This window comes from Cryptocyanus atlanticus LEGE 06306, from assembly GCF_056633155.1.
Map to the genome: position 1 here is coordinate 56,967 of NZ_JBSJOZ010000007.1, position 52,532 is coordinate 109,498.

General features: G+C 70.0%; 56 protein-coding genes, 1 tRNA gene and 1 riboswitch (2 of these 58 cut by a window edge). Of the genes, 28 read left to right on the forward strand and 29 right to left on the reverse strand.

Annotation, left to right across the window (positions count from 1 at the left end):
• Together leuC and ACWJI7_RS09170 are read left to right on the forward strand one after the other, a co-directional pair.
• Positions 1-803, forward strand: partial view of a 3-isopropylmalate dehydratase large subunit gene (gene leuC, locus ACWJI7_RS09165; protein ID WP_479937324.1) — the 3' portion only. It extends 643 nt beyond the left edge of the window; only the last 803 of its 1,446 coding nucleotides appear in the window; its start codon lies beyond the left edge, outside the window; the stop codon is at positions 801-803.
• Positions 796-1,434, forward strand: coding sequence for a 3-isopropylmalate dehydratase small subunit (locus ACWJI7_RS09170; protein WP_479937326.1), 639 nt, complete (start codon positions 796-798; stop codon positions 1,432-1,434). Before leuC ends, ACWJI7_RS09170 begins: the two co-directional genes overlap by 8 nt.
• Positions 1,435-1,436: 2 nt before the next feature.
• Here ACWJI7_RS09170 and ACWJI7_RS09175 read toward each other — a convergent pair whose 3' ends face one another.
• Entirely contained in the window at positions 1,437-4,385 is a 2,949-nt protein-coding gene (locus ACWJI7_RS09175; RefSeq protein ID WP_479937328.1) for a DUF3769 domain-containing protein, read from the reverse strand.
• Between the two features lie 374 nt (positions 4,386-4,759).
• Complete coding sequence (locus ACWJI7_RS09180; protein WP_006172424.1) at positions 4,760-4,879, reverse strand: photosystem II reaction center protein I; 120 nt, start codon at positions 4,877-4,879, stop codon at positions 4,760-4,762.
• A 101-nt stretch (positions 4,880-4,980) separates the two neighbouring features.
• Here ACWJI7_RS09180 and ACWJI7_RS09185 point away from each other — a divergent pair, with 101 nt between their 5' ends.
• The gene (locus tag ACWJI7_RS09185; RefSeq protein WP_479937331.1) at positions 4,981-8,094 is read left to right on the forward strand and encodes an alpha-mannosidase; all 3,114 of its coding nucleotides are present in this window, start codon (positions 4,981-4,983) and stop codon (positions 8,092-8,094) included.
• Here the strand turns inward: ACWJI7_RS09185 and psbN are convergent.
• Complete coding sequence (gene psbN / locus ACWJI7_RS09190; RefSeq protein WP_479937333.1) at positions 8,082-8,222, reverse strand: photosystem II reaction center protein PsbN; 141 nt, start codon at positions 8,220-8,222, stop codon at positions 8,082-8,084. The two genes, ACWJI7_RS09185 and psbN, sit on opposite strands and share 13 nt — an antisense overlap.
• 183 nt (positions 8,223-8,405) lie before the next feature.
• On the opposite strand from psbN, the gene psbH reads away from it, so the two are divergent.
• Genes psbH through ACWJI7_RS09210 form a run of 4 tightly spaced genes read left to right on the forward strand, consistent with a single transcriptional unit; the run spans position 8,406 to position 10,006 of the window.
• Complete coding sequence (gene psbH, locus ACWJI7_RS09195; protein ID WP_479937335.1) at positions 8,406-8,606, forward strand: photosystem II reaction center phosphoprotein PsbH; 201 nt, start codon at positions 8,406-8,408, stop codon at positions 8,604-8,606.
• A gap of 42 nt (positions 8,607-8,648) precedes the next feature.
• Positions 8,649-9,044 carry a TatA/E family twin arginine-targeting protein translocase gene (locus tag ACWJI7_RS09200; RefSeq protein ID WP_479937337.1) on the forward strand — a complete coding sequence of 132 codons (396 nt, stop codon included), beginning with the start codon at positions 8,649-8,651 and terminating at the stop codon, positions 9,042-9,044.
• A 41-nt stretch (positions 9,045-9,085) separates the two neighbouring features.
• On the forward strand, positions 9,086-9,712 hold the full coding sequence (gene pth, locus ACWJI7_RS09205) for an aminoacyl-tRNA hydrolase (protein ID WP_479937339.1): 627 nt from the start codon (positions 9,086-9,088) through the stop codon (positions 9,710-9,712).
• A 36-nt stretch (positions 9,713-9,748) separates the two neighbouring features.
• Positions 9,749-10,006 carry a DUF3146 family protein gene (locus ACWJI7_RS09210; protein WP_479937341.1) on the forward strand — a complete coding sequence of 86 codons (258 nt, stop codon included), beginning with the start codon at positions 9,749-9,751 and terminating at the stop codon, positions 10,004-10,006.
• Here the strand turns inward: ACWJI7_RS09210 and ACWJI7_RS09215 are convergent.
• From ACWJI7_RS09215 to ntcA, 3 genes are read right to left on the reverse strand one after another with little or no spacing between them, the layout of a single operon-like run.
• Entirely contained in the window at positions 9,984-10,442 is a 459-nt protein-coding gene (locus ACWJI7_RS09215) for a RuvC family protein (protein ID WP_479937343.1), read from the reverse strand. The genes ACWJI7_RS09210 and ACWJI7_RS09215 overlap by 23 nt on opposite strands.
• Positions 10,439-11,680, reverse strand: a complete 1,242-nt coding sequence (locus tag ACWJI7_RS09220) for a DUF3084 domain-containing protein (protein ID WP_479937345.1) — start codon at positions 11,678-11,680, stop codon at positions 10,439-10,441. Before ACWJI7_RS09220 ends, ACWJI7_RS09215 begins: the two co-directional genes overlap by 4 nt.
• A 59-nt stretch (positions 11,681-11,739) precedes the next feature.
• Positions 11,740-12,465, reverse strand: a complete 726-nt coding sequence (gene ntcA / locus ACWJI7_RS09225; protein WP_479937346.1) for a global nitrogen regulator NtcA — start codon at positions 12,463-12,465, stop codon at positions 11,740-11,742.
• Positions 12,466-12,670: 205 nt separating this feature from the next.
• Between ntcA and ACWJI7_RS09230 the strand changes: the two genes are divergently transcribed.
• A complete protein-coding gene (locus tag ACWJI7_RS09230; protein WP_479937453.1) occupies positions 12,671-13,255 on the forward strand; it encodes a cob(I)yrinic acid a,c-diamide adenosyltransferase in 585 nt (194 codons plus the stop codon).
• Positions 13,255-13,848 (forward strand): dCTP deaminase, encoded by a 594-nt coding sequence (dcd, locus tag ACWJI7_RS09235; RefSeq protein ID WP_479937347.1) that lies wholly within the window; start codon positions 13,255-13,257, stop codon positions 13,846-13,848. Before ACWJI7_RS09230 ends, dcd begins: the two co-directional genes overlap by 1 nt.
• 12 nt (positions 13,849-13,860) lie before the next feature.
• Here the strand turns inward: dcd and ACWJI7_RS09240 are convergent, their stop codons facing one another.
• The 3 genes from ACWJI7_RS09240 to ACWJI7_RS09250 all read right to left on the reverse strand — a co-directional run bounded on the left by ACWJI7_RS09240 (position 13,861) and on the right by ACWJI7_RS09250 (position 15,695).
• Complete coding sequence (locus ACWJI7_RS09240) at positions 13,861-14,283, reverse strand: hypothetical protein (protein ID WP_479937349.1); 423 nt, start codon at positions 14,281-14,283, stop codon at positions 13,861-13,863.
• A gap of 24 nt (positions 14,284-14,307) precedes the next feature.
• Positions 14,308-15,030: an FAD-dependent thymidylate synthase gene (thyX, locus tag ACWJI7_RS09245; protein WP_479937351.1), complete on the reverse strand. Its 723-nt coding sequence runs from the start codon at positions 15,028-15,030 to the stop codon at positions 14,308-14,310.
• A gap of 71 nt (positions 15,031-15,101) precedes the next feature.
• Positions 15,102-15,695 (reverse strand): thioredoxin domain-containing protein, encoded by a 594-nt coding sequence (locus tag ACWJI7_RS09250; RefSeq protein ID WP_479937353.1) that lies wholly within the window; start codon positions 15,693-15,695, stop codon positions 15,102-15,104.
• Positions 15,696-15,818: 123 nt separating this feature from the next.
• Here ACWJI7_RS09250 and ACWJI7_RS09255 point away from each other — a divergent pair, with 123 nt between their 5' ends.
• Together ACWJI7_RS09255 and ACWJI7_RS09260 are read left to right on the forward strand one after the other, a co-directional pair.
• Positions 15,819-16,232 carry an NIL domain-containing protein gene (locus tag ACWJI7_RS09255; RefSeq protein ID WP_479937354.1) on the forward strand — a complete coding sequence of 138 codons (414 nt, stop codon included), beginning with the start codon at positions 15,819-15,821 and terminating at the stop codon, positions 16,230-16,232.
• A complete protein-coding gene (locus ACWJI7_RS09260; protein ID WP_479937356.1) occupies positions 16,229-16,750 on the forward strand; it encodes a hypothetical protein in 522 nt (173 codons plus the stop codon). Before ACWJI7_RS09255 ends, ACWJI7_RS09260 begins: the two co-directional genes overlap by 4 nt.
• A gap of 60 nt (positions 16,751-16,810) precedes the next feature.
• On the opposite strand, the gene ACWJI7_RS09265 is transcribed toward ACWJI7_RS09260, so the two are convergent.
• On the reverse strand, positions 16,811-18,904 hold the full coding sequence (locus ACWJI7_RS09265; protein WP_479937358.1) for a lytic transglycosylase domain-containing protein: 2,094 nt from the start codon (positions 18,902-18,904) through the stop codon (positions 16,811-16,813).
• Between the two features lie 17 nt (positions 18,905-18,921).
• Here ACWJI7_RS09265 and ACWJI7_RS09270 point away from each other — a divergent pair, with 17 nt between their 5' ends.
• A complete protein-coding gene (locus ACWJI7_RS09270) occupies positions 18,922-19,146 on the forward strand; it encodes a hypothetical protein (RefSeq protein WP_479937360.1) in 225 nt (74 codons plus the stop codon).
• A 74-nt stretch (positions 19,147-19,220) separates the two neighbouring features.
• Positions 19,221-20,639: a phosphoglucosamine mutase gene (gene glmM / locus ACWJI7_RS09275; RefSeq protein ID WP_479937362.1), complete on the forward strand. Its 1,419-nt coding sequence runs from the start codon at positions 19,221-19,223 to the stop codon at positions 20,637-20,639.
• Here glmM and ACWJI7_RS09280 read toward each other — a convergent pair.
• From ACWJI7_RS09280 to ACWJI7_RS09295, 4 genes are read right to left on the reverse strand one after another with little or no spacing between them, the layout of a single operon-like run.
• Positions 20,626-21,666 (reverse strand): BadF/BadG/BcrA/BcrD ATPase family protein, encoded by a 1,041-nt coding sequence (locus ACWJI7_RS09280; protein WP_479937363.1) that lies wholly within the window; start codon positions 21,664-21,666, stop codon positions 20,626-20,628. The two genes, glmM and ACWJI7_RS09280, sit on opposite strands and share 14 nt — an antisense overlap.
• Complete coding sequence (locus ACWJI7_RS09285) at positions 21,659-23,029, reverse strand: IctB family putative bicarbonate transporter (protein WP_479937364.1); 1,371 nt, start codon at positions 23,027-23,029, stop codon at positions 21,659-21,661. The genes ACWJI7_RS09280 and ACWJI7_RS09285 overlap by 8 nt, the downstream gene beginning before the upstream one ends.
• Positions 23,030-23,788 (reverse strand): tRNA (guanosine(46)-N7)-methyltransferase TrmB, encoded by a 759-nt coding sequence (gene trmB, locus ACWJI7_RS09290; protein WP_479937455.1) that lies wholly within the window; start codon positions 23,786-23,788, stop codon positions 23,030-23,032.
• 6 nt (positions 23,789-23,794) lie between these two features.
• Complete coding sequence (locus ACWJI7_RS09295; protein WP_479937366.1) at positions 23,795-25,048, reverse strand: FIST signal transduction protein; 1,254 nt, start codon at positions 25,046-25,048, stop codon at positions 23,795-23,797.
• Positions 25,049-25,107: 59 nt separating this feature from the next.
• Here ACWJI7_RS09295 and ACWJI7_RS09300 point away from each other — a divergent pair, with 59 nt between their 5' ends.
• Both ACWJI7_RS09300 and ACWJI7_RS09305 read left to right on the forward strand, forming a co-directional pair.
• A complete protein-coding gene (locus ACWJI7_RS09300; protein WP_479937368.1) occupies positions 25,108-25,722 on the forward strand; it encodes a DUF3177 family protein in 615 nt (204 codons plus the stop codon).
• Positions 25,723-25,756: 34 nt separating this feature from the next.
• Positions 25,757-26,071, forward strand: coding sequence for a DUF7734 family protein (locus tag ACWJI7_RS09305; protein WP_479937369.1), 315 nt, complete (start codon positions 25,757-25,759; stop codon positions 26,069-26,071).
• 21 nt (positions 26,072-26,092) lie between these two features.
• Here the strand turns inward: ACWJI7_RS09305 and ileS are convergent, their stop codons facing one another.
• Positions 26,093-29,074 carry an isoleucine--tRNA ligase gene (gene ileS / locus ACWJI7_RS09310; protein ID WP_479937371.1) on the reverse strand — a complete coding sequence of 994 codons (2,982 nt, stop codon included), beginning with the start codon at positions 29,072-29,074 and terminating at the stop codon, positions 26,093-26,095.
• A complete protein-coding gene (locus ACWJI7_RS09315) occupies positions 29,071-29,955 on the reverse strand; it encodes a Ycf66 family protein (protein WP_479937373.1) in 885 nt (294 codons plus the stop codon). Before ACWJI7_RS09315 ends, ileS begins: the two co-directional genes overlap by 4 nt.
• Positions 29,956-30,010: 55 nt before the next feature.
• On the opposite strand from ACWJI7_RS09315, the gene ACWJI7_RS09320 reads away from it, so the two are divergent.
• A tRNA-Leu gene (locus tag ACWJI7_RS09320) sits at positions 30,011-30,092 on the forward strand.
• 54 nt (positions 30,093-30,146) lie between these two features.
• Here ACWJI7_RS09320 and ACWJI7_RS09325 read toward each other — a convergent pair.
• From ACWJI7_RS09325 to stpA, 3 genes are all read right to left on the reverse strand, one after another.
• On the reverse strand, positions 30,147-30,632 hold the full coding sequence (locus ACWJI7_RS09325; protein WP_479937375.1) for a glycosyl-4,4'-diaponeurosporenoate acyltransferase CrtO family protein: 486 nt from the start codon (positions 30,630-30,632) through the stop codon (positions 30,147-30,149).
• Positions 30,632-31,753 (reverse strand): glycosyltransferase family 2 protein, encoded by a 1,122-nt coding sequence (locus ACWJI7_RS09330; RefSeq protein ID WP_479937377.1) that lies wholly within the window; start codon positions 31,751-31,753, stop codon positions 30,632-30,634. Before ACWJI7_RS09330 ends, ACWJI7_RS09325 begins: the two co-directional genes overlap by 1 nt.
• 112 nt (positions 31,754-31,865) lie before the next feature.
• Positions 31,866-33,077, reverse strand: a complete 1,212-nt coding sequence (stpA, locus tag ACWJI7_RS09335) for a glucosylglycerol 3-phosphatase (protein ID WP_479937379.1) — start codon at positions 33,075-33,077, stop codon at positions 31,866-31,868.
• A 346-nt stretch (positions 33,078-33,423) separates the two neighbouring features.
• Here stpA and ACWJI7_RS09340 point away from each other — a divergent pair, with 346 nt between their 5' ends.
• On the forward strand, positions 33,424-35,238 hold the full coding sequence (locus ACWJI7_RS09340) for a mechanosensitive ion channel family protein (protein ID WP_479937381.1): 1,815 nt from the start codon (positions 33,424-33,426) through the stop codon (positions 35,236-35,238).
• 44 nt (positions 35,239-35,282) lie between these two features.
• Here ACWJI7_RS09340 and ACWJI7_RS09345 read toward each other — a convergent pair whose 3' ends face one another.
• A complete protein-coding gene (locus ACWJI7_RS09345) occupies positions 35,283-35,552 on the reverse strand; it encodes a hypothetical protein (RefSeq protein WP_479937383.1) in 270 nt (89 codons plus the stop codon).
• Positions 35,553-35,868: 316 nt separating this feature from the next.
• On the opposite strand from ACWJI7_RS09345, the gene ACWJI7_RS09350 reads away from it, so the two are divergent.
• Both ACWJI7_RS09350 and ACWJI7_RS09355 read left to right on the forward strand, forming a co-directional pair.
• Positions 35,869-36,114 (forward strand): hypothetical protein, encoded by a 246-nt coding sequence (locus tag ACWJI7_RS09350; protein ID WP_479937385.1) that lies wholly within the window; start codon positions 35,869-35,871, stop codon positions 36,112-36,114.
• Positions 36,114-36,599 (forward strand): hypothetical protein, encoded by a 486-nt coding sequence (locus ACWJI7_RS09355; protein WP_479937387.1) that lies wholly within the window; start codon positions 36,114-36,116, stop codon positions 36,597-36,599. The genes ACWJI7_RS09350 and ACWJI7_RS09355 overlap by 1 nt, the downstream gene beginning before the upstream one ends.
• A gap of 44 nt (positions 36,600-36,643) precedes the next feature.
• Here ACWJI7_RS09355 and ACWJI7_RS09360 read toward each other — a convergent pair whose 3' ends face one another.
• Together ACWJI7_RS09360 and ACWJI7_RS09365 are read right to left on the reverse strand one after the other, a co-directional pair.
• On the reverse strand, positions 36,644-37,081 hold the full coding sequence (locus ACWJI7_RS09360; protein ID WP_479937388.1) for a hypothetical protein: 438 nt from the start codon (positions 37,079-37,081) through the stop codon (positions 36,644-36,646).
• Positions 37,068-38,093 carry a fatty acid desaturase gene (locus ACWJI7_RS09365; protein ID WP_479937390.1) on the reverse strand — a complete coding sequence of 342 codons (1,026 nt, stop codon included), beginning with the start codon at positions 38,091-38,093 and terminating at the stop codon, positions 37,068-37,070. The genes ACWJI7_RS09360 and ACWJI7_RS09365 overlap by 14 nt, the downstream gene beginning before the upstream one ends.
• Before the next feature lie 310 nt (positions 38,094-38,403).
• Positions 38,404-38,548, reverse strand: a riboswitch (cobalamin riboswitch).
• A gap of 763 nt (positions 38,549-39,311) precedes the next feature.
• Here ACWJI7_RS09365 and ACWJI7_RS09370 point away from each other — a divergent pair.
• Together ACWJI7_RS09370 and ACWJI7_RS09375 are read left to right on the forward strand one after the other, a co-directional pair.
• Positions 39,312-39,527: a Nif11-like leader peptide family natural product precursor gene (locus tag ACWJI7_RS09370; protein WP_479937391.1), complete on the forward strand. Its 216-nt coding sequence runs from the start codon at positions 39,312-39,314 to the stop codon at positions 39,525-39,527.
• A 166-nt stretch (positions 39,528-39,693) separates the two neighbouring features.
• A complete protein-coding gene (locus ACWJI7_RS09375) occupies positions 39,694-39,984 on the forward strand; it encodes a hypothetical protein (protein ID WP_479937393.1) in 291 nt (96 codons plus the stop codon).
• A 51-nt stretch (positions 39,985-40,035) separates the two neighbouring features.
• On the opposite strand, the gene ACWJI7_RS09380 is transcribed toward ACWJI7_RS09375, so the two are convergent.
• The 4 genes from ACWJI7_RS09380 to ACWJI7_RS09395 form a co-directional block, all read right to left on the reverse strand.
• A complete protein-coding gene (locus tag ACWJI7_RS09380; protein ID WP_479937395.1) occupies positions 40,036-41,151 on the reverse strand; it encodes an alanine/ornithine racemase family PLP-dependent enzyme in 1,116 nt (371 codons plus the stop codon).
• Complete coding sequence (locus tag ACWJI7_RS09385) at positions 41,148-42,233, reverse strand: N-acetyltransferase DgcN family protein (RefSeq protein ID WP_479937397.1); 1,086 nt, start codon at positions 42,231-42,233, stop codon at positions 41,148-41,150. The genes ACWJI7_RS09380 and ACWJI7_RS09385 overlap by 4 nt, the downstream gene beginning before the upstream one ends.
• A gap of 148 nt (positions 42,234-42,381) precedes the next feature.
• The gene (locus ACWJI7_RS09390; protein WP_479937399.1) at positions 42,382-43,071 is read right to left on the reverse strand and encodes a ParB-like protein; all 690 of its coding nucleotides are present in this window, start codon (positions 43,069-43,071) and stop codon (positions 42,382-42,384) included.
• A gap of 7 nt (positions 43,072-43,078) precedes the next feature.
• Positions 43,079-43,330 carry a Nif11 family protein gene (locus ACWJI7_RS09395; RefSeq protein ID WP_479937401.1) on the reverse strand — a complete coding sequence of 84 codons (252 nt, stop codon included), beginning with the start codon at positions 43,328-43,330 and terminating at the stop codon, positions 43,079-43,081.
• Positions 43,331-43,578: 248 nt separating this feature from the next.
• On the opposite strand from ACWJI7_RS09395, the gene pstS (ACWJI7_RS09400) reads away from it, so the two are divergent.
• From pstS (ACWJI7_RS09400) to ACWJI7_RS09415, 4 genes are all read left to right on the forward strand, one after another.
• Positions 43,579-44,559, forward strand: a complete 981-nt coding sequence (pstS, locus tag ACWJI7_RS09400; protein ID WP_479937403.1) for a phosphate ABC transporter substrate-binding protein PstS — start codon at positions 43,579-43,581, stop codon at positions 44,557-44,559.
• A gap of 144 nt (positions 44,560-44,703) precedes the next feature.
• Positions 44,704-45,339, forward strand: coding sequence for a Crp/Fnr family transcriptional regulator PtrA (gene ptrA, locus ACWJI7_RS09405; RefSeq protein ID WP_479937405.1), 636 nt, complete (start codon positions 44,704-44,706; stop codon positions 45,337-45,339).
• Positions 45,340-45,407: 68 nt separating this feature from the next.
• Positions 45,408-46,112: a winged helix-turn-helix domain-containing protein gene (locus ACWJI7_RS09410; protein WP_479937407.1), complete on the forward strand. Its 705-nt coding sequence runs from the start codon at positions 45,408-45,410 to the stop codon at positions 46,110-46,112.
• Positions 46,113-46,124: 12 nt separating this feature from the next.
• Entirely contained in the window at positions 46,125-47,270 is a 1,146-nt protein-coding gene (locus tag ACWJI7_RS09415) for a sensor histidine kinase (RefSeq protein ID WP_479937409.1), read from the forward strand.
• Positions 47,271-47,276: 6 nt separating this feature from the next.
• Here ACWJI7_RS09415 and ACWJI7_RS09420 read toward each other — a convergent pair whose 3' ends face one another.
• The gene (locus tag ACWJI7_RS09420) at positions 47,277-47,597 is read right to left on the reverse strand and encodes an ArsR/SmtB family transcription factor (RefSeq protein WP_479937411.1); all 321 of its coding nucleotides are present in this window, start codon (positions 47,595-47,597) and stop codon (positions 47,277-47,279) included.
• A 151-nt stretch (positions 47,598-47,748) separates the two neighbouring features.
• Here ACWJI7_RS09420 and ACWJI7_RS09425 point away from each other — a divergent pair, with 151 nt between their 5' ends.
• Entirely contained in the window at positions 47,749-48,792 is a 1,044-nt protein-coding gene (locus ACWJI7_RS09425) for an ArsJ-associated glyceraldehyde-3-phosphate dehydrogenase (protein WP_479937413.1), read from the forward strand.
• Positions 48,789-50,048, forward strand: coding sequence for an organoarsenical effux MFS transporter ArsJ (gene arsJ, locus ACWJI7_RS09430; RefSeq protein WP_479937414.1), 1,260 nt, complete (start codon positions 48,789-48,791; stop codon positions 50,046-50,048). Before ACWJI7_RS09425 ends, arsJ begins: the two co-directional genes overlap by 4 nt.
• A gap of 44 nt (positions 50,049-50,092) precedes the next feature.
• On the opposite strand, the gene pstS (ACWJI7_RS09435) is transcribed toward arsJ, so the two are convergent.
• Positions 50,093-51,100, reverse strand: coding sequence for a phosphate ABC transporter substrate-binding protein PstS (gene pstS / locus ACWJI7_RS09435; protein ID WP_479937415.1), 1,008 nt, complete (start codon positions 51,098-51,100; stop codon positions 50,093-50,095).
• A gap of 211 nt (positions 51,101-51,311) precedes the next feature.
• Here pstS (ACWJI7_RS09435) and crtR point away from each other — a divergent pair, with 211 nt between their 5' ends.
• Positions 51,312-52,364: a beta-carotene hydroxylase gene (gene crtR, locus ACWJI7_RS09440; RefSeq protein WP_479937416.1), complete on the forward strand. Its 1,053-nt coding sequence runs from the start codon at positions 51,312-51,314 to the stop codon at positions 52,362-52,364.
• Here crtR and gatC read toward each other — a convergent pair.
• Positions 52,361-52,532, reverse strand: the 3' portion of a protein-coding gene (gatC, locus tag ACWJI7_RS09445) for an Asp-tRNA(Asn)/Glu-tRNA(Gln) amidotransferase subunit GatC (RefSeq protein WP_479937418.1). The gene runs 122 nt beyond the window's last position; the window shows 172 of its 294 coding nt (coding positions 123-294); its start codon lies off the right edge, out of view; the stop codon is at positions 52,361-52,363. The genes crtR and gatC overlap by 4 nt on opposite strands.

The following is a 52,532-nucleotide window of genomic DNA, read 5'->3' on the forward strand; positions in this document are numbered from 1 at the left end:
AGGAGCGCATGACCCTCTGCAACATGGCCATCGAGGGGGGCGCCCGCTGCGGCTACGTCAACCCCGACGCCACCACCTTCGCCTACCTGAAGGGTCGCCCCTGCGCCCCCGCCGGTGAGGCCTGGGAGCGGGCCGTGGCCTGGTGGAGTGATCTGGCCAGCGGGCCCCAGGCCGTTTTCGATGATGAGGTGCATTTCGACGCAGCCCGCATCAGTCCCACGGTCACCTGGGGCATCACCCCCGGCCAGGGCATCGGCGTCGACGAGGCGGTCCCCACCCCCGATCAGCTGGCGGCCGACGAACGACCGATCGCCGAGGAGGCCTACCGCTACATGCAGCTCACCCCCGGGGAGGCGATCGCTGGCCTGCCGGTGGATGTCTGCTTCATCGGCAGCTGTACCAATGGCCGGCTCAGTGACCTGAGGGCGGCCGCGGCGGTGGCGAAGGGCCGGCGGGTGGCCGGGGGCGTCCAGGCGTTCGTGGTGCCGGGATCGGAGCGGGTGGCGCGGGCGGCCGAGGCGGAAGGCCTCGACGCCGTGTTCCGGGCGGCCGGCTTCGAGTGGCGGGAGCCCGGCTGCTCGATGTGCCTGGCCATGAATCCCGACCGGCTGGAGGGGAGCCAGCTCAGCGCCAGCTCCAGCAACCGCAATTTCAAGGGCCGCCAGGGTTCAGCCACCGGTCGCACCCTGCTGATGAGCCCGGCGATGGTGGCCGCGGCCGCCATCAGCGGGCGGGTGGCCGACGTGCGCGAACTGCTCCCGCCTGCCGTGCAGACCCCCGCCGTGGCGATCTCCCATGCCTGACCCCGTGACCTTCCCCCAGGCGCCGTTCCCCTCCGGTCCGATCCGGTCGGTGCTGGGCACCGCCGTCGTGGTCGCCGGCGACGACATCGACACCGACCGGATCATCCCGGCCCGCTTCCTCAAGTGCGTCAGCTTCGAGGGTCTCGGTGAGCAGGTCTTCGCCGACGACCGCCTGGAGCGCCAGGGGGATCATCCCTTCGATCAGCCCGCCCGTCGCCGTGCCTCGATCCTGCTGGTGAACCGCAACTTCGGCTGCGGCTCCAGCCGGGAACATGCGCCCCAGGCCCTGATGCGCTGGGGCATCCGCGCCGTGGTCGGTGAGAGCTTTGCGGAGATCTTCCTCGGCAACTGTCTGGCCCTGGGACTTCCCTGCGTCACCCTGGAGCATGGGCCCATGCTCGCCCTGCAGGCCGAGGCGGAGTCCGATCCCGCCACCCCGTTCCATCTCGGGCTCGATCCGCTCGGCCTGGTGCGTGGCGATCAACACTGGGCCGTGGAGACGACCGCCGGCACGCTGCAGATGCTGTTGAGCGGCCAGTGGGACGCCACCGCTCAGCTGCTGGCACGGGAGCGGGACCTGTGCGAAACGGCGGCCCGGCTGCCGTACCTCCAGGCGTTCGGTGCCCGCTGAGCTCAGAACAGGCGGTTCTCCAGCTGGGCGGGCCCATTGGGTTGATAGGGCACAAAGGGCACACCGGTACCGCCGAAGCCGAAGTCGTTCAAGCGAAGCCGCACGCCGCCGATGCCCTCGAACGGGCTGTAGAACACGCTGAGGGCGTAGGAGCGGCGCTGCCAGCGCAGTTCCAGGAAGGACCCGGTGGATTCCCCGAAGTTCTCCGAGGCCGGATCCACGTTGAGGCCGATGCCGCCGTTGAACACCAGGGGGCCGGCCAGCTGCTGGGTCAGGCCGATGCCGATCGTGCCCAGATCCACCGCCCGGTCGAAGGCGAAGGGGCTCAATCCCTGCCGGGCGGTCACCCCACCGGTGATGGAGAGCTGGGTGAAGTCCAGGAACGGTTTGCTGAAATGCCCCAGGGTGAGCTGGGCTCCCGCCGAGAAGGAGAGTGTGTTCTGGTTGCTGCCGTCGCCGAAGTAGGCCAGCCCCAGGGACATGTTCGAGAGCAGGCCGAACCCTGGTACGACCGGCTCGGGGGTGTACCGCAACCCCGCTTCCGGGGTGGCTGGCAGAGCCTCTCCCCGCCAGAGCGGCAGCCGGCTGGTGAGGGAGCCGAAGCCGTTCGCCCTCCAGAGCTGGGCGAAGTTGTCGGATTCCAGGTTGCCGCGCACGAACTCGTTGCTCTGGAAATTGCCGACACCGACCCTCCAGAAGTAATTGTTGCTGATCGATCCCAGCGGCGGCAGGGTGCCGCGTTGTTCCAGGGACGTGCCGTAGGCCGAGTAGACATCCTGCTCACCGAGGGTGCCGTTCCAGATGCGGAAGCGGTAGGCGCCGAACACCCGCGCCACCACCTCACCCACCAGAGGCAGACGCACGGACCGTTCCAGATCGGCCCAGCTGCGGGTGCCGTTGGCGATGTTGCGGGGGTTGAAGGTGGAGATGTCCAGGTTGAAATCGGCATCCCAGCCCAGCAGGGGGGTCTTCAGCTGGGCCTCCAGGCCGAACAGGTCTCCGAGCTGGTTGTCCTGGGTGCGTCCAGGCCCACCCGCTGATTCACCCGGCAGGGGGTAGCTGTCGGTGGTCCCCTGCAGGGACCGCTCCAGCAGGAACTGGGGCTGGAGTTGGAGGATGCCCTTCTGGCCGATTCCGATCGGTCTGAGCTGGCGTCCGATGAAGAAACCGTCGCGGTCCTCCTGGTCGGATCCCAGCACCCAGCGGTTCTCCACTTCCTGCTGCTTCTGGATCCGGGTGCTGGTGGTCACGGGGATCGGCAGGCGATCCTCCAGCCAGAGACGATTGCGCCGCGACTGGATCACGATGTCGCCGTTCTCCTCCTGGTTCACCGTCACGTCATCGGCGTCCATCCAGCTCTGGGCCGGGGTGAACGGATCGTTGGTGAAACTGGCCCGGTCGGCCCGCCAGCCGGTGGCACTGATCACGATCCGCGGCGCCTGGTAGCGCATGTGGGTGAGGCTGCCCGTCACGGCCTGGGCTCCCTGCCCCGAGCGGATCCGCTCGACCTGGGGAGGGGTGATCTCGCCGAAATCGTTGTCGTCGCTGCGGTCGTTGTTGCCCACCCCCCCGCGGCTGCGTTGGAGTTGCAGACCCTCGCGGGCCCGCACATCGCTGATGCGCTGGTCGATTGTGCGGATCACCTCCAGGCGGGCCCGCTCCTGCTCGCGCAGCTGCCGGAAGCTGCGGGCCGGTGGCGGCGCAGGGGCTGGGGCCGCGGTCACGGCACCGCTGGCCTGGGAGGGCTCCTCCAGCTCCGCCAGCCCACCCATGGCCACCTGCTCGAGGGCCTCGGGCAGGGAGCGGGGCCGGTCGGGGGGCTCCTCCCCCCGGTTGGGGCAGCCCTGGGGCGGACGCATGGCCGCCTGGGCGGGGACCCTGGCCAGAGCATCGGAGCCGAAGCGATAGCGCAGCCCGACCAGGTAGGCGTTGCTTCCCTCGCGCACCCCGTTGTAGAGCCCGAAGGCGCCGGAACGGTGGTGAATGCGTCCCACCATCGACCACTGCGGGGAGAAGGAGCCCTCCACCTCCACACCCAGGTAGTTGAGCAGCCGTGCCGATCGCTCCCGGTAGGTGTCCTCGTAGTTGCTGATGTTGGTCAGCACGCTGACCCCCTGCACGAACCCGACGCTCAGCCAGGGCTGCAGCCAGGCCCGGATGCCGATCCCTCCGGTGAATTCCGCGAAGCTCTGGGCGGCCGTTTCAAGGCCGGCCACCTCCCGGGCCGAGAACGGACCGGAGGTGAATCTGCCCCCCCTCTGCCGGGCGGCCTGGTGACCAAGCACGTTGAAGTCGAGTTCGAGGGCGAACGGGCCCGCCTTCAGCAAGCGGCGCTGCAGCCCGGCCCCGAGCACGTACTCGGGCCGGAACACACCCCGTCCGGTGAAGGTGTCGCCGAAGTCGGAATCGAACATCTGTCCGCCCCAGAGCGTGGCCGACCAGGGGTGGGGGTGCCAGTCGGGCACCGGGGGAAGCTCGGTCGGACAGGCGATGGGCTCGGGAGCCGGCAGCGGTGTGGCCGCAGGCTGCTCCAGGTCGAGATCCTGCAGGCTGGTTTGCAGATCGAGAACGCCGTAGACGTCCTCCAGTTCCCCTTCCTCCTCGATCAGGCTGTAGCGCAGCCGGCTGGCCTGCAGGTACTGGTTGCCCCTCAGAAACCGGACGCTGCCGCTGGCGTAGAGGGTGCGGGTCACGGTGTCGTACTCGATCCGATCCGCCATCAGCCGGCCCCCGGCCAGCTCGGCGGTGGCGTTGCCGGTGGCGACGAAGCGGTTGATCACCAGATCGAACCCCTGCTGGTCGGCCCGGATGTCGAGTTCCTGGGGTGGGGGCTGACCGGCATTGACGGTGCCTCCCGGCTCCGGACGCTCCGGGCCGGGTGCGCTCGCGTCGTCGGGATCCGCCGCCGGCCCTGGGATCGCCTCGGCCTCCTGGATCTGGACCGGCTCCACCGGTGTTTCAGCCCCGGTGGGACTCTCCGCGTCGGAGAACCCAGGAGCGTTCCCCGTGGACTCGGATCCCGATCCCGATTCAGATCGCGATCCCTGCCCAGGTTGAGCTGCCGTGTCCGGGCCGGGTGCTTGGGTCGCCGGCTCCGGCCAGGGGAGATCCCCCGCCGGATCACTCTCGGCCCCGGCGGGGGGAGCAAGCGCGAGAGAAGCGGCTCCCAGAAGACCGATCACCCAGCTGGTTGACGTTGCTGAGGGCACCCGGGCTCCTGAACCGCGGCCGATCCTGCCACGTCAGCGAGGACCTGTCGGCCGGAGCGGGCAGGGATTGCAGTGGCCCCCTCGGCAGACTTCCGGGTCGGCCCGGGGGCGGGACCTCAGTCTTCGAGGTCCTTGCGGCTGGGGGTGCGGCTGGGATCGCTGGCCAGGAAGCCGAACACGAAGATCCCGATGAAGAAGAAGACGACCGAGTAAACCGAGATCTTGAGGGCGAGCATGGTCCGTCCGGCGGGTGACAGGGGGTGACAGGCGCCAGGTGGGCCCCGTGACGACCCTGCGGCAGCCGCATCATCCTATGGGTCACCGTTGGCCTGGAAGGATGCCGAAGCGCCTGGAGGCTCAGCTTCGCCCCTGGATTGAAACGTTTCGATCACGTTCCCAGCTGGATCTCCATCCCCTCTGGCGTGTCGACGGCCGTGAGGCCAGCGCCCCAAGTGCCCTGGCGGATCCCTGGGCGCGGCACCACCGCCCCGACTGGCAGGCCCGGGGACTGATCGTCTGGCCCCGGGGGGGGCGAGTGCGGCGCCTGGTCCTGGAGATCCCCTGCCCGCTGCCGTGGCGGGGGCTGCCGGCCGCCCGCGCCCGGCTGGTGCTCCGCTGGTGGGCTGAATCCGCCACGCTTTCGGTGGATGGTCGCGTCGTGCACCGCGGCGACCTCTTCGACACCGCCTGCCGCTGGCCCCTGCCGCAACGCTGGTGGCAGGGCGAGACCCTGGCTCTGCAGCTGGAGCTGCGCAGTCCCCGGCACGACGACGGCGCCCTGATCCACAGCCGACTCGAGCTCGAACCCCTCGATGCCGCTGACCCCCAGGGCCTGCTGCTGTCCACGGCCCTGGAACTGGCCCTGGCCCGGGAGGCGGCCGAGGTTCCGGAGGCTGCTGCCGGCCTCGCGCCCTCCCCGGGGTCTCTGGCGGCCCTCGCGGGTCGGGATCCCGCCGCCGCCGGGGCCGCCACCGCCCTGGCCTCCGCCCTGGAGAGTCACGCTCCGGCGCCGGGCGCCGGCGTCCACCTGCTGGGTCACGCCCATCTGGATCTGGCCTGGCTCTGGCCGGTGGCCGACACCTGGCAGGCGGCTGTGCGCACCTTCGAATCGGCCCTCGATCTGATGGAGCGCCATCCGGACCTGCGGTTCGGCCACTCCACCCCCGCCCTCTACGCCTGGCTGGAGCGACACCGTCCGGCGCTGTTCGCCCGCATCCGGACGGCGATGCGGAGCGGGCGCTGGGAGCCGCTCAATGGTCCCTGGGTCGAGAGCGACTGCGTTCTGCTCGACACCGCCTCCCTGCTGCGCCAGTTCCAGGAGGGTCAGGCCTACAGCCGGGCCACCTTCCCGGAGTGGGAGCACTCCCTGGCCTGGCTGCCGGACAGTTTCGGCTTCGCGGCCGGTCTTCCGGCCGTGGCGGCCGCCACCGGAGTGCGCTGGTTCTGCACCCACAAGCTGGCCTGGAACGCCGCCAACCCGTTCCCCCACCGTCTGTTCCGCTGGCGCAGCCGTTGCGGCGCCGAGCTGCTTGCGCTGATGACGGCCCCGATCGGCACTGACGGCGATCCGCTGGCGATGGAGCGCTACCGGCTCGACTGGCTCCGGACCAGCGGTGACGCCGAGGCGCTCTGGCTGCCGGGGGTCGGGGACCACGGCGGCGGTCCCACCGCCGAGATGCTCGAGCAGCTCGAACTCTGGCGGGGGCATCCGGCGGCGGCACCCCAGCGGCACGGCACGTTGCGCTCCTATCTGGAGCGGCTGGAGCCCCATCGTGGGCGGCTGCCGGTCTGGCGCGACGAGCTCTACCTCGAACTGCACCGCGGCTGCGCCACCAGCCGCCCGGACCAGAAACGGCACAATCGCAGCCTGGAGCGGCTGCTGCGGGAAGCGGACCTGGCGGCCTCGCTGCTCTGGTCGGAGGGACGGGGCGGCGGGGACGACCCGGTCGACTGGCGAACCCTGCTGTTTCAGCAGTTCCATGACATCCTCCCCGGCACCTCGATCCCGGAGGTGTTCGAGCAGGCCGAACCCCAGTGGCACCAAGCCCGCCGCCTGGCCAGGCGCCAGCGGGACCGGGCCCTGATGGCCTGGCTCCCGGCGGCTCCCGCCGGCGCCTCCTGGTGGCTGGCGCGGCTGCAGCCCCTGCCGGCCGCCCCCCTCAGCCTGCGGCTCCCGGCCGGCTCCTGGTGGCTGCACGGCCGGCGTCTGCCCTCCCAGTCGGCGACGGCCGGGGGGACCTGGGTCCAGCTGCGGGCGCCGGCGGGCCTCAGCGTCCTGCCGCTGGAGCGGCGACTGGAGGATGGGCCCGAGGGGCCGGCTCCCGGGCCGGCGGAGGCGATCGACGCGCCGGTGCGACTCGCGCGTCTGGCCGAAGCCGGGGAAGGGGGCGGGGCGCGCTGGCGGCTGGGCAATGGCCTGGTCTGGGCCCAGATCGGCACCGCCGGCGTCGAACAGCTCTGGGGGAGCGACGGCCACGCCCAGCTGGCCGCCCCGATCGGCTGGCGGCGCTGGGCCGACCGGGGCGAGTTCTGGGATGCCTGGGATCTGGCTGCCGATCACCGGCAGCGGCCGCTGCCGCTGAGTTGGGATCCCGGGCCGCACCTGGCTGAGCAGGGGCCCCTCTGCGGCCGGCTGGTCTGGCGTGGGCGCTGCGGCCTCAGCCCCCTGCGGCTGGATGTGCAGCTCCGCGCCGGCAGCCCCTGGCTGGAGCTGACCCTGCAGGTGGACTGGCGGCAGCGCCATGAACTGCTCCGCCTGGAGCTGCCCCTGCTGCAGCGAGCCCAGCGCTGGGCCGCCGACACCTCGGGGGGGGTCCTGGAGCGGCCGGCGGTCGGCGCCACCGCTCGGGAGGAGAGCCGCTGGGAGGTGGCCGCGATCGGATGGGCGGCCAGCCAGGCGGCCACCGGGGGGCTGGCGGTGCTGCTGGACGGCCCCCAGGGCGTGGGGGCGACCCCGGAGCGCCTCGGAATCTCGCTGCTGCGGGGGCCCACCTGGCCCGACCCCGGCGCCGACAACGGTCCCCAGCGGCTACGGATGGCCCTGATGCCCTGCGCGGGCGGCTGGCGCCAGGCGGGGGTCGTGGCCGAGGCGGTGCGGTTCCGGGAACCCTGCTGGCTGCGGCCGGCGGCGGGAGCCGCCGGGATCGCCGGGAGACCGGCGGCTCCGCTCGAGCCGGGAGCGCTGCTGGAGCTGGGCCATCAGGACCTGCGGCTCATCGCGCTGCGCCCCGATCGGCAGCCGGGGGTGCTGCGGCTCACCGCCCAGAACCTCTCTCCCCTGCGGCACCGGCTCCGGCTCGGACCCGCCTGGCGCGTGCTGGAGCGCACCGATGGGCTGGGGGACTCACTCGGATCGGGGGGCGCCGCCGCGGTTGGAGAGGATCCCGAGCTGCTGGGACCCTGGCAGCTCGCCAGCTGGCGGATCAGCCGCCCTCCTGCTCAGTCGTCGTGATCGTCGAACGGGTCGGTGAGCTGCTTGGAGGGGGGGCCGAAGGCCGTGTAGACCCCGAAGCCCGTGAGGGCCAGCAGGGCCACCAGCACGGTGATCGCGACGGAAATGGCGGGGGAGGTGTCGGTCACAGTTGGTGGCGGGCGTGGGGGGAGTCGGGAGGTGGAGTGGGCCGGACGGGTCCGGGGACGGATCAGGGCAGACGGGGGGCATGGGGCCAGGCTCGGTCACATCTTTCGACAGGGGGAGCATTGGCCGGGGCCGGCCCTCTACAGTAACGATCCCACTCCTGTGCCAGAGAGGACAGCGCCGTCATGGCCCAACGCACCCCCCTGGGAAATCTGCTTCGTCCGCTGAATTCCGAGTACGGCAAGGTCGTTCCGGGCTGGGGGACCACCCCGGTGATGGGCGTGTTCATGCTGCTGTTCCTGGTGTTTCTGCTGGTGATCCTGCAGCTGTACAACAAGTCGCTGCTGCTGGATGGCATCACGGTCAACTGGAACGGCCTCGGCTGATCCGCCTCGGAGCAACCCGCTCCACCTGTCTGTTCTCCTGCCATGAACGTCTTCGGGATCGGTCTGCCGGAAATGGCGGTGATCGCCGCCATCGGCCTGCTGGTCTTCGGCCCCAAGCGGCTGCCGGAGCTCGGTCGCACCCTGGGGCGGACCCTCAAGGGGTTCCAGACGGCCTCCCGCGACTTCGAGCAGGAATTCCGCAAGGCGGTTGACTCCGAGACCGTGGCCTCCACTCCTTGGCCGGATGACGGGGAGAACCGGTCACCGGAAGCCCTCTCGGCGGCCCCGCTCGCGTCGGTTCCCGGGGCCCCGGCGCCCGCGGCCCCGGCACCCTCCACCGCCGAGCCGCCCGACTCCGAGACGCTCACGACCCGGCCGCCCGCCACCCCTTCGACCACCGCCGCCGCCCCGGTCGACGGCCATTCGGCGCCCCCCTGACCTCCGCCCTGCCGGGCACCTGCCGCTTCCAGACTGCTTCGATGACCGTCTACTCCCCCCCGGTCGGGGATCTTCAGCTGGTGGTGGGGCTCGGCAATCCCGGCGACAGGTACAGCCAAACCCGGCACAACGTGGGCTTCATGGCTCTCGAGCGTCTGGCCGAGCGGGAAGGGGCGACCTTCCGGCAGAGCGGCAAGCTGCAGGCCTGGGTGGCCGATCTGGGCCATGGGGCCGGCCGGCTCCGGCTGCTCAAGCCCACCACCTACATGAACGAGAGCGGCCGGGCGATCCGTGCCACGCTCGACTGGTTCGGATTGCGGCCCGATCAGATGCTGGTCCTGGTCGATGACATGGATCTTCCCCTCGGGCGTCTGCGGCTGCGCCGCTCCGGAGGCGCGGGCGGCCACAACGGCCTGCGCAGCACCATCGCCCAGCTCGGCAACCAGGATTTCGCCCGCCTCCGCATCGGCATCGGTGCTCCGGCGCTGGATCCGGCCCTGCGCAAGGCCCGCACCGTCTCCCATGTCCTCGGACGCTTCGAGGCCGCTGAGCGGCCCCTGCTTGAGGACGTGCTCGCGGAAGTGCTGGCCGGCGTCGATCTGATCCGTCGGCTGGGCTATGTGCGGGCGGGCAACCGTCTGAACAGTTTTCAACCCAGTCCTGCCTGACCCTGGGCTCCCCCCGACCCCCGCGCCAGCCGATCCGTGAGCCGTCTTCCCGCCACCACCGCCCAGCTCCGGGTGCTGCACCAGAGCTTCAGCAGCCAGCTGCTCGAAGGTGAGGTGGTGGCCGGTGGCTTCCAGTGGACCTTCCGCTGGTCGTTCGATCGCGGCGAACTGTCCGTGGAGCCATCCCTGGGTCGGGCCCTGATTCAGGACGCGCTGCTGCGCTTCCTGCTTCGGGCCGATTACCAGTTGGAGCCCGGCGGTGACTACGCCTTCACGGTGCGGGCGACGATCTGAGCCGCTCCGCCCCCGGCGGAGGGCGATCGAGGCGATGGCCCAGCTGGCGTTCCAGCAGCAACTGGGCCACCACGTCGTCCCAGTCCCGTGGGGGCTGGCGCAGCCCCATCGGCAGCAGCCGCTTCCAGCCCCGGCAGGGGAAGAGCTGCCAGTAGCGCCCGCGGGCCGCCAGGGTGGTGCCGCGCTCCTCCACCAGCAGCACCGGGGCCAGGGGGGTGAGTCGCCGGTGCCAGGCGCCGCTGCCGGTGCCGTTGCCGAGCACCACGGCGACCACCGCGCCCTCCTCCAGCCAGGAGCGGAGCCGTGTCCAGGTCGCCTCCGGCGGCAGGATCAGCGCCTCGCCGATCCGGCGGCGCTCCGGATCACTGCGCACCAGCCCGCACTTGCAGCGTCCGGGATCGAGACCGGCCAGGGCTCCGCCGTTCGGCAGGGTCATGGCAGGCGGCCCCTGGACGGAGGCCCGGCCCGCCCGGTCGAGGCCTCCACCGGCTGCAGGGTCAGCACGATCGGGTCGGCGGTGTCGGCATTCCGGCTGGCGATGGCCTCCAGCGTCACCGGCTGCCCGAGGGGGCGTTCGGTGAGTTCCTGCCCGAGGCGATTGAAGGTGGCGGCGTCGAACTGAACCCCATCGGCGATGGATCCCTGGCGCTGGGCCTTGGCGAAGGACGCCGCCAGCAGCAGGTTGAGGCGGCTGCGCACCTGCACGACCGACCGTTCGTCGGGCTCGAGCACAGTGGAGGCCATCAGTTCCCCCTGGCGGATCACCTGGCGGTTCGGCCGCAGGTCGGGGAAGCCCAGCACCTGCTGTTCCCCGCGCACCACGTTGGCGGCGGAGAGAATGCTCACCACCCAGGAGCCTCCCTTGCCGATCAGGCTTTCGAGCTTGGCGATGTCCTGACGCGAGACAAGCAGGATCTGGCGGTTCGGGGTCTCCTCGGGGAGCACCCGCTGAAAGGCGCTCAGGTTGGCCTGACGCAGCAGGGCATCGATGACCGCCTTGGCCTCGGCTGGATTCTTCAAGGCCACCTTGGCGGTGGCCAGTGGCTGACCGCTGCTGATCACCACGTCGCCGCGGCGCAGGGCGATCAGCTTCTCCTCGAGGCCCTGCAGTTCCTGCTCCCCGGCCGCGATCTGCTGCTTCACCCGGGCCAGCTCGGCCTCGGTGCGGCGGATGTCCTGATCCTTGCTGGCAATGTCCCGGCTGAGCTGCGTCCGCTGCAGCAGCAGCTGCTCTCGCTGGTTCTGCAATGGCCGCAGCTCCGCCCGCAGGCGCCTGGCCTGCAGTTCCACGGCGGTGAGCTGGCGGCGGGATTCCTGCCGTTCCCGCTCGGCCCGGCGCAGCCCCTGCTCGGCCCGCCGCTGCTCCTGTCGGCTGCGCTTGAGGGCGTTTTCGCTGCGGCCCAGGCTGGAGCGGCTGTCCCGCAGCTTCTCCTGGAGGCTGTCGAGCTCGAAGAGGCCCACCCGCAGCCGTTCACTCACCGCCAGCATCAGCCCCAGGGAGACGGCGCTGATCAGGCTGCCGGTGAGCACCGTGATCAGCACCGCCGTGTTGCGGGGGCGCAGGTTGAAGAGGCTCAGCCGGGCCTTGCCGACACGGCTGCCCAGGCGATCCCCGAGGGTGGCGAGCACCCCACCGAGCACCAGCAGGGCGAGGATGAGCAGCCAGGCGGACACGGCGCAGGGCGGAGAGCTTCAGTATCGGTGTCTCGTCGCCCCGGGGCCGGTGGCCCTGGTCAGCTGAACCGCTTGGCCAGGGCCACCGGATCGAACACCGTGATCTTCTTGCGGTCGATCTGCACCAGCCCCGCCTGGCGCAGATCGCCCAGCAGCCGGGTAATCGTGACCCGGGTGGAGCCGATCGCCTCGGCGATCGCCTGGTGGGAAAGGCGCAGGTCGATCGTGATGCCATCGGAGCTGGGCACGCCGAAGTCCCGGCAGAGCACCAGCAGGAAGCTCACCAGCCGGGAGGACATGTCCCGGTGGGTGAGGGTTTCGATCATCGTTTCGGTCTGGAGGATGCGGGAGGAGAGTCCCTGCAGCAGCAACAGCCCGACGCTCGGATCCTGTTCGATCGCCCGTTTCACCGAGGCGGCCGGCGCGGCCACCAGTTCAACCCGGGTGAAGGCGACGGCGTGATAGAAGCGGTCGGAGCGCTGGCCAGTGAGCAGGGAGAGCACACCGAACAGGCTGTTCTCCCGCAGCAGCGCCACGGTGATCTCCTCCCCCGACTCATAGACGCGCGAGAGCCGCACCGCGCCGCGGCGCAGCAGATAGACCCGCTCGGCAGGGTCTCCCGGGAAGAAGATGGTCTTGCCACGCTCAACCGTCTCGATGGAGCAGCCGGTGAGGCCGCGCATCACTTCCAGCAAGGTGGCCGAACCGTTGCCAGCGGTGGTGAGGCCGGCCTGGGGGGGCGGAGTGGTGCTGGTGCGGCTGAATCCGCGCATGGCGCCGACCATTGGGGCGGAAGAGCTGTGGTTGGAAGCTACGGATCGGCACCGGTGTGGCGTGTAGCGAAAGACACACTCGCTGTTCATCCGAGCCCGGCTGGCCTGGGAGCCCCCCCTGGGGGTGGTACGGATGTTTGCGCTAGGGATGGTGCCATTCCCTTGTGAAGCGGCCCGTCACCGCTACATTCAGCATCGCGTCTCCGATGGGGTGTTGATGACGGTCAGCCTGATCAGCCCACCCCATGAACCCCGGCATCCCCTGCGGCCCGTTCCCGCGGCCCGTCCGGCGGCGGGCCGGCCGCGGCCGTTGCTGGCGCGGCCCGAGGGGCTGCTGCAGGTGCACACCGCACCGTTCCGAGGCAGTTTCGACGGGGTGTTCAGCCAGGCCCTGCGCAGCGCCGGCCTGGGCAGCCGCGTGCTGATCAGCCAGTTCCTCAAGGGGGGCGTGGATCAGGGCCCCGGCCAGGCGCTCCGGCTGTGCGGCCGTCTGCAGTGGCTGCGTCCGGCCGTTCCCGCCTGCCTGAGCGAACCCTCCAGCGACCTCCCCGCCGAGGTGGGGGCGGCCGTTCAGCAGGTGTGGGCCTTCAGCCGGGAGCAGCTGCTCGCGGCCACCATCGACCTGCTGGTGCTGGATGAGCTGGGTCTGGCGATCGAGCTCGGCTTCCTGGCTGCGCCGGAGGTGGTGGCCACCCTGGAGCAGCGGCCGGCCCATCTCGATGTGATCCTCACCGGGCCGGTGATGCCGCAGGACCTGCTGGCCATGGCGGATCAGGTCACCCAGCTGCGGAGGGGCGGCTGATGCTCAAGAACGACCGCTGGATCCACGCCCAGGCCGCCGGCGGGATGCTGGAGCCCTTCCAGGCCGGCCTGGTGCGTCACCTCGATCCCGATAACCGGGCCGCGCCGGTGCTGAGCTACGGCTGCTCCTCCTACGGCTACGACCTGCGGTTGTCGCCGCAGGAATTCCTGATCTTCCGCCATGTGCCCGGCACGGTGATGAACCCGAAACGGTTCAACCCGGCCAACCTGGAGCCCGCCCCGCTCCAGCACGACGAGGACGGGGCCTACTTCATCCTGCCGGCCCACTCCTACGGCCTTGGGGTGGCCCTGGAGAAGCTGCGGGTGCCGGCCAACATCACCGTGATCTGCCTGGGCAAGAGCACCTACGCCCGCCTGGGGATCATCGTGAACACCACGCCCGCCGAGGCCAGCTGGGAGGGACACCTCACCCTGGAGTTCAGCAACTCCTCCGGCGCCGATTGCCGCATCTACGCCAATGAGGGCATCACCCAGCTCCTGTTCTTCGAGGGAGATCCCTGCGACACCACCTACAGCGACCGGGCGGGAAAGTATCAGCACCAGCCGGAGCGGGTGACCCTGGCGAAGGTGTGAGGGCAGAGAGGGCTAGCGCCACCCTGTCTGGGGCAGGCCCATGGCGCGGCGGATCTGATTCAGACAGGGCAGCCCGCTGCTGCAGGATCCGATCACCTGGCCATTGAGCACGAAGGGGGGCGCCCCGTCGGCCCGCCCGGCCCCACCGCTGGGAGCGCCGGCCGCGGGCGCCGGGCGTCGCCGGCCGGCACTGCCTGGGGCAAGGCCGGCCGGCGACGCCGGTGTCAGGGGGGACATCTGGCGCAGGCTGCGGAGCGCCTCGCCGTAACTGGGGCCCACGCTCCGCTGCAGCGATCCCTGGGCGGCCCCGGCCGCGGCGGCGTCGATCAGGGTCTGGCCCCGCCCAGCCGAGCTCAGCAGCGCCAGGGTCAGCAGGGGTGAAGCCAGCAGCGATGCGGCCTGAAGCGAGAGCGGAACGAAACCGGGCCGGGGCATGGGAGCTGCGGGGTCTGCGGTTGATCAGGGCGCCAGCCGGGCCTTGTGCAGCCGGCTCTTTTCGTACCAGGCTGCGAATTCGGGAGCCCACCCTTCCAGGTGGGGCCACATCAGATCGCAGAGCTGGCGGATCTCCAGTTGCGCATCCAGCTTGGCCCGCAGATCGAGGAAATGCAGGAAGGCCCGCAGGCTGAAGCTCACCACGAAGTGCTGCCGGTAATCGAAGGGCAGGATGCCGCGGGCGTGCTCCTCGGCGAAGCCGGCGCCCAGCAGGTCGCGGTAGCGCTCGGCGGCCCGGCGGCAGAGCTCCAGATCCTGCGCCCGCTGGGCCGCGTCGTAGGTGTACTTCTTGCCCTGGCGGTCGCAGTAGTCGCCGGTCGGGCGCAGATAGAACACCTCCTCGAGATCCAGGCTCCCGGCGGCGGCCTTGCAGATCCGGTCGCCTGTGTAGCGCATGGACTGCACATCGAAACTCACGCCCACCCGGTGGGTGCGGGCCTGCTGCATCACCGAGTGGGGAAACCAGCCCACGTTGAGCACGATCTGGGCGTGCTCCAGCGGGCCGTAGTGGCCCCGCTCGCCGGAGAGCAGCCGCTTCACGCAGATCGCGCCGGCCGTGCGTTCATCAGGCCAGCCGGCCCGATCGGCGGCCACGAATCCCTCGCTGTAGTCCTGATGCATGGCCGCGTAGACGCACTGCTGCGGGTTGGGGGTGGCGGCGATCAGCTCGACCCGGAAGCGGTCCATGGGGGGAAATCAGGGGGTGGGCGAAGCGCGGAGGGCGGAGAGCCGGAGGTGTGGGCTGAAGCAGGGCGGACTCAGCCGTGGCTGCGGGGGCCAGCCGGTGCCGGCCCGGCGGCCGGGGTGTCCGGGGCGTCTGCAGCCACCATCGGGGCGGCGGGCAGCAGGCTGAGGCTGCCGACCCCGGCCAGCCGCGGAAGCGGCGTGTCGGTGATCAGGGCGGTGGCGATCGCGGCCAGCTCCGGGGCACTGCGGGCGCCCAGGGAGCGGCCGACCACCATCCCGGCGCGGTCGAACAACTCGAGCTGGGGGATGCCGTTCACGTCGTAGCGCTCGATCTCCGGCCGCCAGCGCGGGTTGTCCACGTTCAGCAGCACCAGGTTGAGGGAACCCTGGTGCTGGCGGTCCAGGGCGTCCATGGCGGGGGCCATCGAGCGGCAGGCTTCGCACCAGTCGGCGTAGAACTCCACGATCGTGGGGCGACCACTGGCCAGGGCCATCGGCAGTTCGGGTGAGCGGCGGGCCAGTTGCTCCAGTGGGGCTTCACTCTGCAGGCCACCGCGCAGCCAGAACAGCAGCACCGCCAGAGCAGCGGCGAGTGCGGCCAGGAGCATGCGCTCCCGCCGCCCCAGCGGGGGACCGGAGGGGGGGGAGGGAGCGGGGTCGGTCATCGGAGCGCCGGCGGAGGCGAGGGCTGAGCGGCACTCTGGCAGTTCCGGGCTTGGTCGCTCCGGCGACGCCGGCCGGAAGCCGCAGCCGGGTCTCGTTACCATCGGGGTCCAGGATGGCCGCCCGTGAAGCGTCGCCTCACCATTCATTTCCCGCGGGAGGCGGTGCACCAGCCGATCACCTATCGGCTTGCCGTCGATTTCGACATCGCCGCCAAGATCCTGCGGGCCCAGATCGCTCCCAACCAGAGCGGCACGATGGTGGTGGAGCTCTCCGGGGACATCGACGAACTCGATGCGGCGGAGCAATGGCTCGAAGGCATGGGCCTCGGCCTCGATCGCGCCCCAGGTGAGATCCGGATCGACCCCCTCCGCTGCGTCGACTGCGGCATCTGCGTCAGCGTCTGTCCCAGCGGGGCCCTCCAGAGCCGAGCGCCAGACTGGAGGCTGCACTTCGACACCCAGCGCTGTCTGGTCTGCGAGCAATGCATCCCCAGTTGTCCGCTCGAGGCGATCGACCTGGTCCTGGAGGCCCGATGAGCGGCCTGGTCCTGGCGATCCTTCGCTTCACCCTGCTGCCGCTGCGGGCGCCCTGGCTTCTCTTCCTCTGGGTGGTCAGCGTCTACCTCGGCATGCACTGGGTGGTGCAGGCCCCTGCCCTGATCTCCAGCTGGCCTGTCCCGTCCCTCGATCATGCCTACCAGCTCTACTGGTCGATCGAATTCCTGCAGGCTCTGCTGGTGGTGGTGGTGGCCTCGATGCCGGATCTGCTGCTGCGTCAGCTATCTCTGCTCATGGCCGTGAGCCGGGTGATCACGTTGATCATCACCCTGCTGCTGGTGACGATCATCGGTCTCTATCTGCTGCATCTGCGCATTCTGGCCGATGCGGTGATTCTGGCTTCGGGGGTGTTGCTGGCCCGGCTGGACCTCGTGCGCATCCGGGTCGTCCCGCCGCCCCTGGTCACCGCCCTGGCCCTGAGCGCGTACGTGCTGCTGGGGATCTGGCTGGGGCGCTGGCTCCAGGTGGAGGGGGTCTGGCGGCCCGGCCCGTTCTGAGCCCACAGGCCGGGTGACGCCCGGTCCGGCCCCTGCCCATCAAGCCCAGCGGCTCCCGCCTCAGCAGTCCCCCTGGGGTGGTTGCTGATAGCTCCAGAGGTTCCCCAGCACCTTCTTCACGTAGAGACGGGTTTCCGGATAGGGGATCGCCTCGACCCAGAGTTCCGGGGTCGGTCCCAGCCGGGGGTCGATCCAGCCCGCGACGGCGCCCGGCCCGGCGTTGTAGCTGGCCACCGCCGCGAAGGGATTGCCCCGCCACAGGTCCAGCATCTGCCGCAGATAGCGGGCCCCCAGCGGTGCATTGCGCTCGGGCTGCCGCAGTTCCTCGGCGGTGACGGGGGCGCCGGCCAGCTCGGAGGCGGTCGAGGGCAGCAGCTGCAGCAGACCGATGGCCCCGGCCCCTGAACCAACGGAGGGCGTGAAGCGGGATTCCTGCTTGGCCACCGCCAGCAGCAGGCTGGGATCGAGCCCGGCGGCCGCGGCCGCGGCCGCGAACACCGCGCCGTGGCGGTGGGGATGGAGTGCCCGCTCCAGGGGCAGGGTGGCGCGGCAGCTCCCGCCGAGCCAGCGGAGGCTGGCCAGTTCCAGCTGCCCCAGGCCGGTCCAGTCGTCGCCGACACCCTGGCGCAGGCGCCCCTCCACCACCAGCCGATCCGGCTGTGTCGTGGTGACTGCGGGGCGCTCCTGCCGCCACTGTTCCCAGGCCTCGAGGGGCAGGCCGAGGCGCCAGAGACGGTCGAGGTCCGCGTCGCCGCTGGCCAGGGGCTGCCAGGCCGGGACCGGTGGCGCCGCCGGTGCGCCTGGCGCCGCGGTCGTGGCCGAGGGGGGCCTGTCACCGGCGCCGCCGGCGCGCAGCCGGAGGTTCGCCCCTGGCTGGCCCAGCCGCCAGCGGGCCCGCCAGGCGTAATAGCCCCAGGGATGGCGGGCCAGGAGCCGCTCCCAGCTCTGCCGGGCGGCGCCCGACTCGCCCCGGGCCTCGCGGGCGAACCCCAGCCAGAACAACTGGCGCGCGGCCAGGGGGGCGGGCAGGCGCTCCGGCGGCAGGGCCGCCAGCAGGGTGGCGGCGGCGGCCCACTCGCCCTCCAGCAGCCGCTGCCGCGCCAGCTCCCACTGGAGCTCCCAGCTGGCCGGATCCAGGGGCCAGCGGCCTAGCACCGACCGCCAGCCGTCGCCGCCGTTCTGCCGGGCCAGACGGGCCTGGACCGGTGCCGTGTCGACCAGGGTCGACGGCAGCTGGGCCAGCAGGGCGGGAGCGTCGGTCTGATGGCTGAGCGCCCGCACGGCATCCTGGGCTTCCGGGCTCCGGGGCCAGCGCTGGGCCAGGTCCAGCAGCCGCCGTTCCCCTTGCCGCTGCTGTTCCCCGGTCCCCCTCAGCTGGGCGTCGCCGATGGCGAGCTCGGTGGCGGCATCGGTGGCGGCATCGGCAGTGGCCGGCCCCAGGCAGAGCGCCGCCCCCGCACCGTCGCCGAGGCGGGCCAGGCCGCTGGCCAGCTGGGCCCGCTCCGCGGTGCCCAGGGTCGCTCTCCCCCGCTGGCAGGCCTGCCTCAGCAGGGGCTCCGCCCCGGGCCAGCGCGGACCCCAGCGGGCCAGGTGCAGGGCGCCTGTCAGCCGCTCCCGCTCGGCCGGACCCTGCTCCACCGCTGCGGCCAGAGCGGCGGGATGGGCCGGGAACCGGCGCAGCAGGGCCAGCCGCAGCGGAGGCTCCTCGCGGCCGAGGGCGTAGAGCGCATCGGCGCTGGGGGGTGCGTCGGGGAAGCGTCGCTCGAGCTGCCGCCAGAGGTCACGGGCCTGGTCATTCCGACCCAGGGTCTCGGCGGCCAGGGCGTCCCGCTTGAGGGCCACCGGGGCCAGGGGGGCCGTCCCCCAGCCCTGGGCCCGCAGCAGCTGTCGCTGACGGACGGGATCGTCGCCGGCGCCGGCCAGCAGCAGCAGGGCCGCCTCGCGCCGCCGCTCCGGGTCCGGATCCCAGCGGCGGGTCCGCTCCAGCACCGCCGCAGGGGTGTCCGGGGAGGGCAGGGGACGGTGGTGCAGCAGCTGCCGGCCGACCAGCAGCAGGGCGGCGCTGCCCAGCACCGTCAGGGCGAGGGTGAGCGGGCCGCGAAGCGCGGTGGAGGGCTGCTGGGGCAAAGGTGGTCGCCGCTGAAGCTTTGGCATTCTGGGGGTCCCCTCCGATGGCCATGCGCCTGCGGCCCTCCCTGCCTCCCTGGCTCAGCACGCTGCCCGGTGCCCCCCAGCGCCGCCGAGCCCTGCTCCTGGTGGCCCTGGCCCTGGCGGCGCTGCTGCTCCGGCCGCTCTGGCCGCTGGCGGCTCTTCCGGGCTGGGTGGTGGGCAGCCTGCTGATCTGGGCGGTGCTGGAGTTGGTGCGCTGGGCCTGGTGGCCGCGCCGCTGGCGCTGAGCGACGGCGACGCAACGGCGAAGCGGAGCCTGGAACCGTCCGCGTAGCCTGCCAGCCATCGTCGTCAGCCCCCGATGCCTCAGTCGGCCGACTTCCCCGTCGGTGTTCCCCTCGGGAGTGCCGTGGCCGGCTTCGGCACCGACGGCATCCGGGGCCGGGCCGGCACCGTGCTCACGCCGATCCTGGCCCTGCAGCTGGGCTACTGGTGCGGTCGGGTGCTGCCGGTCGCGGGGCCGGTGCTGATCGGTTCGGACTCCCGCAGCAGCGGACCGATGGTGGTGGCGGCCCTCACCGCCGGGCTCACCGCCGCCGGCCGCGAGGTCTGGAGCCTGGGCCTGTGTCCCACCCCCGCCGTGCCCGGCACGATCCGCCGGCTTGGCGCCTCCGGCGGTCTGATGGTTTCCGCCAGCCATAACCCCCCCGAGGACAACGGCATCAAGGTGTTCGGCGCCTCCGGCGCCAAGATCGATCGCCGCCAGCAGGGGGCGATCGAAGCCGGTCTGCGCGGCGACTCCGTGGCTCGGCCCGCCGAGGCTTCGCCAGCCCGGCCGGCCGCCGGCGGTGGCTGGGGACCGGCCCGGGAGCGCAGCGATCTCCTGGCCGACTACAGCGCGGCCCTGCTGACGAGCGTGGCGGGGCGTCGCCTCGATGGCTGTCGGATCGTGCTGGATCTCTGCTGGGGGTCCGCCACGGCCTGCGGCGCCGAGGTGTTCCGCTCCCTCGGCGCCGAGCTCACGGTCCTGCATGGGGAGCCCGATGGGGCCCGCATCAACGTGGGCTGTGGGAGCACCCAGCTCGAACCCCTGCGCCGGGCCGTGCTTGCCACCGGCGCCGCGATGGGCTTCGCCTTTGACGGCGATGCCGACCGGATGCTCGCGGTGGATGGCCGCGGCCGGGTCGTCGATGGGGATCAGATTCTGTACCTCTGGGGGGGAGCCCTGCTGGCGGCGGGGGACCTGCCCCAGCGTCGGCTGGTGGCCACCGTGATGTCGAACCTGGGCTTCGAGCGCGCCTGGCAGGCCCGTGGGGGCGTGCTGGAGCGCACTCCCGTCGGCGACCAGCATGTGCATGCGGCGATGGAGGCCAGCGGCGCGGCGTTGGGCGGGGAACAGTCGGGCCACATCCTCTCGGCCCGCCACGGCATGAGCGGCGATGGCCTGCTCAGCGCCCTGCAGGTGGCCACCTTGATCCACGACGGGGGCGGGAGTCTGGCGGAGTGGCTGGACACGAGCTTCCAGCCCTATCCCCAGGCCCTGATCAACGTGACCGTGCCCGATCGGGAGCGGCGACAGGAGTGGCAGCAGTGCGAACCCCTGCGCCGGGCGGTCGATCAGGCGGAGGCGGCCATGGCGGGCATGGGCCGTGTGCTGGTCCGCGCCAGCGGCACCGAGCCGCTGCTGCGAGTGATGGTGGAAGCCTCCGAGCAGAGCGCTGTCGACCACTGGTCGTCCCACCTGGCGGTTCTGGCCGCCGCCCAGCTCAATCGGAGCTGAACTGGCTGGCCAGCTGGGCGGCCAGCTCCAGGGCCCCCTGACAGGCGTCGCTGCGGGGAGGCCGGGGCCGCGCTCCCGGCAGGGCAGCCAGCAGGGCGCGGCGGTAGGCCGCGGCGAACTGGCCGAGGTGGGTCAGGGCGCCGCCCAGGCCGCAGACCACGGGCCGCTCGAGCTCCAGGGCCTTCGCCACCCCCCGCGCCAGCTCGGCCAGGCCGCGGGCGGAGCGGTCCAGCACGGCCCGGGCTTCGGCGTCGCCGGCCGCGGCACAGGCCTCCACCACGGGCGCGAGCCGGGCGAAGTCCGCGGCCCCGAACCCCGGCGCCACCACCAGCGCCTTGATCTGCTGTGGACTGATCGGCCCGGGATTGATGCCCTCCTCCCCTGGCGCCGCCCGGCCGAGGGCCTGCCAAAGGGCCTCGCGAAGGGTGCCGTCGGGACGGCGGCCGTCGGCCATCTCCAGCGAGAGCACCAGGGCGTCCCGCCCGATGTCGCAGGCTGAACCGGCCCGGTCCAGTTGCCAGCCCCAGCCGCCGCACCGGTGCTCTCGGCCCCGTCCGTCATGGCCGGCGGCGATGCAGCCGGTGCCGCTGATCACCACGATGCCGGCGCGGTCCGCCAGGGCCCCCCACAGGGCCGTGCGCTCATCCCCACCCACCCACACCCGCCGGGCCGGCATGCCCAGGGCCCGGGCGGCCAGGGCCCGTCCCTGGGGTTGCCCGCCGGTTCCGGATTCGATGCCACTGGCCCCCACGGCAACCGCCAGCAGGGTGTCTGGACCGCCGGGCTCCGCGCCCCTGTCGCGGGCCGCCGCCAGGCTCCGGGTCAGGGCCTCGCCGAAGCGGTCCTCACCGCCGGGCGCCGCCAGGTGACTGACTCCCGGCCCGGTTCCCTCGGCCACGAGCTGGAGTCGGCCGTCCGCCAGGGGCCGGGCCAGCCGGCAGGTGGTGTGGGTCTGGCCGGCGTCGAAGCCCGCCAGCAAGCGGCCCTCCGGGGGGCGGCCGTCCAGGGGGCTGGGGGCCTCAGCCATCCGTCGGGTGCGAGGGTGCCCCGGTCCCGTCCGGTGCCTCGAGCACCGAAAGCGTGGCCAGGCAGAACCAGCCGGTGAGCTGCACCTCCGGGCGGAAAAAGATGGTGTCGGTGAGGCCCTGGACGGCGAGTCCGGCGATGGCGGCCACCGCCCCCAGGGCGGGGAGCACCTGGGGATGGTCCCGACGCAGCTGGCCCAGCCCCAGGCGCAGGCTGCTCCAGAGCAGGCCCAGGGCTGCCAGCAGGGCGGGAGCGCCACCCTCCACCGCCAGCTCCAGCGGGATCGAATAGGCGCTCAGGGCGTTGAACTTTGGCTGCTGATAGAGGGGATAGATGAGATTGAAGGCATCGTTACCGGGGCCGATGCCGATCCAGGGTCGGTCCTGGACCATCTGCAGGGCCGCCAGCCAGACGTTGATGCGGAAATTGTTGGAGCTGTCCTCCCGGCCGGCCACCAGGCTCAGCAGCCGCACCCGCAGCGGCTCCACCTGGGTGATGACCACGGCCAGCAGCAGCCCCGCCGCCGCCAGCAGCAGCAGGGGAAAGAGCCGGCGCCAGAGGGCCGGCCAGTGGCGGGTCCGGCGCAGCACGAGCAGCAGGGCGAGGCTGCCGTAGGCCGCCACCAGACCAAGCCAGCCCCCACGGCTGTAGGTGAGACCCAGGGCCACGCTCCCGAGCAGCAGGGCGGTGAGGGCGTAGAGCCGGGCAGCGGGGCGGCGCCAGCGCATCAGGGCGACCGCGGCGAGGGGCAGGATCGGCAGCAGATAGCCGGCCAGCAGGTTGGGGTTCCCCAGGGTGCTGTAGATCCGCACCGTCCCCCGGGCCACCGAGTTGGGGTCCGACCAGCGGGCCAGGGCGTCGGTGTCGCCGTAGAGCTGCCTGATCCCGATCACCGTGGTGAGCAGCTGGCCGCCCAGCAGGGCGGCCACGATGCGGTCCCACCAGGGCGGGCTGGTGGCCAGCAGCTGGCGCATCAGGGCGTAGACCCCCAAATAGCTGAGCAGTTTGAGCAGGCCCTTGGCCGCGGCCGCTGGCACGGGAGAGAAGCCGGTGGCGACGACCATCACGGCCAGCAGCAGCAGCAGCCAGCCGCTGATGGAGCCGATCCGGCCCGCCGGGGTGCTCAGGGCCCAGATCAGCCAGAGCAACCCACAGGCGGCGATCAGCAGGCTGAGCCCGGCCCGGGTGACCAGTGGGAGGCCGGCCATCAGGGCGCAGAGCACGAGTCCGGCGACCGTGCTGAGGTGGCTGGCCAGCGGACCGGAGGGCTTCCGGCCCAGCTGACCCTGCCAGCGCAGCAGGAGGGGCACCCCGGCAGGGGGGTCCGCGGGGCTCAGGCTGGCCTCGGGGGCAAGGGAGTGCATTCAGGTGCCTTCGGGAACCCCGGCGGCCCGGGCCGATCCGACGACCCGGGCAGGGATGACCGAGGGATTATGGAGGCGCTGCTCCGATCGCTCCAGCACCGCACCCCGAGGGCCGGCTGCCGGAGGCTTGGAACCTTGGCGGCGGTAGAGCACCCGGAAGACGGGCCGGTTCAGCTCCTGCACCTGCCGTTCCCGTTCGGTGGGCACCGGCAGCGGATTGGCGGCCAGCCAGGGCCGCCCGTCGCCCTCGGGCCGCGTGAAGCAGCCGTTGGCCTCGATGAGCTGCACCATCGGATCGATCACCGCCACCACGTCGCTCTGCAGGAAGAGCTCCCCCCCCTCCGCCAGCGCCCCGGCCAGGGCCCGCAGCAGCGCCGGCTGCAGCACCCGGCGCTTGTGATGCCGCAGCTTGAACCAGGGGTCGGGGAACTGGATCGTCACCCGCTGCAGCCGTCCGGCGGGCAGGGCCTGCAACCAGCTCGGCAGGCTGACGTTGGCGTTCCCGTACAGGAACCGGAGCCGGGCGTCCGCGAGGGCCCCGCGGTCCCGTTCGGCCGCCTCGACCAGGGGGCGGCGGATCTCAAGGCCCAGGAAGTTCCAGTCGGGATGCAACGGGGCCATGGCCAGCAGAAACCGGCCGCGGGCGCTGCCGATGTCGAGGTGCAACGGCTGCTCGGGCCGATCGAACAGTTCGCAGAGCCCCGGCAGGGGGTGGGGCTGCTGGTGGAGGCGACTGAGCGGATTGACGTGCTGACGCACCACGGCTCAGCCCTCCGGAACCAGGAAGCCCCAGCTGGCCGTGTAGCCGTGCAGATGGGTGGTGCCGCCCACCGGACCGATCTCACCGTTGCAGAAGGCCCCACCGATCGGCAGGTCGGGAAACCGCTCCTGGCAGAGGCTCACATCGCCGTCCGGCTCCCCGTAGAGGCCCTGCCCCCGACCCAGGCAGGCGAACAGCAGGGCCGCCAGCGGAGCGGGGGACCGGGAGGCCTGGCCGTTGAGCAACTGGCGCAGCTCCTGCCTGGAGGCGGCCGCGTCCCGCAGCTGAAACTGCACCTGCTGACCGACCCGCAGCCGTTCGGCCACCGCCACGGCGCCGTTGCGGGGATCGACCCCGATCAGATTGCGCACCAGGAAGGCGGTGGAACCGCCCGCGGCCGCCGCGTCGGCCAGGCTGAAACTGCTGCGGGCCACGCCGAGGAAGAGGGAGTGACGCACCAGGTCCCGTTCGGACGGATCGAGGCTCTGGAGGATGGTCTGCAGGCAGTTGACCGGAGTGTTGCGCTCGTCGCCGCGGCTGAGCTGCAGCACCACATTGCGCTCGGCCCGCTCGATTTCAAACACCGGTCCGATCGGACGACAGCCCTGGGCCACCAGGGGATCGAGCCGCCAGCTGCCACCGATCAGACACCCCACAGCTCCCGTCGTCACCCGCCCATCCACCAGCAGGGAGCCATGGGCGGCGCTGTGGGGGCCGGCGATGCCGCCGATCTTGTCGAGGTCGGGGTAGGCGTAGTCGAGCCCGCCGATCAGATCGTTGATCGCCGGGCAGGTGGGGTCGATCAGCAGCAGCATCGAGCGGGCCCGCTCCGGATCGGCCCCCACCCAGTTCACCCACCCCTGGCTGTCGCCATCAAGATCGGGAAGGGAGGTGGTGTCGAGGGCGAACGGCTGCAGATCGGCCCCGGGCAGGCACAGCAACATCACGCTCAGGGCCGGTGCCTGCTCCACCTCGTGGGCCGCACCGGAGACCTCCGTGCCCACCACGCCACCGCCGGCGCAGCCCAGCCAGTGGCGGGACTGGAGCCGGGCCCGGAGCAGCGGCAGCAGCCGGGGCAGATCACTGGCGTAGGTGGTGGAGCAGAACACCAGGGCCAGATCAGCCTCGCCGCGGCCGGCCAGTCCCCGCACCACGTCATCCACCGCGCCTTCCAGGGAGGCGTTGCGCGAGAGAGCCGTGCGGCAGGACGCGGTCCGCTCGCCACGGTTCAGCCAGGAGAGCAGGGGAGACGCGGGCATGGATCGGACCCTACTGGTGAAGCATGGCGCGGATAATGGCGCCTTCCCGTACCTCGCCCGTGCCAGACCTGCTCTACCGGACCCTGGTGTGGCTCGATTTTCGCCTCGCCGTCGTTGTCACGGTGGGGTTGCCTCTGGTTCTGTTGCTCTGGGCGGCCCTGCGGCGGGAGGGGGCCCTGGTGCGGCTGCTGGGCATCTACTGGAAGGTGGCGAGCCTGCTGGCCATCGCCGTGCTCCTGCTGGTGGATGCCCGGCCGCTGGCCTACCCGCTGCTCGTGGTGGCCAAGCTGCTGATGGTGGCGGCGGTCTGGTTCTGGGTGGATCTCAACGAGGAACTGGCCGATCTGCCCCCCTGGCGCCCGCTGCCCCTCACGGTGCGGGCCTGGCGCTGGGCGCTCACCGGTTTCGGTGTGCTCGGCGCCGCCCTGGCCGCCAGTGCGTCCACCTGCGGCCTGGGGCAGCTGCAGCGCCCCTTCTGCCAGGTGTGGCTGGAGGCCCCCCGCCGCCTGCACACCCTGGTGGCCCGGCTGTTCAGCTTCATCTTCGGCGCCGATCTGACCCCCACGCTCACGGCCTTCATTGGCTATCTGGCCCTGGTCGCCTTCGTGGTGGGGCTGTTGCAATGGCTGCTGGTGCGGTTGCCCCGCCAGGGCCGGGTGGCGGGAGGATTCTGATGCCGGTCGCTTCCGATCGATCCGGACCCATCCGATGACCTGGCTTGCCGAGCTCGAAGCGATCAGCCGCGGCCGGCCCGACCGGGTGCTGCGGTTGCGGGGCACCCTGCCGCCGGTGGGGCTGGAAGCGGGAGACGGGTCCGTCGAGGCGTTCGAATTGCTGATCTTCCGTGGTTTCTCCAGCAGCGTGACCCATCCCACTGCTGTCGATCCCGACCGGCCCGCCCTGCCGGAGACGGCGCGCGTGGAGAGTGCCGAACTGCTGCAGGGACCGCTGAACCCCGCGCACGAGCAGGTGCTGGCCGGACCGGCGCCGGTCGAATCGTTTCTGGATCCCTCCCGCTGGTGAGGGGCCCGGCAGCGGCCTGGCTCAGCGCTTGCTCAGCACAGCCACACAGCGGCCGCACAGGGTGGGATGGCTGGGATGGTGGCCGACATCGGTTTCCACGTGCCAGCAGCGTTCGCATTTCCGGCCCATCGCCCGGGCGATCCGCACCGTGAGACCCGCCTCATGGGCCTCGGCCAGGGAATCGGCCAGGGGAGGCTGGGCCGGATCACGCCGCTGCAGTTCGGAGACGAGCAGCCAGTCGGCCAGGTCATCCACCGTGGGGTGCGGGCTGGCGTCCAGCCGGGCCAGGGCCGGGGCCAGGGCGGCGGCGGCCGCCCCCTCACCGAGCTCAAGTTCGATGCGCGCCTCCAGGGAGGCCCCCAGGGTCCCGGCGCTGCGACAGCTCTCCAGCTGCCGGTTCACCAGAGAGCGCAGCTCCAGGATCGGCCGCAGCGGCTCCACCAGGGCCGCCTCGCGCCAGGAGGCGGCCGCCACCGGCCAGCCCCGCTCGAAGACGGAGCGCTCGGCCACCGGATAGGGCAGGGCCTGCCAGATGTCCTCGGCCATGTGGCAGAGCACCGGGGCGATCAGGCCGGCCAGTCGCTCCACCACCAGCGCCAGCACCGTCTGGCAGCTGCGGCGGCGGAAGGACCCCGACGCGCTCACGTAGAGCCGGTCTTTCGCGATGTCGAGATAGACGTTGGAGAGGTCCACGACGCAGAAGTTCTGCAGTGCCTGAAAGAAGCGGTAGAACTCGAAGCGCTCGAAATCGCCGCTGACGGCCTCGATCACGCTGGCGGTGCGCTCCAGCATCCAGCGGTCGAGCAGCGGCAGATCGGTGATCGGCACCCCGTCGGTGGCGGGATCGAAATCGTGCAGGTTGCCGAGCAGATAGCGGGCGGTGTTGCGCACCTTGCGGGTCACATCGGCCAGCTGTCGCACGATCCCCGGCCCGAGGGGCACATCGGCGGAATAGTCCACCGAACTCACCCAGAGCCGCAGCACGTCGGCGCCGTAGGCCGGCTCCTGCTTCTCGTTCCTGCCCCCCTCCACCAGCACGGCCGGATCGACGACGTTTCCGAGTGATTTGCTCATCTTGCGGCCCTTCTCATCGAGGGTGAATCCGTGGGTGAGGACGCGGCGGTAGGGGGCGGTGCCGTTGACGGCCACCGACGTGAGCAGGCTGCTCTGGAACCAGCCGCGGTGCTGGTCGGAGCCCTCCAGGTACAGGTCGGCGGGATAGCGCAAGGGAGTGGGATCGGCGACCGCCACCAGGCCCGCCCCATCGTCGGCAAGGCCCCCCAGCACCCCCGCCCAGGAGGAGCCGGAGTCGAACCAGACGTCCATCGTGTCGGTGCCCTTGCGCCAAAGGGCGGCCTCGGCGGCATGGGAGGGTGGCAGCAGCTCGGCTTCGTCCGCCTCCCACCAGATGTCGGAGCCGTGCTCGGCGATCAGGGCCTGGATGTGGGCGAGGCTGCCGGCGTCGAGCAGCACCTCGCCCGTGTCCCGGTGATAGAAGACGGGGATCGGCACCCCCCAGGTGCGCTGGCGGCTGATGCACCAGTCGCCCCGCTCGCGCACCATCGCCTCGATCCGGTTGCGGCCGCTGGCGGGCAGCCAGTCCACCGCCGCGATCGCCTCGAGCGCCTGAGCGCGGAACCCCTCCACCGAGGCGAACCACTGCTCGGTGGCGCGGAAGATCGTCGGCTTCTTTGTGCGCCAGTCGTAGGGGTAGCGGTGGGCGTAGCGTTCTTCCCGCAGCAGGGCGCCGGCGGCCCGCAGGGCGGAGATGATCGCCGCATTGGCGTCCTGGAGCACGTTCAGGCCGGCGAAGGGGCCGGCCTCCGCCGTCAGGGTGCCCGCCTCGTCCACGGGGCAGAGCACCGGCAGGCCCGCCTTTCGGCCGGTCAGGAAGTCGTCGACGCCGTGACCGGGGGCGGTGTGCACCAGGCCGGTTCCCGCTTCGGTGGTGATGTAATCGCCGCCGATCAGCACCGGGCTGGTGCGATCGAGCAGGGGATGGCGGTAGCGGACACCTTCCAGCTCGGCGCCGCTCAGGGTGAGCAGGGGCTCCAGGTTCAGCTGGAGGCTCTCCCGCAGGCTCTCCACCAGGGCGGCGGCCACGATCAGATGGCGGCTGCCGCGGTACCCGCCTCCCCCACCATCGCCACCCTGGTGGACGCGGCAGAGGGCGTAGTCCAGCGCGGCGTTCACCGAGATCGCCAGGTTGGCGGGCAGGGTCCAGGGGGTGGTGGTCCAGATGGCGACGGCCAGCTCCCCCGGGGCAGGCGTGGTGGTTGCCCCGGGCGTGGACAGGCCGATGGCGCTGAGGCGGTCGCCGAGAGCGGCGGGCAGCTCCAGCACCGGAAAGGCCACATAGACGCTGGGGGAGGTGTGGCCATCGGGGTACTCCAGCTCGGCTTCCGCCAGGGCGGTGCGGGAGCTGGGGCTCCAGTGCACCGGCTTGAGGCCCCTGTAGATGTGTCCGGCGAGCACCATCCGCCCGAAGACACCGATCTGGGCTGCCTCGTACTCCTTCTGCAGGGTGAGGTAGGGCGTGTCCCAGTCGGCCCAGATGCCCCAGCGCTGGAACCCGGCCTTCTGGAGGGCCACCTGCTCGAGGGCGTAGGCGTGGGCGCGCCGGCGCAGCTCGATCGCGGCGAGCCCCTGCCGCTCCTCAGGGGAGAGGCCCTGCAGCACCTTCAGCTCGATCGGCAGGCCGTGGCAGTCCCAGCCCGGCACGAACCGCGCCCGCCGCCCGCGCAGCAGGGCGTACTTGTTGTTGATGTCCTTGAGGATCTTGTTCAGGGCATGGCCCACGTGCAGCGGACCGTTGGCGTAGGGCGGGCCGTCGTGGAGGGTGAAGACCTCGCCCGGGTTCTGGCGGCTCAGCCGCTCGTAGATCCGTTGCTCGGCCCAGAACGCCTGCAGCTCGGGCTCCCGTTGCCTGGCGTTCGCCCGCATCGAGAAGGGCGTCTGCAGCAGGTTGAGGGTGTCCTTGTATGAAGCCGGGCTGGCGGTCACGGCGCCTGGGGGGGCAGCAAGGGCGAATTATCGACCCCAGCCCCCGGCCGGGTCGCGGGATCCCCTTCACCGCCATCGGGCTCGCTGAGGGCATCGGGCGCATCGGCCGGCGTTTCCCCTCCCGCCGGCTCCGCGGCCGGGTCAACCGCCGCCTCCAGCTCCGCAGCGACCGGTGCTTCCGCTTCCGGCTCCGGCTTTGGCTCCGGCTTTGGCTCCGGCTTTGGCTCCGAGGTCACGACCCCAGCCTCAGCTGCACTGGTTTCGGCCGCGACGGCCTGGCGCAGCAGGGCATCGACCTCGTCGAAGGAACGCACCGTGGCCAGGGGTGTGGCCTGGGCGCTTTCCGCCTCCGTGCCGGAGTCGGTGATGGCCGCGGGCTCCTCCGCCGGTATCGGGGCCGGCTCCTCCTCCGCCGTGTTCGGCGCCCCGTCCCCGGCCGGGTCGGGCCGCACCCAGCGCTTCGTGGCGGCCGGCTGCCTGGCCGCGGCCTCCCGGCGTTGCCGCAGCCAGGCCCCCAGACCGCCCAGGCCAGCTCCCACGACGCTGATCGCACGCACCAGGGCCGCGCCCAGCTGGCTGAAGCCGGTTGTCCAGCGTTCGGTGGACCAGAAGCGACTCCGCTCCTCGCTGCTCAGCTGGCTCCAGCGCGCCTGGCCCACCTCGGTGCCCAGCCGGCCGATCAGCAGACCGGCGCAGAGGACGGCCAGCATCGGCGCGCCGCTCAGCCGCTCGGCGCTGGTGACGAGCACCAGCCCGAGCAGCAGCACCAAGGCGCCCCAGACGGCATCGCGGGGTCGGCCCAGTTCCGGCACCAGCAGGGGGATCAGCAGCACCAGCAGTCCGGCGGCCAGGGCCAGCGTTCCGCCCAGGGTGGCAAGCATGGCGGGACAGGCAGCGGAGCGTTCATTCTGAGCCGCTCGATACAGTCGGGGCCAGGCCCACCTGGCGGAATCGGTAGACGCGCTGGTTTTAGGTACCAGTGACTGCGGTCGTGGGGGTTCAAGTCCCCCGGTGGGCATCGCACCGGCCGGCCGGAGGAGCTCCACGGCGATGGGCACCGGGACGGTCCCGATCACCCCCCCCCGGTCAGTCTTCCCAGTGTTCGCTGCAGGCGCAGGCGGTTGGAGTGCTGCAGCAGCAGACAGGGCAGGTTGAACAGCGTCGCGAAGATCAGATTGACCAGCACGCCCCGGGGGGGCAGCCACAGCGCCGTGATGATCCAGCAGGGCCACAGCGCCCCGTGCACCCAGGCGGCCCGCCGGGTTTCCAGGATCAGGCGCTGCAGGGCGGCCGGATCGCGGCGTACCAGGTCCGCCTTGAGCATTCCACCGGGCAGGGCGTTTCCGGCATCCGGAATCCAACGCTTCCAGTGACGGATGCCCAGACAGGTCGGATCGAAGGCCTTGCTCTCCCCTGTGCCGGGCCCCATCGGGGGCGAGCCGACCGGCTGGAGGGCCGCATCGGGCAGGTGATTGGCGATCGTCCCGATCACGACCGACCCGATCAGCCAGAGGGCGGCCGAGCTGAGGATTGCGACCAGCCAGGGCTCGGGGGCCATCAGCGGGTGGAGACGGTGCGCCCCTTCCAGCGCACCTCGCCGCGCTCCAGATTCAGAATCGCCTGGAGGAATACACCAAGGAAGAACAGCACCGGAATCGGGAACACCAGGTTGATCCAGCTGAAGCGCCCGACCCGGCGGGTGAGCAGCCACAGCTGGAGGGCGAAGGCCCCGTAGAGCCCCAGGTTGGGCAGCAGGGCGGGATCGCCCACCAGCGGCCAGCCCAGCAGGGAGGCCGGCAGGCACCAGGCGGCCCAGAACAGACCGGAGAGCCACAACAGCACCGCCAGCATCCGGGGCCCGCTCACTTCCCCGGCAGCGGTGGCGAAGTTCTTGTTGAAGCCGGTCACCATCTCCCTCAGCCCGCCGGGATACATGCGATAGGTGATCTGGCTGTCCCCGATGAAGGCGCTCACCGGCAGTCCCGCCTGCTCGAACCGGTGGGCCAGGAACCAGTCCTCCACCACCTTGCCGGCCACGGCCTCATGGCCGCCGATGCGGTCGTAGTCGCTCCGGCTGGTGACCATCGCCGGACCGAAGGCGACGCCGCCGTGGGGCCCGAGACGCACGGCCAACAACCCCACCAGGTTGAACAGCACCGAGAGGTGCTCGTAGGGCTGTTCGGTGCGGTGGTAGGGCTGGACCGACACCAGCCCCCCCAGCTGCTGATGGGTGGCCAGGAGCCGTTCGAGGAACGCCGGACCCGGCTCGGTGTCCGCATCGAGAAACACCAGCAGGTCGCCTTGGCTGGCCTGAACGCCGTGATGCAGCGCCCAGGTCTTCCCGCACCAGTGCGGCGGCAGCGGAGGCGGTTGCAGCAGGCCGACGCCAAGCCCTGGCTCGCTCGCGGCGACGATCGCCGCGGTTCGATCGCTCGAATGGTCGTCAATGACGATCAGCTCCAGGGGCTGGAAGGTCTGACGGCGCAGGGCGGCGAGCAGGCGGGGAAGCGTGGTCGCCTCATTGCGGGCGGGAATCAGGACGGACACCCTTGGCCGGCTCTCCAGGGCGATGGCCGGCAGCAGGGACATCCGCAGGCAGAGCAGCCATCCCAGCAGCCAGCGCACCAGCAGGGAGATCCACAGCCACTCCATCGCTGGCCTGCCCCAGAGTTCCGCCACGCCAACGGTATGCGGATCGTTGACCGATGGCTGCGGCAGGGAACGGGCCGCCCCGGTCTGGGCCGCCGCCCGCCCTCGCCAGCGGACCGATCGCGGCACGCTCTGGGGCCGCTCAGCGGCGATCGGGTCCCAGGCGTTGCGCCAGCGCGCGGAAGAAGGTGATGTACTCGGCCGGTCCGCCGGGGAAGAGGGCGTCGAGGTGGAGGGGATCCTCGGGGTCGGTGAGTCCCCGTAGGCGGCCATCGGCCTGACCGGGGCGATCCACCTCTCCACCACTGCTGTCCACCAGCAGCACCCGGTTGGGCCGATCGAACAGCTCTCCGAGTTCCTGGAGCAGCAGCAGGAAGCCACGATCGCTGCCGCCCCGCAGCCATCCCACTCCCTCCGCCGCCGGCACCGACGTGATCGTGTCCCCCACCCCCACGAGGCGGGGCATGGTGGCGGGATCGATCCGGCGGCGGGCCAGGGCCAGCAGGCTGGGGTGATCGTGCGGGGCCGTGCGCACGTTGAAGTCCTCGCCCAGGGGGGGCGAGCCCGTGCGCCGGGCGATCGTCCGGTTGATCAGCACCAGCAGCCCCACCTCCTTGAGGGCACCGCGCAGCAGCAGTTGCAGATCGGTGGTCCCGGCCTGATCGGCTGTCGCGGGTTTGAGCTGTTCCCGGTCGCCGACCCGGCCGAGATTGGGGGCCAGATGGAGGAAGAAGGCGTCTGCCAGGCCAGCGGCGGCGGCATCCTCCAGCAGGTCCTCCATCAGCGCCATCGCCACGCGCTGCAGCTCCCGCCGCCGGGCCCCATCCCCGCGGATCAGGTTGAACAGGGGATTGAGATTGAGGCTGGGAGAGAGGGCGTTGTCGAGCACAACGGCCCCCACCAGCCGGTCGCGCTCCGGCTCCGGCACCTCTGCGAGGATCTCGCCCAGGCATTGGCGCAGCCGGCGGGCCAGCTGGCCGGGAACGGCGGCCAGGAAGCGGAGCTCCTGCCCGCTCACGCCCGGATGGCTCAGCCGGCCGTAGCGGTCCTGCAGCTGCACGCCACCGGCGGCCAGCCCGGGCAGGTAGAGGCCGTCGGCGGCGGGATCGCCCGTCGCCCCAATCGCCTCATCCACCAACCGGTTCACCCCGCAGGGTCCATCGTGCTCACCGTTGGTGAGCACCTGAAACCGGCCCGCCAGTCGCCGGGCCGCGCGCACATAGCGGGGATCGAGCCGGCGCCGGCGCGGATCCTTCACCAGGTCCATGCAGACCCCGTCCAGGTCCTGGATGATGAGCAGGCTCCGGTCTTCGGCCAGGTCCTCGAGGAGTTCCGGTCTGCTCGGCGACGGCATGGCGCTCGGCGATGGCAAGGTGGTCCGAGGCGGGCGGGGCCTCGGTGTCCTCAACCTTGGCGGATCGGGAGCATCCGTCCCGGGGTGGGAGGACTCCCGGGGCCGGCACGGCCGCAGTCGGGGCCGGAGCGAGAGGTTGATGCAGCGCGATCGAGAGCGAGGAGGGACTCCCCTCCTCCGGTTCGGTCTGGTCCTGATCTTCACGCTGACCTTGATCAGTGCGGTGCAGGTCCGGGCCCAGTGGTCGGTTCCCGGAGTCCAGGAGGAGTCGGCCCCGGTCGCTCCGACGACCCAGTGGTGGGACCTCAGCAAGGCGGAGCGCTGTGGGCGCCGATGGTGCAGTGAGGTGTTCATTCCCTATGGGCCGCCGGCCCCGGGCGGAACCCCCTTCGTCGTGGCGGTGGACGGAAATCAGAGTGCAACCGCCGCTGAAATGAGCAGGCTTGTGGAGCGACGCTCCGAGACGATTGAAGCCAGTTTCCAGGCGGTGGTTGAGCAGCTGAGGCGATCGGACCGGGCTGTCTCTGATGTGAACCCGTTGGACGGGTCCGTTCCGGATCTGTCCGGAGATGGCCGGTCCATGCGCTGGTGGATGAGCAGGCCAAAACCCCTGCACCCCCTGGCACCGAGGATGGAAGTCGGTGTTCAGAATGATGCGACGGTCATCTTTGCCGTGGCCAATACAGAGATCAACTTGGCTCAGCAGATCATCGCCACAGTCACTGATGCGGATGCGCAGAACGCCGGCATCAGCAAACAGGATTTAGCAGCCCGCTGGCGCCAGGACCTGCAGGGGGCGATCAGTGATGCGGTCTGGGGGATTTCCTTCGATCAAGCCTATCCCTATGCGCGCCTGTTGATTGCTGCAGCCATTCTGGCGATCACGGGGATGATCTTCATGGTCGTGTCATCCCTGGGCAGGCTGCTTCGCGAGCGCTATCGGATCGTGCAGGGAAAGCTGAATCGTCACGATGCTCGGCTGAAGGAGAAAGCCATGGATCCCCAGGCCGTCTCCAGCCAGCCATCTGAGCGCAAGAAAGTCATCAAGTTCAGGCCAGTCAGTGTCATTGTTCGTCCCAGGCCTGATCCAGGTCGGCATGGCGTTGCCGATGGATTCCGCGGGGCCCTTCAGACGATCAAGGACCGGTTGTTCCATGGAGTTCCCCGGCTGGAGATGGACCGACGTGCCTTGATGCGCCAGGGTCAGAGTCTGGTGCGAGTGCTGCTGCAGATGCTCAATCTGCTCCGATGGAGTGTCCTGCTGGCTGGTCTGCTGAGTGGGTTGCTGGTCTGGCCCGGGACCCGTATCGTGACACTGGCACTGGCTCAACAGGCAGTTCTCATCCCGCTGATCTGGGTGATGGTCTCGATCAGTGAACTGTTGATCGATCTGTTGGTGAATCGTTCGATCAACCTGTGGGTTCGGGACTCGGTCATCCACCACCCGTTGTCAAACCGCTATCAGATGCGGGCGTCCACGTACAGCCGAGTGCTGAAGGGGGCGGGCCGGTTTGTCTGTGTGGTGATCGGCATCTACGCCACACTGATGACGTTGGGGGTGGATCCCAATGTGCTGGCGGGGGCCGGCCTGCTGGCGGTGGCTATCGGGTTCCTGTCCCGAAACATCCTGGAAGACATGATGAACGGTGCCCTCATTCTTGTTGCTGATCGCTACGCCATTGGTGATGTGATTTCGGTGGGTGCTTCCAGCGGATTTGTTGAAAATATGGACCTTGCTTCCACCCAGCTTCGTTCAGCGGATGGGGAGTTGATCACGATTCCGAATAACCAGATCCGTACGGTTGCCAATCTCTCAAAGGATTGGTCTCGTGTCAACTTTGAAGTGGATGTTTCAGCTTCTGCTGATCTCCGCCATGCTTTGCTGGTGATTCAGCAGGTGGCCGATGCCCTGTACAGGGATCCGGAATGGAAAGGCATGATCCTCAAGCCAGCTGAAGTGCTGGGTGTTGACAGAATTGCTCACTCCGGAAGCCAGGTGCGCGTCTGGATCACAACGTCCCCCTTGAATCAGTGGGCTGTTGGAAGGGAGTTTCGACTTCGTGTGAAACAGGCATTCGATGCGAACGGCATTGCCCTGGGTGTGCCCCAGCGCCGCCTGGAGGTTGATCATCCCCAGCCAGGTGATCCTCCAACCGGTTGATGGGCTCAACCCCTGGACGCACCCCTGGCGACTCCCCCCGCTCCTCACGGGGAGGGTCTGGCGGGGAAGCGCAGCGGAACGAAGATTTCGTTGCCATTGGCGGGATTGGTGTAGGTGGCATTCCCCTGGATCAGCACCTCCCGCCGCCAGGTCCCGCCGAGCCGGTCCCGGAGCACGGAGGTGGGGAAGCCTTCCTGGATCAGCTTGTAGGTCATCGAGACTCCGTCACGCCAGTCGATGCGCACTCCCCCCGGGAGCTGGGTGTCACGGCAACCGAGCCGGCGGCCGTTGAAGCCACAGTCCTTCCAGAGCACAGCGGGATCCGGAGTCCGAGGCGAGGATGGCCCCCGGGCCCCTGAGGGGACCGGCTCCGGGGCAGCGCGCACCGGGGCGAGTGCCGCGTGTGCCGCGAGGGCGGCTCCCAGAAGCGCCGCCATCCCGGCGGGTGGGCCCAGGCGTGCCGCCGCGACGGATCGGATCGAGGGGCGCCGTCCCGGCGCTGGGGGTGCGGCGGCCATGGGGGGCGGGCCAGGTTCCGGCAGCCTATGGCCCCCCGGAACGACCCTCCCGCCCCACCGCTCCAGGCGCGGCCTGCCAGGATCACCCCCGTCCCCTTGCTCCGTGCGGACCATGTCTCGCCCCGGCTCCAACCCCAGGTTCCGCCAGGGTCTGGCCCTGGCCGCCGCCCTCACCGCCGCGCTGGGCGCCGGACCGCGTCAGGCCCTGTTCGCCACCCGCGCCGAGGCGGAAGCGGCGGCCCCCGCGTTCAACTGCAGCGGTGCCCACCGGATGGGCGATCTGTGGATGCCCTGCGCCCGTCATGGCGGCAGCCGCGGCGGCTCCGGCGGCGCCCAGGCCACTCCGATCCACCCCTGATGGGCCGCACGGATCTTCCGGTGACGCCCGGGTCTCTGGAGGTGGCGGCACTCCCCTCCGCCGTTGCTTGTGGCGGGCAACCCCGGCTCGTGGCGATCGGCATCGCCCCCCTGGGCATCGTCTCGATCGGGATCGTGCCGATGGGGGTCGTGAGCATCGGTGTGGTGCCGATGGGGGTGATCAGCATCGGCGCCGTGGGGATGGGGGTGATCAATGCCTGCGTCGTGGGAATGGGTGTGCTCGTCGCCGGCGTGAGTGTGATGGGGGTGTGGTGGGCCGGCCTGGAGGGGATGGGGGTGGTCCGCCTTGGTTCCCCCGCCGCCCAGCAGCGGCCCCATCAGCACCAGGGGGGGGGCTCGGGCGCCCATCTCACCGCCTACCCGAGCCGGGAGGAGGCGCTGCGCAAAGCCCGGGAACTTGGCTGTCAGGGGGCCCATCCGATGGGGACGTACTGGATGCCCTGCGAGGAGCATCCGGCTCCCTGAGGGCAGGCCCTGGTCCTCGACCCGTTGCGCCGGTCCGGTCGCAGCTAGGACGGCAGGGCGCAGGCAAACTCCAGCCAGCGCCGCTCCACCTGCTCGAAACAGGCCGGTGGGGCCGTGTGGAGGTTCCGCAACAGGGCGATCAGGTCGGAGCCGTTGCCGCGCAGCAGCACCACCACTTCCCGGGCAGGGTCGTAGCTGCCGAGGGCGGCCAGACTGGGGCGGATCGCCCCGGGCCCCAGCCCGAGGCTCCGCAGCCGGGCCGCCACCTGATCACGCCGCACATACCACCGGCTGAACGTCACGCTCCGGTGCCGCCAGTCGAATTCCGTCGGGATCGGCTCGGGCAACACGCAGATCAGCAGCCCGGGTCCGTTGCTTCCGTAGCCCTGCCAGGCGGCATGGCCGATCAGCAGAGCGTTCTGCTCCAGGAAGCGGGGCTCCCAGGAGCTGGAGCAGGGTGATGCCGGCTCAGACAACGGCATCGGCCTGCTCCGGGATGGGCACCAGACGACGGGCGGTCCGATCCCAGAGGAGAAACCGCGAGCAGGCCGGCAGGTCGCCCAGATGCAGGGTCGGCACTCCGGCCAACAGGTGCGCGTTGGCTAGATGGGCGGCCCTGAGGTGGTAGTTCGGGATCCGCTCGGAGAGATGGTGGATGTTGTGATATCCGATCTCGGCGGTGAACCAGCGCAGCACCGCCGGCAGCTCCAGGTGACTGGTACCTTCAAGGGCCCCCTGAAGAGAGTTCCAGCCCTCGCTGGGATGGGCATAGGCCCCGACGAAGATGTGCTGCACGAAGAAGATCCAGATGAAGATCGCCGCTGCACAGGTCAGCGTCAGTCCGTACAGTCCCAGGACCCATCCATAACCCAGGGCGTGGCCCGCCAGGACCAGCCCACCGATCACGCAGACATTGTTGAGCAGCAGATCCCAAAACTCGGCCGTGCGGGGAACGGCCCGGGCTCGAAAAGCCGCCGCGATCGCCTGCAGCAGAGCCAGTCTGGGCTGGATGGCGAGGTAGTAGAAGCCGCCGGGAAAGGCCATCAGGGGATGGCGCAACAGCACGTACATCCACTGCTTCCCAGAATCGAGCCGGGCGAAATCCTCCGTTGTGAGGAAGTCGGCCACGCCGCGGTAGCGCTCCCAGTCACCATTGGTGCGATGGTGAAACGCGTGATCTGTTGACCAGGCCAGTTGGGGCACGGCGTTGACCAGCCCGAGGATGAAGCCGCCAATCCGGTTCAGCCAGCGGCTCCGAAAGAGCGACTGGTGACCGCAATCATGCATCAGGGAAAAGCATCTCAGGGAGAAGAGAACCAACAGAGCGACGAGGAATGGCAGTGCCCAGATGGCCCGCCGGGAGGCTTCAAGGGCCAGGGCCCAGCAGAGCAGATAGGGGCCGACAGAGTTGAGGATCTGGAGGGCACCGCGCCCGTCGCTGCTGTGGACGTAGGGGGCCAGAACGAAGTCGGCCCGCCGGATGTCGGCGGTCATACGGGGGGACGTTGAAGGGCTGAACGGAGAAGGCCGGGACCGGACCAGAACGTGTCAGCAGCGCTCCGCAGGGGGGGTGAGCGGAGCGATGGAATCCATCCACCCCAACGGAGTGGACGGGGCGGTTGGGCTGGCGCGTGGTCTGCGGGACTCCTAGCTGCGGAGGAAACGGCCCCGGAGGCGCCACGGATCGGTGCTGGTCTGGTCTGCTCCCGGCGCCGGCGCGCTTAGCCGGGACGGCTTCCCGGGACCAGCGATCCCAGGCCAGGATGACAATGCGGAGCGGATCATCTGTGCCTCGCAGATTGGTGTGCTGTGGACAAGATCGGCGGGTATCCTGACTAGGAAAGCCATGGCTTTCGTCACAGTTGCGGGACAGCGCCGGATTCACACCGGTCTTTCCCCCTTGCCTCCGGCGGCTGGTCCCCGCCGAAACCGATTGGGAGGCAAGCTAGCAAGCATGGCGCCGTCCTGGCTGAATCAGCGCGAGGGTGTGCTGGGCTGGCGCCCCGTGTCTTCCGATGCGCGTCGCAGGCGCACTCCTCCCGATTCGAAGGCTGGGCGAGGAGAGGCCTGAAGCGATCCACCCCAGACCCCGCTGGATCAGCCCCCTGCCTGCCCCTGGAGATGGCGTCGTGCCACGCATGCACCCATCGGCGTGGGCCGATCCAGTCCTTCTCCCCGAAACGTCTGGACAACCCCTCCTCCGGGACCACCGGCAGGAGGGCCGACAGCCTGCACGGCTGATCATTCCGCTCCCCCAGCGGCGGATGATGGCGCCGGGTTCAACCCCCGAACCGGACCGGGCGTGACGGGCCCGGGCGACCGTGCGGTGGGCTCCCCGCCCAGGCATCCGGATGGAAGGGAATGCCCTGGGATCGATCCGGTTGGCGCCCCCCGCCAGTGTCTGGTGGCACCGGCGGGGGGGTTGCAGCGCACAAGGCGGCCCCGGGGACGGTTCGTAGGGTCCAACCCATGAGCACGCTTCACGACGGTGGTAAGGGCTTCGCGGCCGATGCGATCCGGCTGCCCTGCCCGCTGCCAGGCGACGCGAGCGGCCCCATCGGCGGCCACGATGAACCCTGGGCCTCAGGCCAGCGCAAGCGCTATCTGGCCAGCCTTGAGTCACCGTGTGACGCAGGCGACTCGCGTGGGTGATGGCGCCGATGGTGCCCACCGGCCGTTCCGGGCAGGCTGAATGGCCCCGGCCCGGATCTGATGGCTAGGCATGATCTGGAGCGACTGGTCACCGACGCCGAAGCCGATGCTGATCTCGGCGAACTGCTCAGACGGTGCCGGTCCCCCGAGGATCTGGTGCTGGCCGCCCGGCAGCTGGGCTATCGCATCACCGGGCTCGACCTTCGACGGGCTCGACAGGAACATCGGCGCGAGCGAAAGACGCCGCAACAGGGCGATGCCAAGCTGCGCTGTTGAGCCGCCGCCGTCTTCTCAGCCTCGTTGAGGTCGTGGTCGTGATCAACACAGCCTGCTGATGAAGTTGCGAGCAGCACATACCCCTGGCTGTTGCTTATACCTTGGGATTGAAGCTTAACCTCCTGATTAACTGGACAGTTTAGAAATTCACTTTCTCAGCAGCATCATGTCCGCAGGATTGACGTGCGAGGAGCAGAGAATCGTTGAGGCCGCCCGCTCCGCTGGCCTGCTGGCGGATTGTCAGTCCATCGCCTACGCGCCCGAGCGGCTCTGCCTGGTGCTCTCGCTGGCCCTGGTGCCGCTGACGCTGGGAATCTCCTTGATTCTCTGCCCCTGCCTCTGGGCGCTCCAGCATGAGCGCACCGGTGCGCGCCTGCGGCGGCTCCGTCGGGACCTGGCGGGGCGGCGGAGCAGGGAGCGTCCTGGGCTGGCGCTCGGCTCGACGGTCCCGGGCTGAGCGAGGTGCCGGTCCTGGTTCCGGCTTCGTTCCCCGTCCCTTCCGGTGGCCTCAGACCAGGCCCGGGCAGGCCCGGTCGCCCCGCGGGGCTCCCTCCAGCAGCGTGCGGGCCACGAAGGGGGAGGTCATGGCCCGCAGCAGGGCGCTGTAGTTCAGTGCGAAGCCGATTTCGGTTCCCACCGGCACGGCCACGCTGCCGGTGTCCAGCACCAGGTGGTCGCTGCTGGCCCCCAGCAATTCCATGCCGTCGGGCGCTGTCAGCCCGGTGGCATCCACGTCCTGCAGGCCGAGGGCCAACAGCACCCGCCAGCGCTCACCACGATCGAGCCGCTGCGTCACCGGGCCGAAAGCGCCCTCCCGGCAGGTTCCCCAGGGGAGTGTGGGCTTGCAGTTCGCTTCGATCACCTCCCCCACCAGGCGGAAGGCATCGGTGCGCAGGCCCCGGATCGGCCGGCGGTTCAGGGGCTCGCGGCCCAGCAGAATCGCTTCGCCCAGGCGCAGATTGTTGATCCGGCCCACCGAGCTCCGCCGGGCCCCGTCGGCGTTCAGCAGCCAGGGCAGATTGGCGGAGTTTCCGCCCGAAACCACCGGCAGCACGATGCCGAAGGCCAGCTCCAGCGCCGTGGCCAGGCTGGAGAGTTCGGCCATCGAAGCCTGGGATGGCGCCACCCCGTTCTGGCAGCCCAGGTTGGTGCCGAGCCCCACCAGATCGAGTCCCGGCAACTGCAGCAGCCCCGCCGTGATTGCTTCCAGTCGCCGCGGCAGGACCCCCTCGCGCAGATCGCCCAGCTCCACCATCAACAGCACGCCATGGCGGCGGTCCTGGCTGATCGCCGCCGCCGAAAGGCCCGTCAGCACGGCGGGCTCGGTGTTCAAGCTGATGTCGGCCGCTGCCACCACCCGCGCCACCTGGCTCACCATCGGCGAGCGGATCAGGGTCAGCGGCAGAGCAACACCGCTGCGGCGCAGCGCTTCGATTGTTTCGATGCGGGGCTCGCCGATCCCGCTGACACCGGCGGCGGCCAGCAGCGTGGCGATCCGCGCCGAGCCGAGGGTCGCCTTGGTCACTGCCGTGATCGAGACGCCCCGGGCCGCCAGGCGCTCCACCAGGCTGCGGGCGTTGTGGGCGATGCGATCGAGGCGGATCTCCAGCCGTGGCGCCGTCACAGGGTGGCGGCGGCGGCCTCCGGGGTCAGTTCAGGGAAGGCCCGGAGCACCATGTCCACCAGCCGCTGGGGCGGGCGGGTCAGGGCATCGGTGACGGGGAGACCCAGTTCGATCTCGTAGAGCGCGATGGCCGCCGTCACTTCGGCCTCGCTCATCCCCTCGTGGTTCAGGCTCAGACCGACCACCCGCGTGCCGGGGGAGAACGTTTCAATCAGATGGATTTCGCCAGCCGGCGTCGGCATGGCGATCTGGGGGAAGTCGCTGAGTCGGGTCCGCATCGGGGCGTGCTGCAGGATCACGGCTTGGGGTTGGGCACCGCGCAGGATCGAGGCCGAGCTGAGGTAGGCGGGATGGCTGAGAGCTCCCTGCCCCTCGATCACGATCAGATCGGGTCGCTCCGCCTCGTAGGCCTCCACCAGGGCGGCTTCCACCTCCCCGGAGCAGAACTGGCAGGGAATGGCGTCGAGGGCGATGCCGTGGCGGGCTCCCTGCATCAGCCCCGTCTGCCCCGTTCCCACCATCACCGCCTTGAGGCCTCGCGCGTTGAGGGCCCGGGTGAGGATCACGGCCGTGGTGCGTTTACCGATTGCGCCATCGGTGCCGAGCACGGCGATCCGTTTGCAGGGCAGGGAGGCGCTGCGCCCGCGGAACAGGTGCAGATCCCGCTGGGCCGGCGGGCGACGCACGTCCACGATCGCCACGTTTCGCGCGGCCGCCGCCGCCGCGAACTCCGGGTCGTCGTTGAGGAACTCGTGCAGCCCGTTGATCAGGTGCAGCCCGGCGCCGATCCCCTCAAGCAGCACGGCCCGTTCCGGAGGGGTGAGCCTGCCGCTGGAGGGAGCCACCCCGACGATGAGCAGATCGGCCGGTGGGCCGCTCCGCCGCAGGGCCCCGGCCAGATCGGTGTGGATCGGGATGCCGTTGGCGGCACCGTCCAGCACGCGGCCGGCATCCTGGCCGGCCAGCTGGCTGTCGATCACTGCCAGGATGCGGTAGCGCTCCGAGTGGCGCACCAGACCATTGGCGGTCTTGCCGTCGATCCGGCCGAAATGGCCTTCGCAGTACACGATGGCAGTGGGCATGGCCGGCAGGCCGTGCCCTTCTGGAAGCTTCAGCATCCGAGGCGCTCTCCTGGGTTCAAGCTCAGAGGAGGCGACCGAATGGTCCGCTCGGACCGGATCGGAGCGGGGATACCAGAGGTCCCCACTAAGTGGGACAGACCCGCCAATCCTAGGGCAGGCCTGGCCTGGGATCGGCCGCTGCCGGCCGCCCGCACCACCCTGCCAGCTTTGAGGCCGCCTGGGAGCGGGCCAGGGCGCGGGCAGCCGGCAGGGCCGGCTCCAGGCGCAGGGAGCCGAACGGCGGCAGGGGGCGGCTGCGCAACCAGGCCCCCCAGCGGAACTCGTGGAAGGGGATCAGCGGGGCCGCCGCGATCACCTTCTCCTGCTTGAGCTTCCAGACCAGGCTGCGGTACGGATCATCCTCCAGGTCAAGCAGGCTGCCGGGAAGGCGGTGCGGGGACCTGGGACCCTGGCCGCGGCCGTCGTGCAGATAGAGCCAACCGCGGCTGAGCAACTCCGCCAGCGCGGACTCGGGGCCGTGGGTCACGAGCTGGAGGGCCACGTAGCCGAAGGCGGTGGCGTCAGCGTCGAGCTCCAGCAGTGCCCGCAGCCGGTGATGGCGATCCACCATCCAGAGGGCTCCATCGGCACCGCGCACCAGGGGAACCGGCTTGCCGCGCAGGTACCGCCGCCGCTGCTTCGTGCTCTCCTCGCCGAATTCAGCCTGACGCTGGCGGATCTCGGCCAGACCCACGCAGAGCTGGGTCGGTTGGAGCTCCGCCACCGCCACCTCCACCAGCTGATCAGGGGAATCGGGCGGCGCTGGCAGGCGCTGGAAGGGGGGCAGGCGCAACGGCATCGGACGCTCAGCGCAGGTTCTCGCGTTGGAGGAAGACCCGGATCAGCTTTTCGTCCATCAGACCCAGCCGCGCCCGGGGCGCCTCACCGCAGCGCTCGAACAGCTCCAGCAGGGTGGCGGCGGAGACCCGGTGGCCATGGTGGGAGGCCAGCTCCTCCACCTGCTGGGCGGTCTCGATCAGGTTAAGGGCCTCCCGCAGTTCCGGCTCGGCTTTGATCCGGCCCAGGAAGGCGAAGATGTCTTCAATGTCCTGGCTCATGGGCTCCAAGGGAAGAGGGACCCTGGCCATTCTCCGCCTTCGCGGCCCCCGCCCGGACCCGCCCCCGGACTCGTCCGGGACCGCCGGGCGATCCCGAGGGATGGGATGGGCCGATCGTCGGAAGGCACTGACGGGGCAAATCGGCCCCCCTTGAGTCGATCGATTCTTGAAGACTCGTTAATCCTTCCATAACGCATCAGGCCTGATTCGGTTGCTATCAGTGTTCTGCTCCCCAAACGGCTGTTCCGATGACCTTCGCCAAGAAGGCCCTTGTCTTCGCTTCCCTCGCCGCCCTCGGGGCTGGTGCCACGGCCACGGCCCAGAGCACAATCAATGGTGCCGGGGCCTCCTTTCCCTCTCCGTTCTATCAACGGGCCTTTTCCGACCTGGCCCGTGCCGGTGGCCCCAAGGTGAATTATCAATCCGTGGGTTCCGGTGCCGGCGTTCGCCAGTTCATTGCCGGTACGGTGGATTTCGGTGCCACCGATGAGCCGATGAGTGCCGCTGATATGGGCAAAGTGAGCCGCGGTGTGGTGCAGTTCCCCGCAGTGGGTGGAACAATTGCCGTTGCATACAACAAACCAGGCTGTACTTTAAGGCTGACTCAGAAACAACTGGTTGACATCTTCCTGGGGACCATCTCCGACTGGAAACAGTTGGGCTGCTCCGCTGGGAAAATCAGTGTCGTGCACCGTTCAGACGGTTCCGGCACCACCTTCGCGTTCACCAATTCGCTCTCGGCGTTCTCCCCCACCTGGAAGAGCCGGGTGGGTGAAGGCAAGTCGGTCAAATGGCCCGTGGGAGTGGGTGGCAAGGGCAATGAAGGGGTGTCAGGGGTGATCCAGAACACACCGGGCTCGATCGGCTATCTCAACCAATCCTTTGTGAAGGGCAGGATCAAGGCTGCCGCCCTTCAGAACAGGGCTGGCAAGTTCGTGCTTCCCAATGAGAAGAGTGGTGCCGCTGCCCTCAACAACATCAAGCTGAATTCCAGCCTGGCTGGAGAGGAACCCAATCCGGCCGGTGCCGACAGCTATCCCATCTCCACCCTCACCTGGGTGCTGGCGTACCAGAGGGGCAATGGAGGCAAGGCGGCCTCGATCCGTCAGGCATTGAGCCATCTGCTCAGCACCGGTGCCCAGTCCAAGGCGGATGAATTGGGCTATGTCCCCCTGCGGGGCTCCATCCTCAACGCCTCCAAGCGGGCGGTGGCCAGGATCGGCAACTGAATTCCGTTCGCCGGGGGGGCCATCGGTCTCCCCGGTTGCCCCGGGCGGAACCCTTAGTCCACGCTTAACCGGTCGCTCATCGGCCCTTTGCCCAGGTTGTCAGTTGTCCTCCATACACTCCGTTGGTGTTTCCAGGAACTGATCATGGTTTCGACGCCCTTTCGCGACGCCGGACGCAGCAGTGGGATCAGGGAAGTCCTGGAAACGAGTTACCGCAATCGCAATCTTCTCCACATCGCCGCCGGCAGTGCCGTTCCCCTGCTCAAGAACAACATCTGGCTGGTGGTGCGGGGCATGGTGAAGCTGGAAGCGGTCACGATCCATGGCGATCCGCTGCTGCTCGGTCTGGCCGGCCCGAGCGAACCCTTTGGTGAACCGCTCACCACCGTGCAGGCCTACGAAGCCGTCACCCTCTGTGACAGCGACCTGCTCTGCCTCTCCTGCGCCGAGATTGAACAGGCGCCCCATCTGGCCATGGCCATGCTGCAGGCCGTGATCAGCCGCTACCGCCAGGCCGAAACCCTGCTCTCCCTGCTGGGTCTGCGCCGAGTGGAGGAGCGGGTCCGGGGCTTCCTGGAACTCCTGGCCCAGGACTATGGCCAGGCCTGCGACCAGGGCCTGCGGCTCAATCTTCGCCTCACCCATCAGGAGCTGGCCAGCGCCCTTTCCACCACCCGCGTGACCGTCACCCGCGTGATCGGCCTGCTGCGCGATGAGGGCTGGCTCCAGATCGATGAGCAGCGTCACCTGGTGATCAGCCATCTGCCCAAACGCCTGTGATTCAGGCCCGGGTGGACCGCAGGAATGGCCTAACTTCAGGGGACCTCTCCACGGGCACGATCCCCCCCATGCCCTGCCTGCTCATCGTCGATGACGACGACGGCATTCGCACCACCCTGGCCGAGGCCCTGCAGCAGGAAGGTTTCGAGGTCGCCTGCGCCGCGGACGGCCGCCAGGCGATCCAGCAGCTCGATCGGGCCCAGCGACCGGGGGCCGGAGGCTTCGATCTGGTGGTGCTCGATCTGATGCTGCCGGGCGTGGGTGGTCTCGATGTCTGCCGGCATCTGCGCCGGGCCGACACCCAGACACCGATCCTGATGGTCAGCGCCCGGGACACCGAAACCGATCGGGTGCTGGGCCTCGAGCTCGGTGCCGATGATTATTTGGTCAAGCCGTTCGGCCTGCGGGAGCTGGTGGCCCGTTGCCGGGCCCTGCTGCGCCGCTCCCAGCAGAGCCAGGATCGCTTCCCGGTGGCGGAGGTGATCAACCATGCCGAACTCACCCTCTTCCCCGACGAATTCCGCGTCACCCGCCATGGCGAGACGGTGAATCTCTCGCCGAAGGAATACCGGCTGCTGGAATTCTTCATGCAGAATCCCGGCCGCGTCTGGAGCCGCAACCAGCTGATTGATCAGGTCTGGGGCACCGATTACGTGGTGGATACCAAGACCGTGGACGTGCACATCCGCTGGCTCCGGGAGAAGCTCGAAGCCAATCCCTCCGCCCCGGAGCACCTTCTCACCGTGCGGGGCTTCGGCTACCGCTTCGGTTGAGGGGGGGGCGCCGTGACCCCGTCTCCGGGAGCCCTGTGGCTGTTCGGCCTGGGACTCCTGCTCGGCTGGTGGCTGCACCGGCTGATCTCCCGTCGTCAGCGGCTGGAGGCCGGGGGCCGGCGTCCGGGGACCGGAGCGGATCAGGGATTGCAGCGGCTGCAGCTGCTCTCCTGGCTGGAGGCCGCGCCCCAGGGCTGGCTGGTGCTCGATCCGCAGTTGCGGATCCGGGTGATCAATGCCCGTGCCCAGCGGTTGCTGCAGTTGCCCCTTGATTGCACCTCGCTCGGCTCGCTCTGGCCGGATGTGATCGCCCAGCCGGCGCTCGAGGAGGCGATCCGCAGCGTCGGCCGGCACGGCCGGGCCCAGCGCCTGGAGTGGTGGCTGGGCGGGCAGCCGCTCGAGGCGGTGCTGATGCCGGGGGAGGAGGGCTGGGTGGCCCTCTGGATCAACAGCCGCCGCTCGCTCGAGTCCCAGCTCGATCAGCAGAGCCGCTGGGTGAGTGATGTGGCCCACGAGCTCAAGACCCCTCTCACGGCGCTCATCCTGGTGGGGGACAGCCTGGCGGCCCAGGCCACCAGCTCCAATGCCGTGCTGGTGGAGCGTCTGCAGCGTGAACTGCAGCGGCTGCAGAGCCTGGTGGGAGATCTGCTCGAACTCTCCCGCCTGGAGAACAGCCTTCCTCGCGATGAGCGCCGCTACGAGGTGCTGGATCTCTGCGTCCTGGTGGAAGGCGCCTGGAGCAGTCTGCGACCGCTGGCCGAGCGACGCCGGGTGGGTCTGGCCCTCTCCTGCCAGACCGGTTGCCCCCTGAAGGGCGACGGATCCCGCCTTCACCGCGCCCTGCTCAACCTGTTCGACAATGCCCTGCGCTATAGCCCCGACGGTGGCGTGGTGGAGGTGAGTGTGCGCGGCAGTGGCCTGTTCTGGGAAGTGGTGGTGCGCGATCACGGTCCCGGCCTCAGCGAGGAGGACGAGGCCCACATGTTCGAGCGCTTCTACCGCGGGGATCCCTCCCGGGTGCGCAGCCAGAGTGCGGGCAGCGGCCTGGGACTGGCCATCGTGCAGCAGATCGCCCTGTCCCATGGGGGCCGCGTTCAGGGTCGCAACCATGGCGGTGGTGGCGCGGTGATGGAGCTGGTGCTGCCGAAGGGGGCCTGAGGGGGGTCACGGGCAGGGGGAGGCCGGCGTTCGGCAACCGGCACCCAGCGCGGCCAGCCAACCTTGCAGGTCGTCGAGGGCGTCGCTGCGCAGGCGGTAGTAGATCCAGCGGCCCTGCTGGCGATCGGCGAGCAGTCCCGCCTGCTTGAGCACTTTGAGGTGAAAGGAGAGTTTCGACTGGGCGAGGCCCAGGTCGGTGACCAGATCGCAGACGCAGCGCTCGCCGCCGCCGAGCGCCTCGATCACCTGCAGGCGCACCGGGTCACCCAGGGCCTTGAGCAGGGCGCGGGCCTGGTCGGCGTGGAGGGGCGTCCGGGCGACTTCCATGGGATCGATCCTGCCCGACCCATCCTGTTTAGGTGATATATGGGCAGCCGGGCGGGCCCAGGGGCAGGCGCAGCGGCCAGGCGGATGTGCCGTGCGACTCAATCCATCAACTAAGTTTGATCTAAGTTGGCGGGGCTCTACCCCCGTCGCGATGAACATCGGCATCAACGGCTTCGGCCGCATCGGCCGGCTTGTGTTCCGGGCCCTCTGGGGGCGCTCCGGCATCGAGCTGGTGCATGTCAACGACAGGGCCGGGGATGGCGCCACCGCGGCGCACCTGCTGGAGTTCGATTCGGTGCACGGCCGGTGGCCACGGGCCATCCTGGCCCCGGCCACCGGGGTCAGCGGCGATGGCTTCCGCGTCGATGGCCTCCCTGTGGGATACAGCCAGCACAGCGATCCCGCCGCGGTGCCCTGGCGCGAGGCTGGCGTCGACCTGGTGCTCGAGTGCAGCGGCCGCTTCAAATCCCCCGCCACCCTTGAGCCTTACTTCACGGCGGCGGGCCTGAAGCGGGTGATCGTGGCGTGCCCCGTGAAGGGCGTGATCGCCGGCGAGGAGGCGTTGAACGTGGTGTTCGGCATCAACCATCACTGCTACGACCCCACACGCCACCGCCTGCTCACCGCCGCCTCCTGCACCACCAACTGCCTGGCGCCGGTGGTGCAGGTGGTGCATGAGAGCTTCGGCATCCGCCATGGCTCGATCACCACCCTGCACGATGTCACCAACACCCAGGTGGTGATCGACAGCTTCAAGAGCGATCTGCGCCGCGCCCGCTCCTGCCTGCAGAACCTGATCCCCACCAGCACCGGTTCGGCCCGGGCCATCGGCCTGATCTTTCCCGACCTGCAGGGCCGCCTCAACGGCCACGCCATCCGCGTGCCCCTGCTCAATGCCTCGATCACCGACGCCGTGTTCGAGCTGGAGCGCAGCGTCACGGTGGAGGAGGTCAACGGCGCCTTTGAGATCGCTGCCAACGGCCCCCTGCAGGGGATCCTCGGCTACGAAACCCGGCCGCTGGTGTCCAGCGATTTCCTCAACGACAGCCGCAGCTCGATCGTGGATGCCCTCTCCACCCTGGTGACGGGCGGCACCCAGCTCAAGGTGTACGCCTGGTACGACAACGAGTGGGGCTACAGCTGCCGCCTGGCGGATCTGGCCTGCCACGTGGTCAGCCAGGAGGCCCAGCGATGAAACACCTCACCGCCCTCCAGCAGTACGCGATCGTGACGGCCAACTACTGGGCCTTCACCCTCACCGACGGGGCCCTCCGCATGCTCGTGGTGTTCCACTTCCATCAGCTGGGCTACTCCACCCTGGAGATCGCCTTCCTGTTTCTGTTCTATGAATTCTTCGGCATCGTCACCAACCTCTACGGCGGCTGGCTGGGGGCCCGCTTTGGGCTGCGGCTCACCCTCTGGGCGGGCACGTTGCTGCAGGTAGGTGCGCTGCTGATGCTGATTCCGGTGGCCGATAGCTGGCCCCGCTGGTGGAGCGTGGCCTACGTGATGGTGGCCCAGGCGATCAGCGGCATCGCCAAGGACCTCAACAAGATGAGCGCCAAGAGCGCCATCAAGACCGTGGTGCCAGACACTCCCGACGACCGCAGCCGGGGCGAGACCCAGCTGTTCAAGTGGGTGGCGATCCTCACCGGCTCCAAGAACGCCCTCAAGGGGGTGGGCTTCTTCCTGGGCGGGGTGTTGCTCACCAGCATCGGTTTCAACGCCGCCGTGGGCGCCATGGCTGCCGGTCTGTTCCTGGCCTTCCTGATGACGCTGGTGCTGCCCGGAGACATCGGCCGCATGAAGGAGAAACCAGCCTTCGCGGCCCTGTTCTCCAAATCCAGGGGCATCAATGTGCTGTCGCTGGCCCGCTTCTTCCTGTTCGGAGCCCGGGATGTGTGGTTCGTGGTGGCGCTGCCGGTGTTTCTGCAGGCCGCCCTGGGGTGGCAGTACTGGGAGGTGGGGGGCTTCATGGGCCTCTGGGTGATCGGCTACGGGATCATCCAGAGCCTGGTGCCGACCCTGCGGCGCAGCTGGGGCAAAAGCGCTCCTCCGGGGGTGTCCGCCGTGCAGTTCTGGAGCGCCGTGCTCACCGCCATCCCCGGCCTGATCGCCATCAGCCTCTGGCGCGAGGTGGGCAACCCCGGCCTCGCGGTGGTGGTGGGTCTGGCGGCGTTCGGGGTGGTGTTCGCCATGAATTCCTCGATTCACAGCTACATGGTGCTGGCCTACACCGATGCCGAATCGGTGAGCCTCAACGTGGGCTTCTATTACATGGCCAACGCGGCGGGACGGCTGGCTGGCACCCTGCTCTCCGGCGCTCTCTTCCTCGTGGGCGGGCTGCAGGCCTGTCTGTGGTGCTCGGCCCTGCTGGTGGCGCTGTCGTGGTTGAGCAGCCTGCGGTTACCCCCCATTCACGCCAGCCAGCTGCAGCCAGCACCGCTCTGAGAATCCCCGAAGGTTTCCCAGAGCGGCGCGTCGAGGATCCCTGCTCAGTCCTTGATCTTCGCCACTTCCGCCCGGGCCCGCTCCAGCACCTCTCCCTTGAGGGGCACGTAGCCCAGTTCGGCCGCCATCGACTGGGGACCGTCCTGCAGGGACCAGTTCAGGAAACTGCGCACCGCTTCGGCCTTCGGTTCGCCCTGACCGTTCTGATAGGCGAGGATCCAGGTGAAGGCCACGATCGGGAAGCTCTCCGCGCCGGCCGGGTTGCAGTCTTCGCCGCCCAGCCGCTCATCGAGCTGCACCTGGTTGAGCGCCGCGGCTCCGCTCGCTTCGTCGGCCATCACGAACTGACCATCCTTGTTCTGGAGGGCCGCCGCCGTGATCGGTCCCCGCACGAAGGCCTGGTTGAGGTACCCGATCGAGCCGGGAGTGTTCTGGATCAGGCCCGCCACACCTTCATTCCCCTTGGCGCCCACGCCCACCGGCCAGCTCACCGCTTTGCCGCGGCCCACCTTCTCCTCCCATTCGGAGGAGAAGCAGCTCAGCGAATTGGTGAAGGCATAGGTGGTGCCGGAGCCATCGGAGCGGTGGGCCACGGTGATCGGCTGGCTGGGGCAGCCCAGCTCACTCCAGTTGGTGATCTTGCCCATGAAGATGTCGACCAGCTGGGCCTGGGTCAGCTTGACCGTGGGGCAATCGGGGTTGTTGAAGGCGGGGGTGACGGTGCCCCCCAGCATCGGGATCTGCAGCGCGCCCCGCTCGCCGGCCGTGCCCGCCTTGAAATCCTCGTCCTTGAGCTGTTCGTCGGTGGCCCCGAAATCGACCGTTCCGGCGATGAACTGACGCACACCGGCGCCCGAGCCCACTGACTGATACGAGACCTGATGGCCCGTCTCCTTGGCGTAATCGGCAGCCCAACGCTGGTAGGCGGCACTGGGGAAACTGGCGCCCGCTCCGCTGATCGAGGGAAGATCGGCTCCTCCACCGGTGCCGCAGGCCACCGTGCCGAGGGTCAGGGCCAGCAGACCGCTGGGCAGCAGTGTTCGTTTGAGCAAACCGGAGCGGGAGGGCAGTCGCAACATCGCGGCCAGGTGGCAAGGTCCCACCACCACTAGCCGAGAGAAGGCCCGGATTGGTTATGGCTCCTTTAAGGCGCTATCTGCATCACCTGCGCCGGTGTCCCCGGCCGCACCGTCCCATCCCAGCGCCATCCCGGGATCTGCCCGTATGGTGGGGGCCAGCTTTCGACAGGTGTCGGTCCAGGCGATGACCCAAGCGTTGGCCCTCTCGCCGGAACCGCCCGCCGCCTCCACCTGCAGGGCCGTGGTGCCGAGATCGGTGCCGAAACGGTTCCTGGAACCGCCGGCGGCCTGGAACCCCACGGTGGGGCTCTTCCTGGCGGGCTACGGGCTGGCCGGCCTGTGCATCTGGGGCTGGTTCGTGGGGGGCTGGCCCCTGCCGGCGCTGCTGGCGCTGGGCTTCCTGGCCCTGCATCTGGAGGGCACCGTGATCCACGACGCCTGCCACAACGCGGCCCACCCCAGCCGGCTCTGGAATGCGGTGATGGGCCACGGCGCCGCCCTGCTGCTGGGCTTCAGCTTCCCGGTGTTCACGCGGGTGCATCTGCAGCACCACGCCCACGTCAATGATCCCCGCCACGATCCCGATCACATCGTGTCCACCTTCGGACCGCTCTGGTTGATCGCGCCGCGCTTCTTCTATCACGAACTCTTCTTCTTTCGCCGTCGGCTCTGGCGCCGCTGGGAGCTGCTGGAGTGGGGGATCGCCAGGGCCGTGTTCATTTCGATCGTGCTGGCCTCAATCAAGTACGACTTTCTGCCCTTCGTCTTCAACTGCTGGTTCGCTCCGGCGCTGATGGTGGGAGTCACCCTGGGCCTCTTCTTCGACTATCTCCCCCACCGCCCCTTTCTCTCACGCAACCGCTGGACGAACGCCCGGGTCTACCCATCCCGGCTGATGAACTGGCTGATCATGGGTCAGAACTACCACCTGGTGCACCATCTCTGGCCGTCGATTCCCTGGTTCAACTACCAGGCGGCCTACCGGGCCACCCAGCCCCTTCTGGAGGCCAAGGGTTCACCCCAGCGGCTCGGCCTGTTCGAAACCTTCCACGACGGCATCAATTTCCTCTACGACATCTTCCTGGGCATCCGCAGCCACAAACGTCGTCGCAGCCGCCTCCGGCCGATCGCGGCCCTGATGCCCACCCCGCGCGCCCGCCGCCACGTGCTTGAACTGCTGCACCGCACCGCGGTCTCGCCGGTGCCGCGTTCCTCCGCCGGCCACCTGCGCGGCTAGTTCGTCAGGATCCTGGGCACCCGGACGAAATCACCCTCCCGCTGCGGGGCCAGATCCAGCAGATCCTCCCGGACCGGCGTGGGCTCCACCCCGTCCGGCCGGGTCACGTTGACCACCTCCACGGCCCGGGTGGTGGGTTCCACCCCGGTGGTGTCCACCTGCTCGAGC

Excerpts from the sequence above, each read along its gene's own strand:
- ACWJI7_RS09365 (WP_479937390.1), bottom strand. The coding sequence starts at position 38,093 with ATGACCGCCGACATCCGGCGGGCCGACTTCGTTCTGGCCCCCTACGTC.
- ACWJI7_RS09325 (WP_479937375.1), bottom strand. The coding sequence starts at position 30,632 with ATGGCCCCCGAGCCCTGGCTGGTCGCAATCCTCAGCTCGGCCGCCCTC.
- ACWJI7_RS09315 (WP_479937373.1), bottom strand. The coding sequence starts at position 29,955 with ATGCTTGCCACCCTGGGCGGAACGCTGGCCCTGGCCGCCGGACTGCTG.
- ptrA (WP_479937405.1), top strand. The coding sequence starts at position 44,704 with ATGGTTTCGACGCCCTTTCGCGACGCCGGACGCAGCAGTGGGATCAGG.
- ACWJI7_RS09350 (WP_479937385.1), top strand. The coding sequence starts at position 35,869 with ATGTCTCGCCCCGGCTCCAACCCCAGGTTCCGCCAGGGTCTGGCCCTG.
- ACWJI7_RS09185 (WP_479937331.1), top strand. The coding sequence starts at position 4,981 with ATGCCGAAGCGCCTGGAGGCTCAGCTTCGCCCCTGGATTGAAACGTTT.
- ACWJI7_RS09265 (WP_479937358.1), bottom strand. The coding sequence starts at position 18,904 with ATGCCAAAGCTTCAGCGGCGACCACCTTTGCCCCAGCAGCCCTCCACC.
- crtR (WP_479937416.1), top strand. The coding sequence starts at position 51,312 with ATGACCCAAGCGTTGGCCCTCTCGCCGGAACCGCCCGCCGCCTCCACC.
- ACWJI7_RS09425 (WP_479937413.1), top strand. The coding sequence starts at position 47,749 with ATGAACATCGGCATCAACGGCTTCGGCCGCATCGGCCGGCTTGTGTTC.
- ACWJI7_RS09250 (WP_479937353.1), bottom strand. The coding sequence starts at position 15,695 with ATGACCGACCCCGCTCCCTCCCCCCCCTCCGGTCCCCCGCTGGGGCGG.
- ACWJI7_RS09285 (WP_479937364.1), bottom strand. The coding sequence starts at position 23,029 with ATGCACTCCCTTGCCCCCGAGGCCAGCCTGAGCCCCGCGGACCCCCCT.
- glmM (WP_479937362.1), top strand. The coding sequence starts at position 19,221 with ATGCCTCAGTCGGCCGACTTCCCCGTCGGTGTTCCCCTCGGGAGTGCC.
- ACWJI7_RS09370 (WP_479937391.1), top strand. The coding sequence starts at position 39,312 with ATGGCTAGGCATGATCTGGAGCGACTGGTCACCGACGCCGAAGCCGAT.
- psbH (WP_479937335.1), top strand. The coding sequence starts at position 8,406 with ATGGCCCAACGCACCCCCCTGGGAAATCTGCTTCGTCCGCTGAATTCC.
- ACWJI7_RS09280 (WP_479937363.1), bottom strand. The coding sequence starts at position 21,666 with ATGGCTGAGGCCCCCAGCCCCCTGGACGGCCGCCCCCCGGAGGGCCGC.
- ACWJI7_RS09295 (WP_479937366.1), bottom strand. The coding sequence starts at position 25,048 with ATGCCCGCGTCTCCCCTGCTCTCCTGGCTGAACCGTGGCGAGCGGACC.
- ACWJI7_RS09200 (WP_479937337.1), top strand. The coding sequence starts at position 8,649 with ATGAACGTCTTCGGGATCGGTCTGCCGGAAATGGCGGTGATCGCCGCC.
- ACWJI7_RS09240 (WP_479937349.1), bottom strand. The coding sequence starts at position 14,283 with ATGCCCCGGCCCGGTTTCGTTCCGCTCTCGCTTCAGGCCGCATCGCTG.
- ACWJI7_RS09170 (WP_479937326.1), top strand. The coding sequence starts at position 796 with ATGCCTGACCCCGTGACCTTCCCCCAGGCGCCGTTCCCCTCCGGTCCG.
- ntcA (WP_479937346.1), bottom strand. The coding sequence starts at position 12,465 with ATGGTCGGCGCCATGCGCGGATTCAGCCGCACCAGCACCACTCCGCCC.
- ACWJI7_RS09385 (WP_479937397.1), bottom strand. The coding sequence starts at position 42,233 with ATGCCCACTGCCATCGTGTACTGCGAAGGCCATTTCGGCCGGATCGAC.
- ACWJI7_RS09355 (WP_479937387.1), top strand. The coding sequence starts at position 36,114 with ATGGGCCGCACGGATCTTCCGGTGACGCCCGGGTCTCTGGAGGTGGCG.
- ACWJI7_RS09395 (WP_479937401.1), bottom strand. The coding sequence starts at position 43,330 with ATGAGCCAGGACATTGAAGACATCTTCGCCTTCCTGGGCCGGATCAAA.
- ACWJI7_RS09390 (WP_479937399.1), bottom strand. The coding sequence starts at position 43,071 with ATGCCGTTGCGCCTGCCCCCCTTCCAGCGCCTGCCAGCGCCGCCCGAT.
- pstS (WP_479937403.1), top strand. The coding sequence starts at position 43,579 with ATGACCTTCGCCAAGAAGGCCCTTGTCTTCGCTTCCCTCGCCGCCCTC.
- ACWJI7_RS09270 (WP_479937360.1), top strand. The coding sequence starts at position 18,922 with ATGGCCATGCGCCTGCGGCCCTCCCTGCCTCCCTGGCTCAGCACGCTG.
- ACWJI7_RS09215 (WP_479937343.1), bottom strand. The coding sequence starts at position 10,442 with ATGACCCTGCCGAACGGCGGAGCCCTGGCCGGTCTCGATCCCGGACGC.
- ACWJI7_RS09230 (WP_479937453.1), top strand. The coding sequence starts at position 12,671 with ATGACGGTCAGCCTGATCAGCCCACCCCATGAACCCCGGCATCCCCTG.
- arsJ (WP_479937414.1), top strand. The coding sequence starts at position 48,789 with ATGAAACACCTCACCGCCCTCCAGCAGTACGCGATCGTGACGGCCAAC.
- pth (WP_479937339.1), top strand. The coding sequence starts at position 9,086 with ATGACCGTCTACTCCCCCCCGGTCGGGGATCTTCAGCTGGTGGTGGGG.
- dcd (WP_479937347.1), top strand. The coding sequence starts at position 13,255 with ATGCTCAAGAACGACCGCTGGATCCACGCCCAGGCCGCCGGCGGGATG.
- thyX (WP_479937351.1), bottom strand. The coding sequence starts at position 15,030 with ATGGACCGCTTCCGGGTCGAGCTGATCGCCGCCACCCCCAACCCGCAG.
- ACWJI7_RS09305 (WP_479937369.1), top strand. The coding sequence starts at position 25,757 with ATGACCTGGCTTGCCGAGCTCGAAGCGATCAGCCGCGGCCGGCCCGAC.
- ACWJI7_RS09410 (WP_479937407.1), top strand. The coding sequence starts at position 45,408 with ATGCCCTGCCTGCTCATCGTCGATGACGACGACGGCATTCGCACCACC.
- ACWJI7_RS09360 (WP_479937388.1), bottom strand. The coding sequence starts at position 37,081 with ATGCCGTTGTCTGAGCCGGCATCACCCTGCTCCAGCTCCTGGGAGCCC.
- ACWJI7_RS09260 (WP_479937356.1), top strand. The coding sequence starts at position 16,229 with ATGAGCGGCCTGGTCCTGGCGATCCTTCGCTTCACCCTGCTGCCGCTG.
- stpA (WP_479937379.1), bottom strand. The coding sequence starts at position 33,077 with ATGCCGTCGCCGAGCAGACCGGAACTCCTCGAGGACCTGGCCGAAGAC.
- ACWJI7_RS09180 (WP_006172424.1), bottom strand. The coding sequence starts at position 4,879 with ATGCTCGCCCTCAAGATCTCGGTTTACTCGGTCGTCTTCTTCTTCATC.
- ACWJI7_RS09420 (WP_479937411.1), bottom strand. The coding sequence starts at position 47,597 with ATGGAAGTCGCCCGGACGCCCCTCCACGCCGACCAGGCCCGCGCCCTG.
- ACWJI7_RS09375 (WP_479937393.1), top strand. The coding sequence starts at position 39,694 with ATGTCCGCAGGATTGACGTGCGAGGAGCAGAGAATCGTTGAGGCCGCC.